The following is a 57,671-nucleotide window of genomic DNA, read 5'->3' on the forward strand; positions in this document are numbered from 1 at the left end:
GACTTCCCGGAGCCGGACGGTCCCATCACGGCGGTGAACTCCCCCGCGCCGATGTCGACGCTGACGTCGTCGAGCGCGGTGACGCGACGCGCTGCGTCGCCGTGGTGCTTGGACACGTGGTCGAGCCGGATGATCGGCGTCTGCTTCGTGGTCATGCACCCACGATGACGGCCGGGAGGCACGTCCCGCGTCGGTCGCGCGGCTCCTGTGGATGGTCCGCTCGGCTCGGTTCCCCGTGGACGGCTCATCCTGGCGGATGACGCCGGGTCAGTCGGCCTTCGTCACCAGGCCGTGCTCGTGCGCGAAGACGACCAGACGCACCCGGTCGCGCAGGTCGAGCTTCGTGAGCACCCGCGAGATGTGGGTCTTCACGGTCGCCTCGCTGACGTACTCGTGCTGGGCGATCTCGCTGTTGCTGAACCCGCGCGCCGCCAGGTCGAAGATCTCGCGCTCCCGGGGCGTCAACTCCGCGAAGGCCGCCGGCACCGGGACGGCCCGCCCCGCGGTGTCGTCGTACCGGCGGAGGAGCTCCCGCGTGGCCGACGCGGCGAAGACGGCGGTCCCGGCGTGCACCGTGCGGACGGCGGCGAGGAGGAACTCGGGGTCGGCGTCCTTCAGCACGAACCCGCTCGCACCCGCGCGGATCGCCTTCGCCGCGGCCTCGTCGAAGTCGAACGTGGTCAGCACGAGGACCTTGGCGGCGACGTCGCCGCCCTGTTCCACGATCCGCTCGGTCGCCGTGATGCCGTCCATCACCGGCATCCGGACGTCCATGAGCACGACGTCCACGCCGACGCGCCGGACGAGGTCGACGCCTTCGGCACCGTTGCCGGCCTCACCGACGAAGCGCAGGTCCGGCTGGGAGTCGATGAGCATCCTGATGCCGGTGCGGAAGAGGGCCTGGTCGTCGACGAGCGCGACCCGGATCGGGGCGGAGGTGGTCGGCGTGGTGGTCATCGGGCGGTGCGCTCCTGCTCGGTGTGGGTGGTGCGGCCGCGGGGCATCTGCCCGCTCGCCGGCACGGCGGGCATGCGGACCGCCACGCTGAAGTCGTCGCCGCGCGGTCCCGCGGTCATGGTGCCGCCGGTCATCGCCACGCGTTCGCGCATGCCGATGAGCCCGTGCCCCGTGCCGGGCCCCGGCGAGCCGTCGTCCGCGCAGCGGTTCACGACGGCGATCTCGACCGTGTCCGGCCGGTACACGAGCGAGGCGTGCACCGGGGTGCCGGGCTCGCCGTGCTTCCACGCGTTCGTCAGGCTCTCCTGGACGATCCGGTAGACCGCGAGCTGCGTCGTGGTCGGCAGCCCGCTCGGATCGCCCTCGCGCTCGACGCGCACGTCCAGCCCGACGTCGCGCATGTCGTCGACGAGCGTCTCGATGTCGTCGACCTCGGGCGTGGGGGTCGTTCCCTGCTCGTGCCGGAGCGCACCGAGCAGCTCCCGGACGTCGCCCAGTGCTGCGCGTGCGGTCGAGGAGATCGTGCCGAGCGCCTGGTCCGCGATCGCGGGGTCGGCCTTCAGTGCGTACCGCGCGCCGTCCGCCTGCGCGATGACGACCGCGAGCGAGTGGGCGACGATGTCGTGCATGTCCCGGGCGATCCGGACCCGCTCCTGCTCCACGGCGACCGCGCGGTCGGCCCGGGCCGCGTCGCGTTCGGCGACGAGTTGGGCCTCGCGGCTCAGGCTCGCGGAGCGGCGGGTCCGGACGACCAGACCGGCGAGCCAGGGCAGCAGCAGGACCAGGAGCACGATCGCGAAGAACGACGCCGTCACCTGGGCGGACTCCTGCAGCGGCGTGCTGGCGGTGGCGATGCCGACGCGTTGCCGGTAGTCCGACACCCCCATGTAGAGCGCGGCGACGACCGATCCGCCGATCGCGGAGACCAGGCCGGCCGCGCGGACCCGACCGGACCCGTACGCGCTGGTCGTGTACATGATCGGCGCGATGAAGGCGTCGGCCACGGTCGGCACCTGTCCGGTGGCCATCTGGAAGACGGCCACGACCCAGGCGATGCCGAGTGCGAGGCCCGGCGACAGCCGTCGGAACGCCAGGGCCGTCGCGAAGCCGAGGACGGCGAGCCACCAGAGGGGCCCGTCGAGCCCGCGCGCGGCTACCACGACCACCAGCAGGCCCAGCGCCGACGCCGTCACGACGTCGGTGACGACCTGCGATCGCAGCATGGGGCGGAACACCACTCCACGGTACGACCCCGGGACCCGTCGCGCGTCCGTCCCGGGGATGACGCGGGTCAGAAGCCGAGCCGCCCGAGCTGCTTCGGGTCGCGCTGCCACTCCTTGGCGACCTTGACCCGGATGTTCAGGTACACGTGACGGCCGCCGAGCAGCGACTCGATCTCGGCACGGGCCCGCGATCCGACGTCCCGGAGCCGCTCGCCACCCCGCCCGATGACGATCGCCTTCTGGCTGTCCCGCTCGACGAACAGGTTGGCGAAGATGCGCAGCGGCCCGTCGGGGTCGTCCTCCTCGTCGGGCTCCACGACGTCCTCGACCACCACGGCGAGGGAGTGCGGCAGCTCGTCGCGGACGCCCTCGAGCGCTGCCTCGCGGATGAGCTCGGCGATGCGGTCCGCGTCGGTCTCCTCGGTGACGGTGGAAGCGTCGTACAGCTGCGGCGACTCGGGCAGCAGCTTCGTGATCTCGGCGAGCAGCACCTCGAGCTGCAGGCCCTTCGTCCCCGACGTCGGGATGATCGTGTCCCACTCCCGCAGCTGCGACACCGCGAGGAGCTGCTCGCCGACCCGGTCCTTGGGGGTGCGGTCGATCTTCGTGACGATCGCGACCTTCCTGGCGCGCGGGTACTGGTCGAGCGAGTCGTTGATGAACCGGTCGCCGGGACCGATCGGCTCGTCGGCCGGCACGCAGAAGCCGATGACGTCGACGTCGCCGAGGGTCGACTGCACGAGGTCGTTCAGTCGCTCTCCGAGCAGGGTCCGCGGACGGTGCACGCCCGGGGTGTCCACGATGATGACCTGCCCGTCGGGCCGGTGCACGACACCGCGGATCGCCCGACGCGTGGTCTGCGGCTTCGACGAGGTGATCGCCACCTTCTCGCCGACCAGGGCGTTCGTCAGCGTCGACTTCCCGACGTTCGGGCGGCCGACGAACGAGACGAAGCCCGCGCGGTAGGGGTGCTCCGGAGCGGTCGGCTCGGTGTCGTGCTCGGTCATGCGCTGGCGCTCCCGGTCGTGGTGGGTGTCGTCTCGCCGAGGGCGTCCTCGGCGTCCTGCAGGGCGGCGGTCCGCTCGGCGAGGACGGTGATCAGGTGGCGGCGCTTGCCCTCGACCCGGTCCGCGGTCAGGACGACCCCGGAGACCGTGACCTGCTCGCCGTGCACCGGCAGCCGGCCGAGCTCCTTCGTGAGCAGCCCGCCGGCGGTGTCGACGTCGTCGTCCTCGAGCTCGATGCCGAACAGGTCGCCCAGCTCGTCGATCGGCAGGCGCGCCGAGATCCGCCACACGCCCGGGGACACCTCGGTCCGGTCGACGACGGTGCGGTCGTACTCGTCGGAGATGTCGCCGACGAGCTCCTCGATGAGGTCCTCCATCGTCACGAGCCCGGCGACCCCGCCGTACTCGTCGACCACGAGCACCAGGTGGTTCTTCGCGACCTGCATGTGCCGCAGGGTGTCGTCGGCGGGCTTGGACTCGGGCACGAACTCGGCCGGACGCAGCAGCGTCGTGACGGGCTCCTGCTCGCTGCCGGGCCGTTCGTAGAGCGCACGGGAGACGTCACGCAGGTACAGCACCCCGAGCACGTCGTCGCTGTCCTTCCCGGTCACCGGCATGCGGGACACCCCGGCGACCAGGAAGCGCTCCATGCCGGCCGCGAGCGTGGCGTCGCCGTCGACGGCGAGCATGTCGGTGCGGGGCACCATGACCTCGCGCACGAGGGTGTCGCTGAACTCGAACACCGAGTGGATGAGCTCGCGGTCGTCCTGCTCGAGGACGTTGCTCTCGGTCGCCTCGTCGACGAGCGAGAGCAGCTGTTCCTCGCTCGAGACGGTCGACGCGCTGCGGCCACGACCCGGGGTCACGCGGTCACCGATGGCGACGAGCAGTCCGGCCAGGGGTCCGAGCACGATGCGCACCGCACGGACGAGTCCGCCGGTGGCACCGATCAGCCGTTCGGCGTGCGCACGTCCGACGCTCCGCGGGCTCGAGCCGACGAGCACGAACGAGACCGCCGTCATGATCGCCGCGGAGACGATCAACGCGACCCACCACGTGTCGAACACGGTGACGAGGGCGATGGTGACGAGCACGGCCGCAGCCGTCTCGGCGAGCACCCGGACGAAGTTGAGCGCGTTCACGTGCGCACCGACGTCGTCGGCCACGGCCTCGATCGCCCGACGGCGTCCGCTGGTGCGGGCGATCTCGTCGAGGTCGGCGCGGGACAGCACGGTCAGCGCGGCGTCCGACGCCGCGAGCAGCCCGCCGACGACGACGAGCACGAACGCCGCCAGGAGCAGGACGACGACGAGCACCATCAGCTCACCGCCCGCGACGCTGGGCGGCGAAGGCGGAGAGGATCTCGCCCTGCAGCCCGAACATCTCGGCCTTCTCCTCCGGCTCGGCGTGGTCGAACCCGAGCAGGTGCAGGATGCCGTGGCACGTGAGCAGCAGCATCTCGTCGGTGCTCGTGTGGCCGGCGGTCCTGGCCTGCTCGGCGGCGACCTGGGGGCAGACGACGATGTCGCCGAGGAGCCCGGCGGGGGTCGGCTCGTCCTCGGTGCCCGGACGGAGCTCGTCCATCGGGAAGCTCAGGACGTCGGTCGGGCCCGGCTCGTCCATCCACCGCACGTGGAGCTGCTCCATCGCGCCCTCGTCGACCAGGACGATCGCGAGCTCCGCGTCCGCGTGGACGTGCAGCGCGTCGAGCGCGAAGGCGGCGAGGCGCTGGATGGCCTGCTCGTCGACCTCGACACCGGACTCGTTGTTGAGCTCGATGCTCACCGGGTGCCTCCTCGGGCGTCGTCCTGCGGGTACGGGGACTGCTGGCGGTCCTGCGGCGGCCGACCGCGGCGCTCGGCGCGGTTCGCACCGGCCGGGTCACCGATCGGTGCCGTGCCACGACCGCCGGGGCGGTGCCCGGCCTGCTCCGCGAGGCGCTCCTCGTCGTAGACGGTGTAGGCGTCGACGATCCGGCCGACCAGGGTGTGCCGCACGACGTCCTCGCTGCCGAGCCGGGCGAAGTGGATGTCCTCGACGTCGCCGAGGATGCGCGTGACGAGCCGCAGACCGGACAGGTTGCCCGGCAGGTCCACCTGGGTGATGTCACCGGTGACGACCATCTTCGAGCCGAAGCCCAGGCGCGTCAGGAACATCTTCATCTGCTCGGGCGTGGTGTTCTGCGCCTCGTCGAGGATGACGAACGAGTCGTTGAGCGTCCGCCCGCGCATGTACGCCAGCGGCGCGACCTCGACGGTGCCGGCCGCGAGCAGCTTCGGCACGAGCTCGGGGTCCATCATCTCGTTCAGCGCGTCGTAGAGCGGCCGCAGGTACGGGTCGATCTTGTCGGTGAGCGTGCCGGGCAGGAAGCCGAGCCGCTCGCCCGCCTCGACCGCCGGCCGCGTGAGGATGATGCGGGTGACCTCGCGTCGCTGCAGGGCCTGCACGGCCTTCGCCATCGCGAGGTAGGTCTTGCCGGTACCCGCCGGGCCGATGCCGAACGTGATCGTGTGGTGGTCGATGGCGTCGACGTAGGCGCGCTGCCCGTCGGTCTTCGGCCGCACCGACTTGCCGCGGCTCGCCACGATCGGGGTGCCGAACGTGTCCGAGGGCTTGCGGTCCTCGTCGAGGATCCGCGCCGAGGTCGGGATGTCGGCCGGACCGATGTCCTGCCCGCGCTTCACCATGCCGACGAGCTCGTCGACGAGCGCGTGGGCACGGGCGACGTCGCGCTCGGGCCCGGTGAGCGAGACCTCGTTGCCGCGGACGAGCACCCGGACGCCCGGGTACTGCCGCTCGACCGTCTTGAGCAGACGGTCCTGCGGGCCGAGGAGCTGGACCATCGCGATGCCGTCGACCCGGATGTCGACGACGACGTCGGACGGGTCGGACACGGGTCGGGTCGTGGGTCGGTCCGTCGCGGGTGCGTCGGACGCGGGGTGGACGGAGTCGTCAACCGGCAAGGAGATTCCCTTCGTGCAGATCACCTGCGAGGACGTGCGCGTGCACGTGGAACACGGTCTGACCGGCGGCTTCGCCGGTGTTGAAGACGAGTCGGAACTGGCCGTCCGCCCGCTCGTCGGCGATGCGACGTGCGGTGGCGACCACGTGGGCGAGCAGGTCCGGATCACCGGCGGCGAGCTCCGTCACGTCGCGGTACTGCTCGGTCTTCGGGATCACGAGCACGTGCACCGGGGCCTTCGGCGCGATGTCCTCGATCGCGATCACCCGGTCGTCCTCCGCGACGATCGTCGCGGGGATCGCACGGGCGATGATCTTCGAGAAGACGCTCGGCTCGCTGCTGCTCATGACTCCATCGTAGAACCCACGACCGACGTGGACCCTTCCCGGTGCGGCTACCAGCGGCCCAGCCGCGTCTGCAGGACGGCCAGCGCCGCCGGTCCGGCGGTCGAGGTGCGCAGCACGGTGTCGCCGAGACGGACCCGCACGGCGCCCGCGGCCTCGAGCCGGTCGAACTCCGAGCCGTCGATCCCGCCCTCCGGCCCGACCACCAGGACGATCTCCTCGACGTCGGCCGGCGGTTCCCACGCCGAGAGCCGCACCGCACCCACCGGGTCCAGCACGACCAGCGCACGCCGCGCCTCCCGGCCGACCACCGCGAGCTGCGCCGTCGTCACCGGCGCCGCCACGGTGGGCACACGCGACCGGACCGCCTGCTTGGCGGCCTCCTGCGCGATGGCCGCCCAGCGGGCACGCCCCTTCTCGACCTTCGCGCCGTCCCACCGCGACACGCTGCGGGCAGCGGACCACGGGACGATCCGGTCGACGCCGATCTCGGTCCCCGCCTGCACCGCCATCTCGTCGCGGCCGCCCTTCGCGAGCGCCTGGACGAGCACGAGCGCCGGGCGCGGTTGCGGCTCGACCGTCACCTCGTCGACGGTGAGCGTCAGCTCGTCGCGACCCGTCGCCGTGACCGCGCCGGAGACGACCGTGCCCTGCCCGTCGGCGATCCGCAGGACCTCGCCGACCCGGACGCGCGCGACCGAGACCGCGTGCCGCCCCTCGGCACCGTCGAGCAGGACCGGGTCGCCGACCCCGACGCCGTCGAGCGCGCCGGGACCGACCAGGTGGAGCGAGGCCATCAGAAGTTGAAGAACCGGTCGCGGAGCTTGCCGAACATGCCCTGCTGGAACCGGGCGAGCTGCGGCTTCGCGGCCTTGTGCGACTTCGCGAGCTGCTCGACGAGCTGACGCTCCTTGTGCGAGAGCTTGGTCGGCGTCACGACCTGCACGCCGACCCGCAGGTCGCCGCGCCCGGCACCGCGCAGCTTCGTCACGCCGCGGTCCTTGATCACGAGGACGTCGGCGCTCTGCACGCCGGGCCGGACCTCGAGCTCGACGGGGCCGTCGAGGCCGTCGATCGTGGTGTTGGTGCCGAGGATCGCGTCGGTCATCTGGACCTCGAGCGTCGCGAGCAGGTCGTCGCCCTCGCGGCTGTAGACGTCGTGGTGCCGCACCTTCACCTCGAGGTACAGGTCACCCGACGGGCCGCCGGCGGGACCGACCTCGCCCTGGCCCGGCATCTGCAGGCGCAGACCGGTCTCGACGCCCGCGGGCACGTCGACCGGGACCGTCCGGCGCGCACGGACGCGGCCCTGCCCCTGGCACGTCGGGCACGGGCTGGGGATGACGGTGCCGTAGCCGCGGCAGGTGCCGCAGGGGGCGCTCGTCACGACGTTGCCGAGCAGCGAGCGGACCTGGCGTTGGATGTGGCCGGAGCCGCCGCAGATGTCGCACGTGCGCGGGCTCGTGCCGGGCGCGCAGCACGAGCCGTGGCAGGTCTCGCACAACACGGCCGTGTCGACCTCGACGTCCTTGTGGGTGCCGAAGACGACCTCGTCGAGGTCGACCTCGATCCGGAGCAGGGCGTCCTGTCCGCGCTCGGCGCGGCTCCGCGGGCCGTTCCCCCGGCCGCCGCCACCGCCGCCGCCGAAGAAGGCGTCGAAGATGTCGCTGAACCCGCCGGCCGCGCCGCCGCCGAAGGGGCTGTCGGCCTGCGGGCCGGCGTCGTAGCGCCGCCGCTGCTCGGGGTCGCTCAGCACGTCGTACGCGTGCGTCACGTCCTTGAAGCGCTCGGCGGCGTCCGGGCTCGGGTTGACGTCCGGGTGCAGCTCGCGCGCCAGCCGTCGGTAGGCCTTCTTGATGTCGGCATCGGAGGCGTCCGGCTGGACGCCGAGGACGTCGTAGTGGTCTGCCACGGTTCCCTCAGTCGGTTTCGGTTCGGTCGGTGGGACGCGGCTCGCGCCGCGGTTCGGTCTGGAGGCGCGGAGCGGGTCCGCAGGGCACCGTGCGTCGGGCTCGGTGACCGGTCAATGTTCGCCCAGCAGCTTGGACAGGTACCGTGCGACCGCGCGGACCGCGGCCATGTTGGTGCCGTAGTCCATGCGGGTCGGGCCGAGGACGCCCAGACGGGCGACCGCTCCCCCGCCGGCGAGGTACCCGCCGGCGACGATGCTGGTGGCGTCGAGGCCGTACTCGGCGTTCTCGGCGCCGATGCTGGCGGCCACCGCGACGTCGTCGACCTGCATCTCGCCGAACAACCGGAGCAGGGTCACCTGTTCCTCGATCGCCTCGAGCACGGGGAACAGGCCGCCGGTGAAGTCCCGCTCGCTCTTGGCGAGGTTCGCGGCGCCCGCCATCACCAGGCGGTCCTGCCGGTTCGCGGCGACCTGCTCGATGAGCGTCGCGACGACCACTCCACCGAGGGTCTGCGCGTCGGCACGCAGCTGCCGCGGGACCTCGCGGAGGGCCCGGGGGACGTCCTGCAGGAGCAGGCCGACCGAGGCGCCGTTCACGACGGCGCGGAGTTCGGTGAGGGCGGTCTCGTCGAGCGCGACGTCGGTCTCCACGACCCGTTGCTCGACCCGGGCGGTGTCCGTGATGAGGACGACCATGAGCCGGGTGTCGCCCAGGCGCACGAGCTCGACGTGCTGCACGCGGGCCCGCACCATCGACGGGTACTGCACGAGGGCGACCTGGTTCGTGAGCTGGCTGAGGAGCCGGACCGTGCGGCCGAGGACCTCGTCGAGGTCGTTGGGGGTGCCGAGGAACGTCTCGATCGCGTGCCGCTGCGCGCTCGAGAGCGGGCGGGCGGCGGCCAGGTGGTCGACGAAGACCCGGTAGCCCTTGTCGGTCGGGACCCGCCCGGACGAGGTGTGCGGGGCGACGATGAGCTGCTCGTCCTCGAGCTGGGCCATGTCGTTGCGGATCGTGGCGGCGCTGACGCCGAAGGCGTGGCGGTCGACGATCGTCTTCGAACCGACCGGTTCGCGCGACGCGACGTAGTCCCGCACGATGGCCTTGAGGACCTCGAGGGAGCGTTCGCTGACCATCCGGACCCCTTCCGTTCGATGCTGGCACTCGGACGTGTCGACTGCTGATCCTACGCCCGACCGCCGACGCACCGGGACCGGGGCGGCCCCTCCCGGTACGCTCGCCGCATGAGCTACGGACAGCAGCCCGGCGGGCCCTACGGACAGCAGCAGCCGGGCGGACCCGGCAACCCGCAGGGGCCGCAGTACCCGGCGGGGTACACGCCGCCCCAGCCGATGTCGCCCGAGGACCAGCGCCTCTGGGCGACCCTGACGCACGTCGGCGGCATCTTCTCGAGCCTCGTCGTGCCGGTCATCGCCTACCTGGTGCTGCGCGACCGCGGCCAGTTCATCCGCGAGCACACCCGCCAGGCGCTGAACTTCCACATCACGATGGCTATCGCCGGAGCCGTCTGCAGCGTGCTGACGATCGTGCTCATCGGCTTCGTGCTGCTCCCGATCCTCGGCGTGCTCGTGATCGTCTTCGCCGTCATCGCGGCGATCGCGGCCAACCGCGGGGACTTCTACCACTACCCGCTCACGATCGAGTTCATCAAGCAGTAGCAGCGGTCGCCACCGCTCAGTCGAGCAGCTCGCGGACCACGGCGTCCGCGAGCAGGCGACCCTGCAGGGTCAGCTCGATGCGTCCCCGCACCGCGGCCGACCCGTCCACGAGTCCTCGCGCGACGAGCCCGGCGACCCGGCCACGCGCCTCCCGGGCCAGTTCCGCGGTCGTGAGCTCGCCCCGCACGCGCGCCGCGAGGAGCACCCGCTCGACGTACCGCGTCTCGTCGTCGAGGGTCTCGCGCCCCGCTGCGGGCGACGTCCCGCCGAGCACCCGGTTCGCGTACGCGGCCGGGTGCTTGACGTTCCACCAGCGCGTGCCGGCCACCGCCGAGTGCGCGCCGGGACCGACACCCCACCAGTCGTGGCCCTTCCAGTAGGACAGGTTGTGGCGGCTCGCGTGCTGCGCGGTGCCGCCCTGCGCGTCGAGGCGCGCCCAGTTCGAGACCTCGTACCAGCCGTAGCCCGCGTCGGTCAGGGTCCGGTCGGCGAGCTCGTACATGTCGGCGGCGAGGTCGTCGTCCGGTGCCGGCAGCTCGCCACGGGCGACCATGCGGCCCATCGCCGTGCCCTCCTCGACGATCAGCGAGTAGGCCGACACGTGGTCCGGCGCGCACGCCAGGGCCGCGTCGAGCGAGCGACGCCAGTCGTCGAGCGACTCCCCGGGGGTCGAGTAGATGAGGTCGAGGCTGACGTCGAGGCCCTCCCGCTCCGCCAGGTCGACCACGAGCGGGACGCGCTCGGGGTCGTGCGTGCGGTCGAGGGTCGCGAGCACGTGCGGGACCGCCGACTGCATGCCGTAGCTCATCCGCGTGAACCCACCGCGCCGCAGGGTGGCGACGGACTCGGCGTCCACGGAGTCGGGGTTCGCCTCGGTCGTGACCTCGGCGCCGGGCAGGATGCCCCACGTGTCGTCGATCGCGCGGAGGATCATCACGAGGTCGTCCGCGGGCAGCATGGTGGGCGTCCCACCGCCGAAGAAGACCGTGGAGACCGGTCGCCGCGGGACCCCGGAGCGGTCGAGGACCTCGGCCGCCCAGCGGATCTCCTGCACGGCGTGGCCGGCGTAGTCGTCACGGCGCACGCCGCGCAGCTCGGACGCCGTGTAGGTGTTGAAGTCGCAGTAGCCGCAGCGCACCCGGCAGAACGGGACGTGCACGTAGACGCCGAAGGGGACGTCGCCGGCGCCGGGACCGGGGGTGACCAGGCCGTCCGCGGGAGCGGGATCGGCGATCGGGAGAGCACTCGGCATGGACTCCATTGTCGGCCATGATGGAGCCATGGAGCACCACACCGTCCCCACCACGGTGCTGTGGGACATCGACGGCACCCTCGTGCTGAACGCCGCCTCGCCGGGGAACCTGTACCACCTGGCACTCGAACGCGCCGTCGGTCGCGACCTGGTGCTGCGCGTCGGACACCAGCACGGCCGCACCGACGCCGGGCTCATCGCCGAGCACGTGCGCGCGCACGACCTCGACGACGCCCTCATCCCCACCGTCAGCCGGCACCTGCGCGACCTGACCGACGAGCGGTTCCACCGGGGCGAACGACGCGCGCCGGCTCCGGGAGCCGTTGCGCTGGTCCACCGCTTCGCCCGGCTCGGGTGGCGGAACGGCCTGCTCACCGGCAACTCGGCGCACCGGGCCCGGGTGAAGCTCGCCGGTGCCGGGTTCGACGTCGGCGCCTTCGACTGGGAGCACTCGTACTTCGGGGACGAGGAGGTCGAGCGGACCGGGGTGACCACCCGCGCCGCAGCGGCCCTCGCCGGCACGCGGGCCGTGATCGTCGGCGACACCCCGCGGGACGGGGAGGCGGCCGACGCCGTCGGGATCCCGTTCGTGGCGGTGGCGACCGGGGTCTACGACGTCGAGGCGCTCCGGGCGACGAGCGCGGTGGCCGTCGCACGGGACTGCGTGCAGGACGCGCAGCTGCTCGAGGACGCGATCGGGGCGGTCCCGCCGCTGCGCTGAGGGCTGGTCGGTGGCTGCGGGCTGGTCGGCGCCGCGGGCCGTCCGGCGCTGCGGCGCTAGTCGCCGCGCAGGGCCGCCAGGTACTTCGCCGCCATCGTGCGCTGCTGCCGACGGAGGAACGGCGCGACGAGGGCCCACTTCCGACTGGCCGGCTGCGAGAACTGCCGCACCTGCAACCACACCGAGCCGTCGCTCGTGCGCTCGACGACGAAGGACTCCTCGCCGGAGAGCGGGTGCCCCTCGAGCGTGCCGTAGGCGAACCCCTTGCGGTCCGTCTCGTCGATGATCGACACCACGCGCACGGGTGCGTGCACGGTCTGCCCGAAGGCGTGCATCTCGAGGGTCGCGGTCGTGCCGGCGGTGACGAGCGGGGTGCCGTCCGCGGCGAACCGCTCGACCCTGGGCGTGCCGATCGAGGCGGGTGCGACCGGCACGCCGTGCTCGTCGAAGGTCACCGGGTTGTACCGGACCTCGTCGTCGTCGGGCTGGTCGCCGACGACGACGCGGATGCCGCTGCGCTCCTGGATCTGCCAGGTCAGTGCCTGCGTCACCGCGGTCTCGAAGCGCTGGTCACCGTGCCCGATGCGCGCACGGGACTCCGACGGGGTGAAGCCCTCCGGCGGGTAGGTCATGAGGTCCGCCGCCTGGGTGGCACCGACGGCGCCGTAGGTCAGGGCGGTCCGGTACGTGCCGCGGGAACTCATGGAGCCATCGTACCGGCGCAGCCGTGGAGGCCGTCGCGACGGTGCGGGACACGCACGACGTCAGCGGGGCGTGACCGCGATGTTCCGCCACTGCGCCTCGAGCCCCTGCTCGCGGATGCCGACCGCGCCGCTGGTCAGCGAGCAGCTCCCGAAGTCCGCCTTCCCCTGCACCGGTGTCCCGCCGGCCGAGGGCGAGGCGGTCGCCGTGATCGTGCAGCCCACGGCCTCGACGGTGAGGTGCCACCACTCCTCGGCCTGCACGGTGCGCCCGAACGACACGAAGGTCCCGGTGAACCCCGGGTTCGTGTGCTGCCCGATGACCATGCCCGAGGCGCTGATGCCGACGTAGTAGGCGCGGAGGGAGTCCGGGCCGGTGGACGGGTCGTTCACGCGGACGTTGAACCCCGCGTCGGTCCCACCGGTGGGCTTCCGCATCAGCCGCACGTCGCCGGTCAGGGTCATGTCGCCCCACACCCGGTTGAGGACCTGCTTGTCGCCGTCCTGACCGGAGTACGTGACGCTGCGGATCCGCTCCTCGGGTTGGTCGACCGCCCAGGTGCCGCCGTAGACCCGCGCGGGTGCCCCGTCCTCGAAGCGGCCGGTCGTCAGGGTGGAGTTGTACGGGTCAGACGCCTGCGAGGCCGACAGGGCGCCGGCGGTCACGGTGACGAAGCGGAAGCCGGCCGCGCTCGCGTTGCCGCGCAGGCCGACCGCGCCCTTCGTCAGGCAGTCGGTCGACGACTCCGACGCGTTGACCTTCGTCCAGTCGTTCGCGCCGACGGTCGACGACCACGCGGTGATGCCGCACCCGGCCGCCTGGACGACGACGTGGTAGTACTGCCCGGCGCGGAGGGTCCCCGCGATGGTCGACCGCGCCAGCGGGGTGGTCGTGCCGTTGTTCGTCCGGCTGATCGCCAGCGTGTTGTCCGTCAGCGACAGGCCGACCGAGTAGCCGGTGAAGGCGTTCGTGCCCGTCGCGGGCTGCGTGACGCGGACCAGGAGCCCGGCGTCCGTGCCGGAGTTCACCTGCACGTCGGCCTGCATGGTGTAGTCGGTCCATCCGGGGTCGCCGGTCACGGCCTTCGGCCCGTCGGACGAGCCGGACGTCTCGGTGAAGGTGCCGTACCCGTTCACGGTCTGCGTCGTCCACGTGCCGTTGTACGTCCGCCACGCCCCCTGACCGCCGGCGAACGAGTCGCGGAACGGCAGGTTCGTCCGGGAGTAGTCCGACGCCGTGCTCGCGGCGCTCCGGTTCGACAGCGCCGCGGTGTACGCAGCCTGCGTCGAGCCGGACGTCGTGGTGACGCCGGTCACCAGGGCCAGCACGGCGACGGCGAGCACGCCGAGCAGGCCCGCGGGCCGGAGGGTCACGGGCCGGAGGCTCACGAGGCCCCCGCCGGCTCGACGTCCTCGTCCCGGGTTCCCGCCGGTCGCCCGCCACGGTGCCGCGGCCGCGCGAGCAGGACGCCGACGACGAGCGGCACGGCGCAGAGCACCACGAGGGCCACCCACCCGGCGGGCGTCAGGTCGAGCCGCGCCGCGATCGCAACCGCTCCGTCGGTCCCGGGCGGCAGGGGCACCTGCCCGACCGCCCCGCTGACGAGCCGCTCGGACGCGCCGGCCGGGCCGACGGCGCGGATCGGCAGCAGCCCGGTGGACACGACGTCCGCGACCGGTCGGGCACCCGCCTCGACCCCGGTCACCACGAGCGCGACGAAGGGGCGGAAGACCGCGACCACGACGGCGAGGACGACGCTCACGCCGACGAGCCGCGCGGCGGTGCGGCCGGCGCAACCGGGGAGGAACCCGGTGAGGAGCCAGACGACGCCGACGCCTCCGACCGCCCAGGGCAGCATCCGGAGCACCCATCCCGCACCCGGCAGCACCGCGACGACCCGGCCGACGACGTCGACTCGGGTGATGGTCCAGGCGTCCGCCGCGCCGTTCGCGTCGCCCTTGGTCGTGATCGCGCCGTCCGCGACCGCGGTGATGCGGTGCGTGTAGGGCAGCCGCGCCGCCGTGCCCCCGCCCGCCGCGACCGGCGGCACGAAGGTGACGACGTCGCCGACGGCCAGACGGTGCTGTCCCGGCGGCACCGTCACGACGAGCGACCCCACGGGCGCCGTGCGGCCCATCGACGGCGTCCGGACGTCGAAGGTGCGGACGCCGGCGGCCATCGCGGCACCGACGACGAGCAGCACGAGCAGGACCGTGGCGACGGTGACGACGACCCGCACCGGCACCGCCCGACCCGGGGCACGCCGGCGACGGGGCACCGCCGTGCCGCCGACACCGGCCACGAGTCCGCCGGTCATGCGGTGAACGTCCACACGAGGGACTGGTTCATGGTCTGCGCCTGCGAGTCGTTCGGCGCCGCCGGGTCGAGGGTGACCGTCACGGTCGCCGTCCCGCCCTGGCCGGCAGCCGGAGCGGGGCTGATGGCGAAGGTCTTGCCGCCGATCGCGCCCGCGTTCTGCTTGGAGATGACGGTCGTCGTCCCCGACGGCGTCGTCCACGTCACGGTGACGAGCAGCCAGTAGCAGATGCTGTTCGAGGTCGAGACGGTGCCGTTGCAGACCCCGGGAGCGAGGGAGAACGCCGACGCCGCGACCCCGCCGGTGTTCTTGATCACCGTCGAGGTGCCGCGCGTGGTGTCCCCCGGCCGGAGGTTCGTACCGGCGTACAGGTCGGTCGAGCACGTCGTGGTGCCTGTGGGAGTGCTCCGGCACGCCACGGTCGACGCGTCCGGACCCTGCGTCATCTCGATCGAGACGGTGTTCGCCGTGTTCGTGGTGTTCGAGATCGATGCCGTGTACGCCGACATCGTGCCGGTCGTCGTCAGCGCGAGCGCGACCGAGGCGACGAGTCCCGCCGCCGCGATGAGCCAGCCCGTGCGCACCGGGGTGCGGCGGACGACCGTCGAGTGCCTGCCCACGACGACACCGTCAGGCGGAGAAGGTGAAGGTGAGGGCCTGGGAGAGGGTCACGCCGGACGTCGGCGCGGTGGCGTTCTGCGGCAGCGAGACCTGCACGGTGAGCGGGATGCGCTCGTTCGCCGCGGGCGGGTTCGGCAGCGTGATCGCGTTCGCCGCCAGGTACGCGGGCGTCGTGGAAGCGGGCAGCACGTCCGCACCGCGCCACGTCATCTTCACGACGAGCTGGTTGCAGAGGTCCGAGCCGCTCGTGGGCGAGGTGGCGCAGGGGCCGCCCGTGAGCCGGAACCCGGTGGGCGTCGCCGTCCCGGTGTTCGCGAAGTAGATCGTCTGGGTGGTCGAGGAGTCGCCGGGGCGCAGCGACTGCCCGCCGTAGAGGTTCGGGTCGGTGCAGCTCGCCGTGCCGTCGGAAGCGGTCGTGCAGGCTCCGGGCGACCCGTCGGCGGTGGTCTCCGCGATCCGGATCGTCGAGGTGGACACCGTGTTGGTGCCGTGCAGGAAGGCCTGCGTGAAGACGGACAGCGTGCCGCTGAAGGTCAGCGCGAGCACCACCGCGGCGGCGAGGCCGGCGGCGATGACGACGAGGTTGAGACGCTGCCGCTGTGCGCGGCTGACAGGTGTTGCATGACGGGACATCGGGTTCGCACCTCCGTGTGCACCCGGGTCGGGAACGATCACGGCGCAGGGTCGCGCGTGATCGCAGCGGCCGGGTCCGCTGAACTGAGTTGTGTTCACCACTACTCGGTCACATGCGACTGTATAGACCTGCAGCCGTTCTGGGTCCCCCAAAGTACGGGCAGACAGAACGGTCTGCCCGTTCTGGAGCGCGTCAGCGCGGCCGACGGCGCCTCGAACGGTGCGCCGTCCTGCGGGAAGCGGATGACCGGGGCGGACCCGGGGAGGCTCCCGCCGCTACTTCTTCTTCTCTTCCACGTCCCCGGAGAGCGCCGCGATGAACGCTTCCTGCGGCACCTCGACGCGACCCACCATCTTCATGCGCTTCTTGCCCTCCTTCTGCTTCTCGAGGAGCTTGCGCTTGCGGGTGATGTCACCGCCGTAGCACTTCGCGAGGACGTCCTTGCGCATCGCCCGGATGCTCTCGCGGGCGATGATCCGGGCACCGATCGCGGCCTGGATCGGGACCTCGAACTGCTGGCGCGGGATGAGCTTGCGCAGACGCTCGGTCATGAGCGTGCCGTAGGCGTAGGCCTTGTCGCGGTGCACGATCGCGCTGAAGGCGTCGACCTGTTCGCCCTGCAGCAGGATGTCGACCTTGACGAGGTCGGCTGCCTGGTCGCCGGTCGGCTCGTAGTCGAGCGAGGCATAGCCCTGCGTCTTGCTCTTCAGCTGGTCGAAGAAGTCGAAGACGATCTCGCCGAGGGGCATCTCGTACCGGATCTCGACGCGGTCCTCGCCGAGGTACTCCATGCCGAGCAGGGAGCCACGGCGCGACTGGCACAGCTCCATGATCGCGCCGACGTAGTCCTTCGGCGCGAGGATCGCGGCGCGGACCATGGGCTCGCGGACCTCGACGATGCGACCGCCCGGGAACTCGGACGGGTTCGTGACCTCGGTCACGGTCGTGTCCTCGTTCGTGACCTCGTAGATCACGCTCGGGGCCGTCGTGATGAGGTCGAGGCCGAACTCGCGCGAGAGGCGCTCGGTGATGATCTCGAGGTGCAGCAGGCCGAGGAAGCCGCAGCGGAAGCCGAAGCCGAGCGCCACGGAGGTCTCCGGCTCGTACACGAGCGCCGCGTCCGAGAGCTTGAGCTTGTCGAGGGCCTCGCGCAGGTCGGGGTAGTCGGAGCCGTCGATCGGGTACAGCCCTGAGAACACCATCGGCTTCGGGTCCGTGTAGCCCGGCAGGGCCTCGGTCGCCGGCTTCTGCGCCGTCGTGACCGTGTCGCCGACCTTCGACTGCCGGACGTCCTTCACGCCGGTGATGAGGTAGCCGACCTCGCCGACCGAGAGCCCCTTCGTGGGCTTCGGCTCGGGCGACGACACACCGATCTCGAGGATCTCGTGCGTCGACCTGGTCGACATCATCTGGACCTTCTCGCGCGGGTGGATGGTGCCGTCGATCATCCGGACGTAGGTCACCACACCGCGGTAGCTGTCGTAGACCGAGTCGAAGATCATCGCGCGGGGTGCCGCCTCGACGTCGCCGACGGGGGCCGGCACGGTGCGGACCACGCGGTCGAGGAGCTCGGCGACACCGACACCGGTCTTGCCCGAGACGCGGAGGACGTCCTCCGGCTTGCCGCCGATGAGCTGCGCGAGCTCGGCGGCGTACTTGTCGGGGTCGGCGGCGGGCAGGTCGATCTTGTTGAGCACCGGGATGATCTCGAGGTCGTTCTCGAGCGCCAGGTAGAGGTTGGCCAGCGTCTGTGCCTCGATGCCCTGCGCGGCGTCGACGAGCAGGATCGCACCCTCGCACGCGGCGAGCGAGCGGGAGACCTCGTACGAGAAGTCGACGTGCCCCGGCGTGTCGATCATGTTCAGCGCGAAGGTCTCGCCGTCGAGCTCCCACGGCATGCGCACGGCCTGCGACTTGATCGTGATGCCGCGTTCGCGCTCGATGTCCATCCGGTCGAGGTACTGCGCACGCATCGCGCGGTCCTCGACGATGCCGGTGATCTGCAGCATGCGGTCGGCCAGCGTGGACTTGCCGTGGTCGATGTGCGCGATGATGCAGAAGTTGCGGATCGCCTCGGCCGGGGTCGCGGCGGGCTCGAGCGGCGCGGATGCTTGTGGGCTCACGGTTCCTCAGGGGTCGGTGCGGTCGGACGATTGTCCCACGGTTGTGCGCGCGCAGCGCGCATCCGATGGCGCCCTGTGGGAACCGGGCGCGACGCCACGGCTGTGCAGGACGGACGGGAGGCGCGCGGCGGGGCCGGCACGGGCCTCCCGTCCGTCAGGCGGTCACCCTGGCGGGCGTCGGCAGTGCACCCAGGCCGCGGCGCAGGTCCTCCGGGGTGGCCGCGAGGCACACGCGGACCCAGCCCTCGCCGGACCGGCCGAAGGCACTGCCGGGCGCGACCGCGACGTGCTCGCGGTGCAGGAGTGCCAGCGCCCACTCGGCGACGTCGCCCCCGGAGGCGTGTGACACGTCGATCCAGAGGTAGAAGGCCCCACGGGGGTCGAGGTAGCGGATGCCGCCGGCGTCGAGGACCTCCTTCGCCACCGCCAGGTTGGCGCGGTAGTGCTCGCGGGCGTCCTGCACGGCCTGGTGGTCGCCGACGATCGCCGCGAGCGCGGCCCACTGGTCGGGCTCGGCGACGCAGCTGATCATCGCCTCCTGCGTCGTGCGCATGGTCGGCCCGAGTCCCTTCGGCGTCACGAGGTACCCGACGCGGACGCCGGTCATGGCGTACGTCTTGCTCAGCGAGAACGCCGTGAAGACCCGGTCGTCCTCGTCGAGCGCGGCGATGCTCACGTGGCGCGTGCCGTGGGTGAAGTACTCGTAGACCTCGTCGCTGATCACCCACAGGTCGTGCCGCTTCGCCAGGGCGAGCAGCGCGCGGAGGGTCTCCTCGCCGAACACCGAGCCGAGGGGGTTCGACGGGGAGTTCACCACGATCGCCCGGGTGTGATCGGTGATGCTCGCCTCGAGCGCCTCGAGGTCGGGCTCGAAGTCGTGCTGCGGTTCGAGCCGGTACGGCACCGGGGTCGCGCCGATGATGTGCGCGTTCATCGTGAAGGTCGTGTAGCCCGGGTCCGGCACGAGGACCTCGTCACCCGGGCTCAGCACGAGCGTCATCGCCTGGAACAGCGCCTGCGTCGCGCCGATCGTCAACCAGACCTGCTCCGGGTCGACGTCGATGCGGTTCTCGCGGCGGAGCTTGTCGCGGATCGCCGCCCGGAGGGGTGCGATGCCGCCGTTCGGCGTGTAGTCGGTGCGGTCCTCGGACCACGCGCGACGGGCGGCCTCGCCGATGTGCGGTGCGACGGCGACGTCCGGCTCGCCGATGACGAGCATCGCGACGTCGGTGCCGTCGGCCTGCAGCAGGGCGGCCTGCTCGTAGACGCGGCGGATGCCGGATGCGGGCACGGTCTCGATCCTGGGGGCGAGGGAGGGCACGTCGACACGGTAGCCGCTCGCGTGTTGCGGCCGCGTTTCGTCGGCGACGCGCGCGGGTCCGGTCCTTTGGTGCCAGCCCGTCCTGCTGGTAGTGTTGGTGGCTGGCTTCCGCGTTCCCCGCCCACGGGTGGAACGCGATGCGACCAAGGGCCCCTCTACCCAGCGGTCGCGACCACCCGTAGAGACGATCAAGGAGCAACACGCATGGCGAACATCAAGTCGCAGATGAAGCGCATCAAGACCAACCTGAAGGCCCAGGAGCGCAACAAGGCCTACCGCTCGGAGCTCAAGACGGTCATCCGTCACACGAACGAGGCCGTCGCCTCGGGCGACAAGGACAAGGCCGCTGCGGCGCTGGTCCTCGCCTCGAAGAAGCTCGACAAGGCCGTGAGCAAGGGCGTCATCCACAAGAACCAGGCGGCGAACCGCAAGTCGGCCATCGCCAAGAAGGTCTCCGCGCTCTGAGTCGCTGATCCTCGGGACGGTCCATGACCGTCCGGCCGAGAGCCCCGCACCGGTGGTGCGGGGCTCTCGTCGTTCGCGGGCCGCGCGGCAGTGGCGGCGCGGCGCGGCGGCGGGACGGTGTCGAACCACGGTTCCGACGTCGAACCAGCGCGCGCGGCTGGTTCGACGTCGCTTCCGTGGTTCGGAGCGGCGGCCGGCACAACCGGGAGCGCGTCGCACCACGGGGTCCCGTGGCGCGACGCGCTCGACGTCGTGCGGGAGCACGTCGCGCCGCCATCCGCCGCGAGCAGCCGGACACCGCACACGCGACGTGCGCAGCCGGCCGGGAGGCCCGGATCGCCTCAGCGGTCCTCGCCGCGTCGGGCGATGGTGCGGACCATCACCTCGAGCGCGTAGTGCGCGTCGCGCGACCCACCCTTCACCGCGGTGTCCGCCGCAGCGATGCTCGTGATCGCGTTCGCCAGCCCGGCCTCACTCCACCCCGCCACGTCACGCTGTGCGCGCTGGACCTGCCACGGCGCCATGCCGAGCGCGGACGCCGCTTGGCCGCTCGGGCCGCGGAAGGCGCTGACCTTCGCCATCGTGCGGATCTTGCTCGCGAACGCCGCGACGATCGGCACCGGGGCCTCCCCCGTCGCCAGCGCGTGCCGGAGCTCGACGATCGCCGGAGCCGACCGGCCCGCGAGCGCGATGTCGGCGACCTTGAACGCGTTCGTCTCGACGCGGCCGCCGTAGTACTTGTCGACGACGCGGTCGGTGATCTCCTCGGCCTCGTCGGCGAGCAGCTGCCGGCACGCGGCGGCAAGCTCGGCCAGGTCGTCGGCGAAGGCCGCGACGAGCGTCCGCACCGCCGAGGGCGCGATCCGGCGTCGGGCCGCCCGGAACTCCGCGTTCACGAAGTCCGCCTTGTCGGTGTCGCGCTTCAGCTCGTCGCACTGCACCTCGACGCCGCCGCCGACACCGCTGCGGATGGTGTCGAGGAGCTTCTTCCCGCGCACACCGCCGCCGTGCCGGAGCACCAGGGTGACGTCGTCGGCCGGTGCCTGCAGGTAGCTGATCGTCTCGGTGATGAAGGCATCGGTGCACTTCTCGACGTTGGTGACCCGCACGAGCCGGGGTTCGCCGAAGAGCGACGGGCTCGCCAGCGTCGCGAGGAGGCCGGGGGCGTACTGGTCCGCTTCGAGGTCGTGCACCTCGAGCGCCGGGTCCTCGCCCACGAGCAGGTCACGGAGGACGCTGCTCGCACGCTCCGCCAGGAACTGCTCGGGTCCGGTGACGAGCACGACCGGTGCGGGGCGGACGCCCGACCACGGCACCTGGTCGATCTTCGCCGCGGCGCGCGCGGGCTTCTTGGCGGGCATGCGTTCCTTCCGTCGGCGCCGGGTCGAGCGGGTCCGGGCCTGCGTCGATCCTACGGGCCACCGGGGACGCTCCGCCGCCGGCCCCACGGCGTGCGGCGCTGCCGGGGAGTCCGCCGGTGGGCCGTCGTCCGCGGCACGCTCCGTCCAGACACGGAGCGCGTCCCCGCGGTCCCGTGACACGACGATCGTGCCCTGGCGGTCGGTCCGGAACGCGGCGGTCCCGGCCGCCCGGAGCGCGTCGAGCGCCGTCCGGGTCGGGTGTCCGTACGTGTTGTCCGCCCCGACGCCGATGAGCCCGACGGGTGCCGCGAGCTGCCGGTAGAGCGCGGGGTCCTGGTCGGACGACCCGTGGTGCGCGACCTTCACGACGTCCGGGCGCGTCTCGACGAGGGGCCGGAGCCGCCGCTGGGAGCGCTCCCCGAGGTCCCCGAGGAACACCCCGGAGACGCAGTGCTCGCACCCCGGTCCCGCGGCGGTCTCGAGGACCAGGCTCGCGTCGTTGCCCGACGCCGCCGCCCCCGCCGGTGGCCACACCAGCCGCCACCGGAGCCGTCCGAGGGTGCCCGCCGTGCCGTCGTCGCCGGTGCGGAGGTCGACCCCGGCGTCCTCGAGCTCGCGGAGCACCCGGTCGTCCTCGGGCCTGCCCACCGGACCGACCAGCGCACGGTCGGTCCGGTCCGCGACGGCCCCGACCGCGCCGACGTGGTCGCGGTCGAAGTGCGTGAGCACGAGCAGGTCGACCCGCTCGACCCCGAGCAGGTCGAGGCACCGGCGGAGCGCCGGCTCGTCGTCGCCGGTGTCGACGAGCGCCACCGGCCCCTTCCCGTCGCGCACCAGCACGGCGTCGCCCTGGCCGACGTCGCAGGCGACGACCGACCAGTCCCCCGGCACGGTGCCCTGGACGACGAGCCGCGGCACGGCGACGACCCCGACACCGAGGACGACGACCGATGCGGCGGCGACGAGCAGCCGTGCTCGCGCCCGCCCCCGTGCGAGCACGGCCGCGGCGACCGCCAGGCTGACCAGGCCCGCGGTGGCGGTCCCCGTGACGCCGACGGGCCAGTCGAGCTCGGCCGCGGGCAGCCCGGCGGTCGTCGTGGCGATCACCCCGATGCAGGCCGCGGGCACCCATGCGACGTGTACCGTCACCGCCGCTCCCCACGGCCAGACCGGCGCGACCAGGCACGCGAGGAGCCCCGTCACCGTGACCACGGGCGCGAGCGGTTCGGTCAGCAGGTTCGCCGGGACCGCGAAGGTCGGCAGCGTCGGGGACAGGACGACGGTGACCGGCCAGCACGCGACCTGCGCGGCGACGGGCACCGACAGGGCCGCCGCGACCGGTGTCCAGAGCCGTCGGGCCAGCAGCGCGGTGAGCGGCGGCGCGAGGACGACGATCCCCGCGGTCGCCAGGACGGAGAGGGCGAAGGCGACCGAGCGGGCGTACCACGGGTCCACGACGAGCATGCCGAGCACCGCGAGGGCGAGGAGCGGGACACCGCGCACCGGTCGCCCGGACAGTCGGACACCGAGGACCACCACCGCCATCACCGCGGCTCGGACGATCGAGGGGTCCGGGCGGACGAGCACGACGAACGCGACGAGGAACCCGCCCGCGAGGACGGCGCGGAACGGCCGCGGGAGTCCGACGCCGCGCCCCACGGCCACGACGAGCGCGACGACGACCGCGCAGTTCGACCCGGAGACGGCGGTGAGGTGGGTGAGCGCCGCGGTCTCCATGGCGGACTCGGTGCCGGGGTCGAGCCCGCTCCGGTCGCCGATCGCCAGACCGCGGAGCAGCGCGCCGCCCGGTTCCGGCAGGCCGTCGGTGACCCGCACGAACGCCTGCCGCACCCGGTCGGTCGCGGCGAGCACACCCGTCGGCGGGTCGACCGCCGGCGCCCCGCGGAGGAACACCACCGCCGCCTCGGGCCCGCCGCCGTCGTCCGACTCCACCGAGGCGCGCCCCGTGAGCACCGCTCCGGCGGGCGCTCGGGTCGGGACGGCCGGCACGATCCGGACCGGCACGTCCAGGCCCCCGGTCCCGCCGAGGCGCCGGAGCGTGCCGGTCGTCGAACGATCGGCGTCGCCGAGGTCGCGCGTGAGCCCGACCTCGACCTCCGTCGTCCGTCCTGCCGCCTCGGCGAGCACCGCGGGCGACCGTTCCGGGTACCCGACGCCCACCGCGACGCCCACGAGCGTGCAGCACGCCGCCGTGGTCGCGAGGAGGGCGAGCACCGGCGGCAGTGCCCGGACGCCGCTCCCGGTCCGCAGCACGAGCAGCGTGAGGACGACCACGCCGACCGTCCCCGTCGAGCCCAGCGTCCACCATGCCGCTCCGGGCCGGCCGACGAGCAGTGCCGCGGTCACCCACGCCAGGGCGACCGGACCGCCGAGTCGCAGGTCGGCGGGGTGCGGTGCCGGGTCCACGTGCCGGACGCCTCAGACCCGGACCCGGTCGCGCAGGTCGTCGAGGCGCGCCTGCCCGATGCCGCTGACGTCGAGCAGGTCGTCGACCGACGAGAACCCGCCGTGCTCCTCGCGCCACGCGATGATCCGCCCGGCGAGTGCCGGTCCGATGCCCGGCAGGGTCTCGAGCGTCGCCTGGTCCGCCGCGTTCAGGTCGACGACCGCGTCCGGCCCGCCGGCGGTGCCGCCCGCACCGCTGCCCGCCCCGCTGCTGCCGCCCGTGACGTCCGGACCGAGCGCCTCGGGGACCGCCGTCTCGCCCACCCGCGGCACGTAGAGCCGTTCGCCGTCCACGACCGCGCGGGCGAGGTTCAGCCGCGCGAGGTCCGCGTCCTCCGCCGCTCCACCGGCACGCTCCAGCACGGCGTCCACGCGGGTCCCGACGGGGACCTCGACGACCCCCGCGTGCCGGACGGCACCGAGCACGTACACCGCGGCGACGGCCGCGGACGGCGCGACGCTCCCGACCGCGGCGGGACCGCTGGGGGCCGCCCCCCCCGCCGGACGGCGACGGGACCGTCGGAGCCGGCTGCGAGCCTCCCGTCACGGTCACCTCGCCCGACGACCGCCCGCGCAGGGTCCCGACCGCCACGACCACGAGGGCGACGACGACGACCACCGCGGCGAGCACCAGCGCCGCCCGCGGGCTCAGCGTGCACCGCTCCCACCACCGCGCCCCGGTCGACACGGAGCCGGACGAGGGCGACGGGACGGGCGGGTCGTGGGACATGACCGGCACGCTAGGGCTCACCCGCACACGAGGACGGCCCGGCGACTCCGCACTGTGGAGGAGGCCGCCGGGCCGGTCGACTGGGGAGGAGTGGTGTCAGCCCTTGATGGCGATGTTCACGAGCTTCGGCGCCCGGACGATCACCTTCACGATCTCCCGGTCGCCGATGTACCGCTGGACGTTCGCCGACGACCGTGCGAGCTGCTCGAGCTCGTCGGCCTCGATCGACTTCGACACCTCGAACGAGTCGCGCACCTTGCCGTTGACCTGCACGACCGCGGTCAGCGTGTCCTGCACGAGCAGCGTCGGGTCGGCCTTCCGCCAGCCGTGGGTGGCGACGGTGGCCTCGTGTCCCAGCTTCTCCCACATCTCCTCGCCGGTGTACGGCGCGAAGACGCTCAGGGCGAGCGCGACGGTCTCGACGGCCTCACGGACGGCGGGGTCGCCCGCGCCGGGGCCACTGTCGATCGCCTTGCGGGTGACGTTGACCAGGTCCATGAGCCGCGCGATGACGACGTTGAACTTGAAGGCCTCCATGAGCCCGGGGGCGTCGGCGAGGAACCGGTGCGTGACCTGCCGGAGCGCCCGGTCGCCGTCCGCCCAGACCGCGTCACGGGACGATGTGACGTCGAGCGCCAGGCGGTACGCGCGGGCCAGGAAGCGCGCGGACGCCGACGGCGACACGTCCTCCCAGTTGATGTCGTCCTCCGGCGGTCCGGCGAAGCCCATCACGAGACGGATCGCGTCGACGCCGTTCGCGTCGAGCTCGTCGCCGAGCGAGACGCCGCCCTTCGACTTCGACATCTTCGAGCCGCCCGACAGCACCATGCCCTGGTTGAGCAGCGCCGCGAACGGCTCGGTGAAGTCGAGGTACCCGAGGTCGAACAGGACCTTCGTCACGAAGCGCGCGTAGAGCAGGTGCAGGATCGCGTGCTCGATGCCGCCGATGTACTGGTCGACCGGCGCCCACTTCCGCGCGGCCGACGGGTCGAACGCCTGCGTGTCGTCCTGCGCGGACAGGAAGCGCAGGAAGTACCACGACGAGTCGACGAAGGTGTCCATCGTGTCGGTGTCCCGCAGGGCAGGCGTCCCGTCGACGGGGTTCGGCACGTTCACCCAGTCGGTCGCCCCACCGAGCGGCGAGGTGCCCTTCGGCTTGAGGTCGAGGCCCTCGGTCGACGGCAGGCGCACGGGCAGCTGGTCCATCGGGACCGGGTGCTCGGTGCCGTCGGCGCCGTGGATGATCGGGATCGGGGTCCCCCAGAAGCGCTGGCGCGAGATGAGCCAGTCGCGCAGGCGGTACGTCTTGGCGGCACGGCCGGTGCCGCGCTCCTCGAGCAGCGAGATCGCGGCGGTGATCGCATGCTGCTTCGACATCCCGTCGAGCGGGCCGGAGTTGATCATGCGCCCCTGGCCGGTGAGGGCCTCGCCGGTCGACGCCGGGTCGAGCGCGGGCAGGTCCTCGAGCGTCGCGCCCTCGGGGATGACCGGGATCGCACCGGTGACGGGCTGGTTCGTGTCGACGACGACCTTGACGGGCAGGTCGAAGGCCCGCGCGAAGTCGAGGTCGCGCTGGTCGTGCGCGGGCACGGCCATGACCGCGCCGTGGCCGTAGTCGGCGAGCACGTAGTCGGCGGCCCAGATCGGCAGGCGCTCCCCCGTGAGCGGGTGGATCGCCGAGCGGCCGAGCGGCACACCGGTCTTCGGGCGGTCGGCGTTCTGCCGGTCGATCTCCGAGGTCTTCTGGGTCGCCGTCAGGTACGCGTCGAAGCCGGCACGCACGTCGTCAGGAGCAGCGGAGACCAGCTCCGCCGCCAGGTCGGAGTCCGGCGCGACGACCAGGAACGTCACCCCGTGGATGGTGTCCGGCCGCGTGGTGAACACGGTGACGGGCTCGTCGCGCCCCTCGATGACGAAGTCGACGTCCGCACCGACCGAGCGACCGATCCAGTTGCGCTGCTGCGCGATGACCTTCGCCGGCCACCGTCCCTCGAGCTGGTTGAGGTCGTCGAGCAGCCGGTCGGCGTACTTCGTGATCGCGAAGTACCACTGCGTCAGCTTCTTCTTGACGACGACGGCACCCGAGCGGTCGGAGGTGCCGTCCGGCAGGACCTGCTCGTTCGCGAGCACGGTCTGGTCCACCGGGTCCCAGTTGACCCAGCTGTCCTTCCGGTACGCCAGGCCCTTCTCGTACATCTTCAGGAACAGCCACTGGTTCCACTTGTAGTACTCGGGGTCCGAGGTGTGGATCTCCGTCGTCCAGTCGAACGAGGGCGCGTACCGCTTGAACGAGGCCTTCTGCTGCTCGATGTTCGCGTAGGTCCACTCCTTCGGGTCGACCCCCCGCTTGATCGCCGCGTTCTCGGCCGGCAGACCGAAGGAGTCCCAGCCGATGGGGTGCAGCACGTTGAACCCCTGCTGCCGCCAGTACCGCGCCACGAAGTCACCGAGCGCCCAGTTCTCGGCGTGCCCCATGTGCAGGTCGCCGGACGGGTACGGGAACATCTCGAGGATGTACTTCCGGGGGCGGGTGTCGTCGAGGTCCGTCGTGAAGAGCCCGAGTTCCTCCCAGCGGGGCTGCCACTTCTCCTGGATGCGGCGGAAGTCGTACGCGTCGGGGTCGACGGCTGCGTGCTCAGTGGAGTGTGCAGTGGGGTGCTCGGTGGTCACGATCACCTAGGGTACAAGGCCTGGAGGCCCGGCCGTCGCCCGCCCCGGACGGCCCGTCCCACGGGTGGTCACCCCGCGACGAGCCGCCCGTCCCGCATCCGCAGGGTGCGGTCGACCAGGTCCGTCGGCACGGGCACGTGCGACACCACGACGACCGTGCGACCGGCCTGCCGCGCGGCACCGACCAGGTCGCGGAGCACGGCGTCGCCGAGGTCGGGGTCGACGTCCGCGGTCGGCTCGTCGAGCACGAGCACGGGGAACGCGTGCAGCAGCGCCCGGGCGAGCGCGAGCCGGTGCGCCTGCCCGCCTGAGACGAGCACCCCGCGCTCCCCCACGCGGGCGTCCAGACCGCCGCGTCGCGCCACCCAGTCGCCGAGTCCGACCCGGTCGAGCACGTCGGTCAGGTCGGCGTCGGTGGCGGTGTCCCGGGCGAACAGCAGGTTCTGCCGCACGGTCTGGTCGAACACGAACGGGTCCTGTTCGACGAGCCCGACGCGCGCCCGGACGGCGTCCGGGTGCACGGTCCGCGCCTCGACGCCGTCGAGCGTGTACGACCCCTCGTGGTCGACGAACCGCACCAGGGCGTCGACCAGGGTGGACTTGCCCGCGCCGCTCGGGCCCTCGAGCACGACGACCTCGCCCGGCCGCAGGTCGAGCGACACCCGGTCGACGGCCGGGCCCGCCGCTCCGGGCCACCGCACGGTCAGGTCGCGGAGCGCCACCGTCACCGGACCGTCGACGACGAGGTCCCGCGGGTCGGCGGGGTCGTCCGGCTCGGGCACGATGCCGGCCGGCACGACGGCCGGGACGACCCGCTCCACCCGCTCCGCGGCGGCCCGGACCCGGCGCAGGGTGAGCACGGCCAGCGGCACACCGCCGACGACCTCGAAGAGTGCGAGCGGCACGAAGACGGCGAGCGCCCAGAGCGGCCCGTCGAGCGCACCCGAGACCACCGCCGGCGCCCCGACCGCGAGGGTCCCGACCACGGCCCCGCCGCCGACCAGCGCGACGAGCGCACCGACGACGGACTCGACCCGCGCGCGGCGGCGCACGGCCCGGGTCACCCGGGCGTCGAGCGCGGCGATCCGGGCGAGACGGTCGGGCAGGGTGCCGTAGGCCGCGAAGACGTCGAGCGTCCGGACCGTGTCGAGCACGAGGTCGGCGACGCGGCCCCGGTCGGCCGCGGTCTCCCGGTCCGAGCGCCGTGCGACGGACAGCGTCGTGACGGTGCCGAGCAGCGCGGCGACGGCGAGCGCGGCGACCAGCACGAGGGCGGCCGGCCACCACACCAGGGCGACCGCGACGACGGACAGCACGGCCACGACGCCCGCCGAGACCAGCGGTCCGACGACACGGATCGGCAGGTCCTGCAGCCGGTCGGTGTCGGTGACGAGCCGGGTGAGCAGGTCGCCACGACCCGTGGAGCCCAGCCCGGCCGGCGCCACCGACGCCAGTCGCCGGTACATCTCGGTCCGCACGACCGCGAGCTGCCGGAAGGACGCGTCGTGCCCGGCGAGGCGGTCGACGTACCGCAGCGCCGCGCGGCCGAGCGCGAACGCGCGGACCCCGACCATCACGAGCGTCAGGTAGAGGATCGGCGGCTGCTCGGCGGCGCGCGTGATGAGGTAGCCGCTCGCCGCGAGCAGCGCCACGGCGCACACCGCACTCAGCGTGCCGGCGGCGACCGCCTTCGCCCAGCCGGCCCCGTGCGGCAGGGCGAGCCGGAGGACGCTCGTGCCGCGCGCCTCCCGGCTCATGCCCGGACCCCCTGCCGGGTGGTGACCGTCACCGCGCCGCCCGGGAGCACGTCCACGCGGACGTCGGCCGCGGCGAGCACCGCGGGCCGGTGGCTCGCCACCACGACGACGGACCCGTCGTCGGCGAGGGCCCGCACGGCGCGGACGACGGTCCGCTCGGCCTCGGCGTCGAGCGCCGACGTCGGCTCGTCGAGCAGCACGAGCGGCGTCCGGACGCGACGCGCCCGGTACAGCGCACGGGCGACCGCGACCCGCTGGGCCTGACCGCCCGACAGACCGGCTCCGCCCGACCCGACCGGGAGGCCCGGCTCGACTCCCAGCCCCGCCTCGCGCAGCGCGCGGCGCACGGCTGCATCGTCGGGTTCCGCGTGCATCGCGATGTTCTCGGCGACCGTGCCGCGGACGAGCCGCGGTCGCTGGTCGGCCCACGTGGTGCGCTCGGCGCGGGACGCGCCAGCCGGACCGGGCACCACGACGGTGCCGTCGTGGTCGAGGACACCGCGGATCGCGGCGATCAGGCTCGACTTGCCCGACCCGCTCGGGCCGGCGAGCGCGACGACCGTGCCCGGCGTCGCCCGGAGGTCGACCGGCCCGATGACGAGGTCGGGGCGACGGACGGTCAGCCCGTCGAGCACCAGCTCCGCGGCGGCGGGAGCCGGTACCGCGTCGGGGCGGGCCGTCGCGACGGCGGTGCGCTCGTCGAGGACGTCGAGGACCGCGCCCGAGGCCTCGACCCCGTCCTGCGCGGCGTGGAAGTCGGCGCCGACCTGCCGGATCGGTGCGAAGGCCTCCGGTGCGAGGACGAGGACGAACATCGCCGCGCCGAGTCCCATGGAGCCGTCGACGAGCCGCACGCCGATCGAGACGGCGACGAGGGCGACGGACAGGCTCGCCGCGAGCTCGAGGGCGAATCCGCTGACGAACGACAGACGGAGGACCCCGATCGTCCCCCGGCGGTACTCGTCGGTGACGCTGCCGATGCGGCCGACCTGTCGACGCGCGCGACCGAAGACCTTCAGCGTCGCCAGGCCCTCGACGGCCTCGGTGAAGGCGCTGCCGAGCCGGGCGAGGGCGTCCGCCTGCTTCCGCTGGAGTGCCTGCGTGGCGAGTCCGATCAGCACCATGAACACCGGGATGACGGGCATGGCGAGCACGATGACCAGCGCGCTCGTCATGTCGGCGACACCGATCGCGACGAGGAGGACCGGCGTCGCCACGGCCGTGAGGGCCAGCTGCGGGACGTACCGGCCGAAGTAGGCATCGAGCGCGTCCAGCCCGGGACCGAGCGTCGTGGCGAAGCCGGCGCTGGACCGGGCGGCGAGCCAGGACGGTCCGCGTTCCGCCGCGCGCGCCAGCACCGTCGCCCGGAGCTCGCTCTTCACCGTCGCCCCGGCGCGGGCCGCCAGGTCGTCCGTCGCCCAGGCGGCGACCGCGCGGACGACGAACGCGGCGGCGAGGAGCGCGAGCGTCGGGGACGTCGCCGCGGGGACGCGGCCGTCGCGCACCGCGTCGACCCCGAGGGTGACGGCGGTGGCGATCCCCCACGCGATGCCGATCGTCGCGAGCGTCCGCACCAGGCCGGTCGCCGCCGAGGCGACGACCGACCCGCGGGCGGTGCGCGAGAGCCGGAGCAGGCGCGGATCGAGGGGCTTCATCACCGGGCCCTAGTGCGCGGCCCGGGCGATGTGCGCCCGCGACACACGCTTGCGGAACACCCAGTAGGTCCACGCCTGGTAGGCGAACACGAGCGGGAGGAACACCAGGGCCACCCAGCTCATCACCGTCAGCGTGTAGTCGCTGCTCGAGGCGTTGGCGACGGTCAGGCTGTTCGCCGGGTCGTTCGACGCGGGCATGACGTTCGGGAAGATCGCCGTGAACATCGCCACGACCACCGCGGCGATCGTGACGGCCATCAGGGTGAAGGCGCGGCCTTCCCTTCCCCAGGCGTTGCAGAGCACGGCGAGGACGAGCGCGAGCGCGGCGACGACCGAGAGCACGAGGCTGGCCGGGGTCGCGCGGACGAACGCCATCGACACGAGGAAGGCGGCAGCGACGACGATCGTCAGCACGCCCGCCCGGGTCGCGAGCCGCTTGGCACGCTCGCGGATCTCGCCCTCGGTCTTGAGCGCCACGAAGACCACGCCGTGCGTGAAGAACACGAGCAGGGTCGTCAGCCCGGTCAGCAGGGCGAAGGGGTTGAGCAGGTCGAACACCGTCCCGGTGAAGTCGTGCCCGGCGTCCATCGGGATGCCCCGGACGACGTTGCCGAACGCGACGCCCCAGAGAAAGGACGGCACCGCGCTGCCGACGACGATCATCAGGTCGAAGCGGCGCTTCCACTCCGGGTGCTTCCGCTGGTGGCGGTACTCGAACGACACCCCGCGGGCGATGAGCGCCGCGAGGATGAGCAGCAGGGCCAGGTAGAAGCCGGAGAACATCGTGGCGTACCACTCCGGGAACGCCGCGAAGAGGAGCGCGCCGGCGACGATGACCCAGGTCTCGTTGAGGTCCCAGACCGGGCCGATGGTGTTGATGAGGACCCGGCGGTCGGTGTCGTCCTTGCCGAGGAACGGCAGGGACATGCCGACGCCGAAGTCGAACCCGTCGAGGACGAAGTACCCGACGAAGAAGAGTCCGACGATCGCGAACCAGACAACGGGGAGATCCACTAGTACACCGTCACTTCGTGCTCGACCTCGCCGGTGACCTCGTCGACCTCCGCAGGAGCGGCGGGGCCCTCCTGCGCGACCTTCTTGATGAGCCCGAACTCCACGACCGCCAGCGCGCCGTAGATGAGCGTGAACACGACCAGCGAGATGAGGACCTCGACCCCGGTGACGTTCGGCGAGACGCCGTCCGCGGTGCGGAGCAGGCCGAAGACCAGCCACGGCTGGCGACCCATCTCGGTGAAGACCCAGCCCATGATCATCGCGGCCATCGGCAGCGGGACGGACCAGGTGGCCACACGCCACACCCAGCGCTGCGTCGGGAAGCGGCCCTTCCGGGTGAGCCAGAGCCCGGCCAGCGAGACGAGGACGGCACCGACGCCGAGGGCGATCATCCAGCGGAACGACCAGTAGGTCACCCAGATGATCGGCTTGTAGTCGCCCGGGCCGTACACCTGGCTGTACTGCGCCTGCAGGTCGTTGATGCCCTCGACCGTGCCGGTGAAGGTGTGGGTCGACAGGAACGAGAGCAGGTACGGGATGCGGATCGAGAACAGCTCGTGCACGCCGTCCGGGGTCCCGAGCGTGAAGACCGAGAACGAGGCGTCCTTGCCCGTCGACGTGTTGTAGAGCGCCTCGGCCGCAGCCATCTTCATCGGCTGGGTGTCGACCATCGTCAGGCCGAGCTGGTCGCCGGAGAGCACGGTCAGTGCCCCGGAGGCGAGCATCGTCCACATGCCGAACTTCAGCGCCGGCATCATCGTCTCGAGGTTCTGGTTGCGGGCCAGGTGCCACGCGGCGACCGCGACGATGACCGAGGCGGCCACCATGAACGCGCCGAACAGGGTGTGCGGGAACGCGGCGAGGGCGACCTTGTTCGTCAGGACGGCCCAGATGTCGGTGAGCTCGGCGCGGCCCTTGGCCTCGTTGATCGCGAAGCCGACGGGGTGCTGCATGAAGGCGTTGGCCGCCAGGATGAAGTACGCCGACATCATGGTGCCGACGCTCACGCACCAGATGCTCGCGAGGTGCAGGGCCCGCGGCAGCCGGTCCCACCCGAAGATCCAGATGCCGATGAACGCGGCCTCGAAGAAGAACGCGAGGATGCCCTCGAGCGCGAGCGGAGCGCCGAAGACGTCACCGACGAAGCGCGAGTAGTTCGACCAGTTCATGCCGAACTGGAACTCCTGCACGATCCCGGTGACGACGCCCATCGCGAAGTTGATGAGGAAGATCCGGCCGAAGAAGCGCGTCAGTTGCAGGTAGTGCGCCCGACCGGTCCGCACCCACGCCGACTGGAAGACCGCCACGACGAGGGCCATGCCGATCGTCAGCGGGACGAAGAGGAAGTGGTAGATCGTCGTGAGCCCGAACTGCCACCGCGACAGGACGAGCGGATCGAGGAGGTCGTTCATGCGGCGTGTCCGAGCCGGGTCGCCGCGCGCTGTTCGTGCACGTTGGTTGCTTCCTACGGGAGGTGGGACTTCAGGTTCGTCACGCCGTCGGGACACCTCCACGCTACCGGCCGGACACCTGGCTCGACAAGTTGTAGAGGCCGTCTCTGCACAAACGTGCAATGGCTGTGATCGGCACAACCGTGCGGAACATCGGTGCTGCGGACCCACCCCGCAGAACGACGACAGGTGCCGGGCCGAAGCCCGACACCTGTCGTCGATCGTTCAGCGCCCGGGGCGCCGTTGGGTCAGAGCAGACCCTCCTCGGTGAGGAAGTCCTTCGCGATCTCCGACGCCTTCTCCTTGTCGGTGACGCTCTTCTGGTTGAGCTCGATGAGCTTCTCGGTGGTCAGCTTCTCGTTCACCCCGTCGATGGCGTCCGCGGCCTTCTCGTCGACCTTGTCGGACACGACCGGGATGACGTTCTGCGGGAGGATGAGGTTCTCCGGGTCCTTCAGCGAGACGAAGTCGTTCGCCTTGATGCTCGGGTCCGCGCTGTAGATGTCGGCGAGCTGGACGGTGCCGTCCTTGAGCGCCTTGACGGTCAGCGCGCCGCCGGAGTCCTCGACCGCCTTGAAGTCGACGTCGACGCCGTAGACCGACTTCAGACCGTCCGGGCCGTACGGGCGGGTCTGGAACTCGGAGTTCGCACCGACGGTCAGCTTCTCCTTGACGTTCTTCAGGTCGGCCAGGCTCGTGACGTCGTTCTCCTCGGAGAACTGCTTCGTCACGGTGTAGCTGTCCTGGTCCGTGGCGTCGGCCTCGTCGAGGACGCGCAGGCCCTTCGGCAGCGCCTTCTCGAGGCCCTCGTCGATCTGGTCGGCGGTCTTGGCCGTCGACGACTTGTCGAAGTACTGCAGCAGGTTGCCGCTGTACTCCGGCATGACGTCGATCGCGCCCTTCTCGAGCTGCGGGATGTAGACCTCGCGCTGCCCGATGTTGAAGTTGCGCTGGACGGTGAAGCCGTCCTTCTCGAGGACCTGCGCGTAGAGCTCGGCGATGATCTCGTTCGAGTAGTACTGCTGCGAGCCGATGACGATGGTCTTCGAGTCCGAGGAGGCGCTCGAGCCGCTGCTGAGCGGGTCGCTCGAGGCGCAGCCGGTGAGGGCTGCTGCGACGCCGAGTGCCGTTGCGGCGGCGAGGGCGACGCGGATCCGTGCTGTGATCACGATGGGTTTCCTTCCGGGATGGGATTGCGGGCTCGCTCGCGCGATCCCTGGCGCTGCCGCGCGGACGGGTCGGCGGTGCCCTTCGGCACCGCCGCCCGCTGCAGCGCGGCGAACACGATCTCGAACGCGATCGCGAGTGCGATCACGAGGATGGAGGCGCCGAGCATCTCGGCGTAGTCCTGGGTCTTGAGGCCGAGGAAGAAGTAGCCGCCGAGGCCACCGGCGCCGACGTACGCGGCGAGCGTGGCGGTCGCGACGACCTGCAGGACGGCGGCGCGCACGCCACCGATGAGCAGCGGGAGCCCGAGCGGGATCTCCACCTTCCAGAGCACCTGCCAGCCGGTCATCCCCTGCGCCTTCGCGGCGTCGACCGTGACGGGGTCGACCGACTCGATGCCCGCGTAGGCACCGGCGAGCACGGACGGGACGGCGAGGATCACGAGGGCGAGCAACGGCGCCTGGAGGCCGATGCCGAGCATGAGCCCGAAGAGCGACAGCACGCCGAGGGTCGGCAGGGCCCGGATGCCGCCGGACAGTGCGATCGCGAGGCCGCGGGCCCGACCGGTGTGCCCGATCGCGTACCCGATCGGGATCGCGATGACCGAGGCGATGACCACCGCGAGGAGCGTGATCCACACGTGCTCCCAGAGCCGGGCCGGGATCGCGTTGAAGCCGGTGTAGTTCGCCGGGTCGAACACCCAGCCGAAAGCCTGACCGATGATCACGAGACCACCTCCGCACGCTGGAGCACGCGACGTGCGGCCCGTCGGCTCCGTGGCGCGCGTCGCGTCCACGGCATGACGACCCGACCGAGCAGGACGAGCAGACCGTCGAGGGCGAAGGCGAGCACGAGCACCATGACGATGCCGGAGATGATCTCCTCGAAGATGCCGCGGGCGAGACCGTCCGTGAAGAGCGACCCGAGGCTCTGGATCCCGAGCACCGCGCCGACGGTCGTCAGCGAGATGGTGGAGACCGCGACCACGCGGAGCCCCGCGAGGAGGACCGGGCCGGCCAGTGGGAGCTCGACGCGGAAGAACCGCTGCACGCCGGAGTAGCCCATCGCCGTCGACGCGGCCTTGGTGCCGGCGTCCACCGAGGTCAGCCCGTCCACCGTCGACCGGACCATGAGCGCCAGGCCGTAGATCGTCAGGCTGATGATGACGTTGACCGGGCTCTGCAGGCTCGTGCCGATGATGCTCGGCAGCGCGACGAACAGGGCGAGCGACGGGATCGCGTAGAGCAGTCCCGCGAACGTCACGATGCCGCTGCCGAGGCCGGCCGCGAAGCGGGAGCCGCCGGGCCGCTGCAGCCGGACGACGAGCCACCCGATCGGGATCGACAGCAGGAAGGCGATGATGATCGGCGGGATCGCGATCGCGAGGTGCGAGGCCGTGTCCTCCCCGATCGTGTCGAGGTTGGACAGCACCCACTTCACCGCGGACTCCCACCCTGCGCCGCAGCACCCGGGGCGCCGGTGGGCGCCTCGGCCTCGGAGCGGACAGCGGCAGCGGCGTCGACGACACCGACGGGGCCGGTGAGCACACCGGCGGCTCGGCCGTCCCCGTCGACGACGATCGGCCCGGTCGGGGTCTGCTCGACCCGCAGGGCACGACGGCCGCGACCGGCGCCGATGAAGTTCGCGACGAAGTCGTCCGCCGGCGCGGCCAGGATCTCGGCGGGCGTACCGAGCTGGGCGATCTCGCCGCCCTTCTTGAGGATGACGACCTGGTCGCCGAGCTTGAACGCCTCGTCGATGTCGTGCGTGACGAACACCACGGTCTTGCCGAGTTCGCGCTGCAGCCGGATGAGTTCGTCCTGCAGGTCGGTGCGCACGAGCGGGTCGACCGCACCGAAGGGCTCGTCCATGAGGAGCACGTTCGGGTCGACCGCGAGGCCGCGGGCCACGCCGACACGCTGCTGCTGGCCGCCGGAGAGCTGCGACGGGTACCGGTCCGCGAAGGCGCGGTCCAACCCGACGGTGTCCATGAGCTCGAGGGCCCGCGCGCGGGCCTCGCCCTTCGACACCCCCGTGAGCAGCGGCACCGTGGCGATGTTGTCCACGACCCGGCGGTGCGGGAGCAGACCGGCGTTCTGCATCACGTAGCCGATCCGGCGACGGAGCTGGACGGGGTCGACGCCGGCGACGTCCTCCCCGTCGATCGACACCGTGCCGGCCGACGGGTCGACCATGCGGTTGATCATGCGGAGCAGGGTCGTCTTGCCGCAGCCGCTCGACCCGACGAAGACCGTGGTGGTCCGCGAGGGGATGACGAGGCTGAAGTCGTCGACCGCGTTGGTGCCGTCCGGGTACGTCTTGCGCACCGAGCGGAACTCGATCATGTGGGTGCCCTTCTGTTCGGAGGTAGCCCGACTCCGGATGAGCGTACCCGTGTGGTCCGCCGACGGTTCCGTTGCGACCCACCATGACGGAACGCGGACAACGGACAAGCCGTGAACGCGCCCAGCAAGCACTCTGAGGACGACGCAAGACGCCCGCGCTCCGGGAGCGGAGCGCGGGCGTCTTGGTCTCCGGCGACGGTTCGGTCCGTCACCGCGGGCGTCAGGAGGCGGCGACCACCGCTTCGAGGTGTGCGCGGCTCATCGTGCGGTACTCCTCGATGAGCGCGGTGTCGGGTGCGGACCGATCGCGCATCGCACGGGCGATGACGGCGTGCGCGGACTCGGCGAGCACGACCCAGGTGCGCGCCACCCGCTCCCCGGCCGGGAACCCGAACCGGTCGTGCAGGACCTGCGACACGGCCGCCCCCAGCGCGGCCATGCGGTCCTCGGCGTCACGGGAACCGGTGTCGGCAGCGTCCCCGAAGCGGATGGCCCGGAAGCCGGGCTCGGTCCGGTACATCTCGACGGTCGCGTCGACGAGCGCGTCGCAGGCCTCCTGCCAGGAGCCCGCCCCGCTCTCGTCGAGTGCCGACAGGAAGCGCTCGGCGAGCCGCTGGGTGCTCCTGATGGCGAGCGCCTCGACGACGGCGATGCGGTCCGGGAAGTACCGGTAGACCGTGCCGATCGACGCCCCCGCGCGCTCGGCCACCATGGCCGTGGTCAGTCGCTCGAACCCGATCTCGTCGATCACCGCGGCGGCGGCGTCCAGGAGTCCCGCGAGGCGCGCCGAACTGCGGGCTTGGACCGGCTCGTTCCTGAGCAGTGATGATCCCCCCGGCAGTGCGTTCGATACCTCGGTGACGAGCACGTGTTCTCCTCTTGCACTCCGTCCGGAGCGCGGTCATGTGGGAAGTGACGGAGGCAACTCTCGCAGAGACCGGCTGGGTCGTGGCTGCGACTCACAGGCCGGGCGCACCGGGATCCGCCCTCCCGAGCCGCCTCGTGGAAGGATGGGGGCATGCCCGCCCCGACGCCCCACGAGCCGTCGCTGGCCGCACCGATCCTCCACCGAGCCGCCCGCATCGAGGACGCCGTGCAGGAGTTCCGGGAGCACCGCGCACGTCGGCACGGGCTCGTCCCGACGGTCGTGCCGTACACGGGGTACGGCGCTCCGGGCTGGATCCGCGTGCTCTGCCGCGTCCTGCTCACCCGCCGCGGCCTGGCGTCGGACGTCTCCTTCGCCGGCGTCCGCGGCTGGCGGAGCTTCACGAGCGTCGCGGTCGACGACGCCGAGGTGACCGTGACCGCCGGCGGCACGACCCACGTGGTGCAGTCCGACCGCGGCGGCGTGGTCGACGTGAAGATCCCGATCGACCTCGAACCGGGGTGGCAGACCGTGCGCCTTTCGGCCGGTGGGATGCGGGACGTGGAGGCCGACGTGTTCATCGTGGACCCGTCGACACGCTTCGGACTGCTGTCCGACATCGACGACACCGTCATGGTGACCTCGCTCCCCCGTCCGATGCTGGCCGCCTGGAACTCCTTCGTGCTCACCGAGCACGCACGGCGTCCGGTGCCGGGGATGTCGGTGCTCTACGAGCGCGTCCTCGCGCAGCACCCCGGTGCGCCGACCGTGTACCTGTCGACCGGCGCCTGGAACGTGGCGCCGACCCTGCAGCGGTTCCTGACCCGCAACATGTACCCGTCCGGCACCCTGCTGCTCACCGACTGGGGTCCCACCCACGACCGATTCTTCCGGAGCGGGCAGCTCCACAAGCAGGGGAACCTGCGGCGCCTCGCCGAGGACTTCCCGGACGTCCAGTGGCTGCTCGTCGGCGACGACGGACAGCACGACGAGGCCCTCTACGGTGCGTTCGCGCAGGAGCACCCCGAGAACGTCGCCGGCGTCGCGATCCGCCAGCTGTCCACGAGCGAGGCGGTCCTGGCCGGTGGTCGCTCGCGCGCACAGGAACGGACCCGCGACACGTCGGCCCCCTGGGTCTACGCCCCGGACGGTGCGGGCCTGTGGTCGGAGCTCGCCCGGGTCGGTCTCGCCGACGCCGACCCCGCGACCCCGCTCTGACCGGGGCCGACTCCTCCTCCGCCGCGCCGGGCGACCGCTCGGAGGCGAGCCCCGACGACCGCTGAGCAGACCTTCAGCGCCGACCGTCGCCCGGCGACCCGGTGGTTGGATCGGCGCATGAGCACCGGAACCCCGCTGAACCGCATCGAGGACCACGCCCTCATCGGCGACACCGACACCGCCGCCCTGGTCGGACGGGACGGCACGATCGACTGGGCGTGCCTGCCCCGGTTCGACAGCCCGTCCACGTTCGCCTCGCTGCTCGGCACCGAGGACCACGGACACTGGTCGCTCCGTCCCACCGACCCGGCGGCCACGAGCACCCGACACCACCACCCGGACACCCTCGTGCTCGCCACCGTGTGGACGACGCCGACCGGCACCGTCGAGGTCACCGACCTCATGCCCGCCGGTGCGCACCGTGCCGCGATCATCCGGCGCGTCCGGGGTCTGCAGGGCACGGTCGAGATCGAGCAGACGCTGCGCATCCGCTTCGACTACGCCCGCGCGCTCCCCTGGGTTCGCCAGATCGGCGGCGACGACGACCCGGCCCTGCTGGCGACCGCAGGACCGGGCTCCGTGATCGTGCGCGGGGTCCGCTTCCACGCCGACGACCACCGCCACACGAGCACCGTGACCGTGCACGACGGCGACGTCGTCGACACGGTGCTCACCTGGTACCCGTCGCACCGGGAGCCGCCGGAGCCGCTCGACGTCGACGCGGCGCTCGAGCACACCGAGCGGTGGTGGCGCGACTGGATGGCGACCGCGCACACCGAGGGCCCGTACGCCGAGGCGAGCCGACGCTCCCTGCTGATCCTGCGTGCGATGACCCACGGCGAGACCGGCGGCGTCGTGGCGGCCGCGACCACGAGCCTCCCGGAGGACCCCGGCGGGGAGCGCAACTGGGACTACCGCTACGTCTGGCTCCGCGACGCCTCCCTCGCCCTGGCCTCGCTGATCGCGCACGGCTACCGCGACGAGGCGACCCACTGGCGCGGCTGGCTGCTCCGCGCGATCGCCGGCGATCCCGCCGACGTGCAGATCATGTACGGCATCGCCGGCGAACGGGAGCTCCCGGAACGCTCGATCGACGAGCTGCCCGGGTACCTCGGGTCGCGGCCCGTGCGCGTCGGCAACGGTGCGTCGACCCAGTACCAGGGGGACGTGTTCGGCGAGGTGCTCGCCGCGCTGCACGACGCCCGCGAGCTCGGCGTCGAGGAGAACGCGGACTCGTGGGCGCTGCAACGTGCGCTGCTCGGCTACGTCGAGGAGCACTGGCAGCAGCCCGACAACGGGATCTGGGAGATGCGCGGCCCGCGACGGCACTTCACGCACTCGCGCGCCATGATCTGGGCGGCGCTCGACCGCGGCGTCGCAGCCGTCGAGGAGTTCGGCCTCGAGGGGCCGGTCGACCGATGGCGGACCCTGCGCGACCAGGTGCGTGCCGAGATCGAGGAGCACGGCTGGAACGCCGAACGGGGCAGCTACCGCCAGCACTACGACACCGACGAGGTGGACGCGAGCCTGCTCGTGCTGCCGCAGATCGGCTACGTGCGCGCCGACGACCCGCGCATGACCGGGACCGTCGCCGCCATCGAGCAGGACCTGCGCGTCGGGGAGCACGGCCTCGTGCTGCGCTACCGGACGACGTCGGGCTTCGACGGGCTGTCCGGCAGCGAGCACCCCTTCCTGGCGTGCTCGTTCTGGTTGGTCGAGCAGTACGCGGCGTCCGGACGCGTCGACGACGCCGAGCGGCTGATGGACGTGCTCGTCGGCTACGCCAACGACGTCGGCATGCTGTCCGAGGAGATCGACGTCGCCACCGGGCACCACATCGGCAACACGCCGCAGGTGCTGTCGCACCTGACCCTCGTGTCCGCGGCGGACGCCATCGCCCGGGCTCGTGGTGCGGCGTCCGGGCACCGGACGCGACTGGCCGTGCACGACGGCGGGACCCGGTCCTCGACCGGCCGGGGGACGCGCGCCGGCTCCGCGTCCTGACGGGGCCCGCAGACGGACGGGAGGCGCGGTGCCGGCCGGCACCGCGCCTCCCGTCCGCCACGTGGGGGCGTCCGTCAGCTGGGGACGTCCGTCAGGACGACGACTCCCAGTCCGCCGGGCCGCGCGAGCCCGCGCGGTACTCCTCGAGCGGGACCTCGCCCGACTTCCAGGCGTTCACGACCGGCTCGACGATCTCCCAGCAGCGCTCCGCGACGTCGCCGCGGATCGACAGCAGCGGGTCGTCGTGGAAGATGCCGTTGAGGACCTCACCGTACGGGGTGAGCTCACCGTCGTCGAACGTCGACGACAGGGTGACCTGACCCATCTCGAAGGGGTTGCCGCCACCGTTCGCGGAGACCGACAGCTCGATCTCGTCCGGGTTGAGGACGATCCGGAGGGTGTCCGCCTTCGGGCGACCGGACAGGCCGGAGGGCAGGCGCGTCACCGGCTTGAAGGTGATGAGCACCTCCTTGCGGCTGGCGCCGAGCGCCTTGCCGGAGCGGAGCGTGAAGGGGACGCCCTTCCAGCGAGCGGTGTCGACCTCGACGGAGATCTCGGCGAGCGTCTCGGTCTCGCGCGACTTGTCGACGCCGTCCTCGTCCTGGTACGACGGCAGCTCCTTGCCGTCGATGGTGCCGGCCGTGTAGACCGCACGGCGCGAGGCGACCTTCGGGTCGCCGCCCTTGAGCTCGGTCGACCGGAGCACCCGGGCGAGCGAGGAGCGGAACTCCACGGCGTCGATGTCCGCCGGGGCGTCCATCGTGACAATGCCGAGGATCTGGAGCAGGTGCGACTGGATCATGTCGACCATCGCGCCGGCCTCGTCGTAGTACTGCGCGCGGTTCTCGAGACCGAGGGTCTCGTCGTAGAAGATGTCGACCTTCTCGATGTTGTCGGCGTTCCAGATCGGCTCGAACAGTCGGTTGGCGAAGCGCAGGCCGATGATGTTGAGGACCGTGGTACGACCGAGGAAGTGGTCGGTGCGGTGGACGCGCTCCTCGGGGACGAGCTCGAGGACGGTCTTGTTGAGGGCCTGGGCACTCGCGACGTCGGTGCCGAACGGCTTCTCGAACGCCAGGGTCGTGCCCTCGGGCAGCTCGACGTCCTGCAGTGCCTCGCAGATGTCGGAGGCGATCTGCGGCGGGAGCGCGAAGTAGAGGATCGGCTCGGCCTCGGCGGCGCCGAGCAGCGCCTTCAGGTGCGCGGGGTCGGTCGGGTCGCCCTGGATGAACTGCGTCGACTCGATGGTCGCATCGACCTCCGGGCCCTTGACGTCCTGCGACGCGAAGGACTTCGTCACGACGTCCTTCCACTGCTCCTCGCTGCGGGCGCTGCGGCCCGTACCGATCAGCTGGACGGGGACCGCTCGACCGCTCTGCAGGAACGTGCCGAGGCCCGGGAGCAGCAGGCGGGAGGCGAGGTCGCCCGTCGCGCCGAAGATGATGAGGGTGCGCTTGTCGGTCACCGGAGGTGAGTCCTTTCGCTGTCGTTACGAGGTCCGCACGGGTCAAGCCGCGGGCGGGCCGATTGATTCCCTGCGAGGTCCGGCGTACCCGCTCGGCGCCGAGAGCTCGGTCCGTGGTGGGGTACGGGTCGCGGACACACGTCGGGCGGCACCGGATGTGGTGCCGCCCGAGGTGTCAGGTGGGGATCGGGGTCAGTGCCCGAAGTTGCCGCGGTAGTACTCGTAGACCCAGCCCACGAGCGTCACGGTCACGAGCGCCAGCCCGATCGGGACGATCCAGAGACCGGCCGCGAGACCGAGGAAGCACACGGCCGTCGAGCCCGCGAGCAGGATCGGCCACCACGACCACGGGCTGAAGTGCCCGAGCTCGGCGTCGCCGTCCTCGATGTTCGCGTCCGGACGGTCCTCGGGCAGCACGCCGCCCTGCGAGGACATGACCTTGCCGAGGTAGAAGGCGATGAACGCCGACATGATCCCGGTGAGGCCGATCGCCACGGTGCCGACCCACTCGGGCCGCCCGTAGTAGATGAGCGCCCAGATGGTGTACGCCGCGTCCGCGAGGATGAAGAAGACGAACAGGATCCAGAACAGGTTGGTGTTGGCGCGCATGGCGTTACTTCACCTCGCCCTTCGCGGCGTCGTAGGTCGGGGCGTCCGGGGCGTCCTTCGCCGGGCCCACACCGATCGGCACACCGGCCTCGGGGTGGTTCAGGTCGAACGCCGGGGACTCGGATCGGATCCGCGGGATCGACGTGAAGTTGTGGCGCGGCGGCGGGCAGCTGGTCGCCCACTCGAGCGAGCGGCCGTAGCCCCACGGGTCGTTCACGGCGACCTTCGGCGCGTTCCGCGCGGTCACGTAGACGTTGAAGATGAACGGCAGGAACGAGATCGCGAGGATCATCGAGCCGATCGTCGACAGCTGGTTCATCCACGTGAAGCCGTCGTTCGGCAGGTACGTCGCGTAGCGACGCGGCATGCCGATGACGCCCAGCCAGTGCTGGATGAGGAACGTCGTGTGGAAGCCGATGAACAGGAGCCAGAAGTGGATCTTGCCGAGGCGCTCGTTGAGCATGCGACCCGTCCACTTCGGCCACCAGAAGTAGAAGCCGGAGAACATCGCGAACACGACGGTGCCGAAGACCACGTAGTGGAAGTGCGCGACGACGAAGTACGAGTCGGACACGTGGAAGTCGAGCGGCGGCGACGCCAGGATCACGCCGGTGAGACCACCGAAGGTGAACGTGATGAGGAAGCCGACGGCCCAGAGCAGCGGGGTCTCGAACGTGACCGAGCCACGCCACATCGTGCCGACCCAGTTGAAGATCTTCACGCCGGTCGGGACCGCGATGAGCATCGTCATGAGCGAGAACCACGGGAGCAGGACGCCACCGGTGACGTACATGTGGTGCGCCCACACCGTGACCGACAGGGCCGCGATGGAGATGGTCGCGTAGACGAGCGTCTTGTAGCCGAAGATCGGCTTGCGGCTGAACACCGGGAAGACCTCGGACACGATGCCGAAGAACGGCAGCGCGATGATGTACACCTCGGGGTGACCGAAGAACCAGAACAGGTGCTGCCAGAGCAGGGCACCGCCGTTGGCCGGGTTGTAGATCTGGGCGTCGAACACGCGGTCGAGGCCGAGGCCGAACAGCGCGGCGGCGAGGACCGGGAAGGCCATCAGGACGAGCAGCGACGTCACGAGGGTGTTCCACGTGAAGATCGACATGCGGAACATGGTCATGCCCGGGGCACGCATCGTGATGATCGTCGTGATGAAGTTCACCGCGCCGAGGATCGTCGAGAAGCCGGTCATGCCGAGGCCGAACACCCAGAGCGTCCCACCGAGACCCGGCGTGAACGTCGTGTCACTCAGGGGCGCGTAGGCGAACCAGCCGAACGACGCCGCACCCTGCGGGGTGAGGAAGCCGCCGACGGCGATGAGCGAGCCGAAGAGGTAGAGCCAGAAGGCGAACCCGTTCAGACGCGGGAAGGCGACGTCCGGCGCACCGATCTGGAGCGGCATGATCGCGTTCGCGAAGCCCGAGAAGAGCGGCGTCGCGAACATCAGCAGCATGATCGTGCCGTGCATCGTGAAGAGCTGGTTGTACTGCTCCTTCGTCGCGACCACCTGCAGGCCGGGCTCGAAGAGCTGGGCACGGATGACCAGCGCCATGATGCCGGCGAGCAGGAAGAAGACGAACGAGGCGATCAGGTACATGTACCCGATGGTCTTGTGGTCGGTGGAGGTGATCCACCGGACGATGATGTTGCCCTTCCGCCCGACCTTCGACGCCTGGAAGTCCGGCGTCGAGGGCCTGGTCGGCTGGCCGACGAGTGACGTTGTCATCTGACGAGCCCCTACTTGTTCTCGCTCGACGCCTCGACCGGCGCCTGGTTGTTCGGTTCGTTCGTGTTGGTGTCGTACTCGTTGCCGAGCAGACCGACCTTGCCCTGCTCGCGCAGGGTGTCGAGGTACTGCTGGTACTCGGAGTCGGACACGACCTTGACCTGGAAGAGCATCAGGGAGTGGTACTCACCGCAGAGCTCGGCACACTTGCCCTGGTACGTGCCCTCCTTCTGCGGGATGAAGTACTCGTAGTTGGTCTTGCCCGGGAGCATGTCCTTCTTGTAGAGGAAGTCGATGACCCAGAAGGAGTGGTCGACGTCGCGCGAGGAGAGCTCGATCTCGACCTTCTTGCCGACCGGCAGGTAGAGCGTCGGCAGCTGCGACTCGTCGATCGCGCCGGACCCGTTCTCCTCTTCCTGGGCCTGGATGCCCTGGTAGTAGACGCTGTCCTGCGGGTTGTCCTTGTCGATGTAGTTGAAGTCCCACGCCCAGCGCTTGCCGTACACGTGGATCGTCGCGTCGGGGTCGTCGAACGGCTTCTCGATCGCCGACTGGTCCTTCGCGGTGAAGGCGAAGAAGCCGAGCACCAGGATGAGCGGCACGATCGTGTAGAAGATCTCGAGCGGCATGTTGTAGCGCATCTGCACCGGCAGGCCGGTCTGGCCCTTGCGACGGCGGTAGACGATCGCGGCCCAGATGATCAGGCCCCACACGATGAGACCGACGGCGAGGAGCACGATCCAGCTCGTCGTCCACAGGCCGACGATGCGGCTCGTGTGGTTCGTGACGTCCTTGGTCTCCTCGGTGCCCGGGAGCCACCCGTTCATCTGCTGCTGCGTGCAGCCGGCCAGTGCGATGACCAGACCGACGGCCACCGGGACGGCCGCCCAACGTATACGGCGATTCGAACGCACTGTTACCTCTCGGAGTACATGGCACGGGAGCCGGTGGTGGAGGTGCTGTCAGCACGGAGGCCACGCATTGCTCGCTCCCAGCTTGGTTGGAACACTCCTAGCTTACTCGCAGCCGACGACAGCTCGCGCACGACCGACACGCTCCGAGCCCCGGAACGGCAGCTCCCGGGGCGGTTTTCCCCCGGTCCTGCCGCACGTGGACGCCGTCACGGACGACGAGCGGGGAGCGACCAGATCGGTCGCTCCCCGCTCGCGTGTCGGTTCGGTCGGCGGACAGTGGTCCGCCGGAGCCTCAGTGGAAGCTGTCGCCGCAGGCGCAGCTGCCCTGCGCGTTGGGGTTGTCGATGGTGAAGCCCTGCTTCTGGATCGTGTCCTCGAAGTCGACCGTCGCACCGTCGAGGTACGGGACGCTCATCTTGTCGACGACGACCTCGACCCCGCTGCCGAACTCGACCGTGGCGTCGCCGTCGAGCAGGCGCTCGTCGAAGTAGAGCTGGTAGATCAGGCCCGAGCAGCCACCGGGCTGGACGGCCAGGCGCAGACGGAGGTCGTCACGGCCCTCCTGCTCGAGCAGGCTCGCCACCTTCGCCGCCGCCGCGTCGCTGAGCCCGACGCCGTGTGCGCGTGCGTCCGTCGCCGGTGCGTTGTCGATGATGGTGTCGCTCATCCGCGCGTCTCCCTCCGGGCGGTGTCGGTCACCGCGCCTGGGGTCGATTGTAAGCACGGGAGCCGACAGGGCGGCGCATCCGTCCACGGGCCGTCCCGGGAGACGGACGGGAGGCCCGTGGCGGTGTCGCCACGGGCCTCCCGTCCGTCTGGGCGTACCTCAGGCGCGCGTCGCGAGACGCGCCAGCAGGATCGTCTCGGACGTGATCGCACGGTGCAGCACGCCGAGGTGCTGCGACTCGTTCGGGCTGTGCGCGCGGGTGTCGGGGTCCTCGACCCCGGTCACCAGGATCTGCGCCTCCGGGAACTCCGCCGCCAGGTCGGACACGAACGGGATCGACCCGCCGATGCCCTGCTCGACCGCGGCGTTGCCCCAGCCCTCGTGCATGGCGGTGCGGGCCTCCTGCACGGCCCAGCCCGCGGTGTCGACGAGGAAGCCGTCGCCGGTGTCGACCTCGGTGACCTCGAGCCGGGCGCCGAAGGGGACGTGGGCGCGGAGGTGCCGCTCGACCGCGGCGTACGCGTCCGTCGCCGCCTGGCCGGGCGCGATCCGGACGGACACCCGGGCGGAGACCGTCGGCAGCAGCGTGTTCGAGGCGTTCGCCACGCTCGGAACGTCCATGCCGGTGACGGTGATCGACGGCTGGAACCACATGCGCGAGAGGACCGGGCCGGTCCCGACGGGGCGGACCCCCTCGACGAGGGCGGCGTCGGTGGCGAGCTCGGCGTCGCTGCGCTCCGGGACGTCCGCCTCGTACGACGTGAGACCCTCGACCGCGACCGCGCCGTCGTCGTCGTGGAGCGAGGCGAGCAGGCGCGCCATCGGGATCATCGCGTCGGGGGCCGCGCCGCCGAACATGCCGCTGTGGCTCGCGTGCTCGAGCGTGGTGAGGGTCAGCCGGAAGGTGACGTTGCCGCGGAGCGACACCGTGATCGAGGGCACGTCCACCGACCAGTTGTCGCTGTCCGCCACGACGATGACGTCCGCGGACAGGTGCTCCTTCTGCTCGCGGAGGAAGGTGCGGAACGAGCGCGACCCGAACTCCTCCTCGCCCTCCACGAAGAGCACCACACCGAGGTCGAGGTCGTCGCCGAACTGCGCGTGCAGTGCGCGGAGCGACGCGACGTGCGTCATGACGCCGGCCTTGTCGTCCGAGGCACCCCGGCCGTACAGGCGGTCGCCGCGCAGCGTCGGTTCGAACGGCGGCGTCTCCCAGAGGGCGTCGTCGCCCTGCGGCTGCACGTCGTGGTGCGCGTAGAGCATCACCGTGGGCCGACCGTTGCGGGCCGGCCGGACCGCGAGGACGGCGGGCTGGCCGAGCTCGACCCCGGCGTGCTCGTCGACCGTCCCGTCGGCACCGGTCGGGGTCTCCCCCTCGACCGCGGAACGGACGATCCGGACCGCGTCGTCGGCGAAGACCCCGGTGGAGCGGGCGAGGTCCGCGACGGCCTCGGCGCTCGCCCGGACGTTCGCCGGGTCGAACGCCGACCACGACACCGACGGCAGCCGGACCAGCGCGGAGAGGTCCGCGACGGTGGTCGGCAGGGCCCCGTGCACGTGTTCGCGCAGGGCGTCGAGGAGTGCGGGGTCGGTCGCGGAGCTGTGCTGGTCGGTGTCGGTCATGTCCCGTAATCTAGAGGAGATCCAGCACGCAACCGCAGTCAGGAACGCACCGTGGCGAAGGCAGCCCCCAAGACCAACACGACCGTCAACCCGCCGGAGGAAGAACTCCTCGGGTCCGGCAAGGGTCGCCCGACGCCGTCCCGTCGCGAGCGCGAGGCCGCCAACCGTCGTCCCCTCGTCGGGAACAGCCCGGAGGACAAGAAGGCGGCGCGGGCGCGTCTCAACTCCGAGCGCGAGAAGGCCCGCGTCGGCATGGCGAACGGCGAGGAGCGCTACCTCCCCGCGAAGGACCGCGGCGAGCAGCGGAGGTTCGTGCGCGACTGGATCGACGCCCGCTGGAACGTCGGCGAGGTCATGATGCCCGTCCTCGTGCTGTTCCTCGTCGTCGGGTTCGCCGCCGCGCGGACCGCGCTGGCGTCGTACTCGCTCCTGCTCGTGTGGGCGTTCGTGGCGCTGTTCGTGCTCGACTGCATCGTCCTCTGGCTGTCGCTCCGCAAGAAGCTCACCGCACGCTTCGGTGAGATGCAGCGCGGGACGTTCCTCTACATCCTGACGCGGGCGTGGCAGCTGCGCTTCCTGCGCCTGCCTAAGCCGCAGGTGCGTCGCGGGCAGTACCCGACGCTCTAGCGCGGTCCCGTCGAGCGCCGTCCGGCTGAGCTGGGCGGCGCTCCGTCGTTCCCGGGCTCCCGGGCTCTCGGGCGAGATGCCGATCGCACCCGGGGTCCCGGCAGCTGGCTCCGAGCGTGCAGGATCCGTCAGGGTCGGGCTCCGGCGGCGACGGGATCCAGCCACTCGTCGAACGCGAGCGGCACGTCCTGCCCGCTCGATCACGCGGCCCCGCGGGCGGTCAGCGCCCCGCGCGCTCCTCGCGCCGCAGGCGTCGGCGCCGCAGCCGGTTGATGCGCGTCGCCCACGTCGGCCCCTCGTAGAGGAACGCCGTGTAGCCCTGCACGAGGGTCGCCCCCGCGTCGATGCGGTCCTGTACGTCCTGCTCGCTCGTCACACCACCGACCGCGATCACGCAGAAGTCGGACGGCACCGCGGCGCGCACCCGGCGCAGGACCTCGAGCGACCGGGCGGCGACCGGTGCCCCGGAGAGGCCACCCGCCCCCATCGCCTCCACCTCGGCGGCCGGCGTGACGAGGCCCGTCCGGGCGATCGTCGTGTTGTTCGCGATGACGCCAGCGAGACCGAGGTCGACCGCGAGTCCGGCGATGGCGTCGATCTGCTCGTCGGTCAGGTCCGGCGCGATCTTGACGAGCACCGGGGTGTTCCCGGCGGCGTCGCGGACGGCGGAGAGCAGCGGTCGGAGCTGGTCGAGCTCCTGCAGACCGCGCAGCCCCGGGGTGTTCGGCGAGCTGACGTTGACGGCGAGGTAGTCGGCGAACGGGGCGAGCAGCCGCGTCGACTCGAGGTAGTCGTCGACGGCGTCCTCGACCGCCACCACGCGGCTCTTGCCGATGTTGACCCCGATGACCGGACGTCCGGGGTTGCGGCGCGCCCGCTCGAGCCGTCGAGCCGCGCGCGCGGCACCGTGGTTGTTGAAGCCCATCCGGTTGACGAGTGCCCGGTCGGCGATGAGCCGGAAGAGCCGCGGCTTCTCGTTGCCCGGCTGCGGCTTCGCGGTGATCGTGCCGACCTCGACGTGCCCGAACCCGAGCAGCCCGAGCCCGGCGATCCCCCGCGCGTCCTTGTCGAACCCGGCCGCCAGCCCGAAGCGCGAGGGGAAGTGGATCCCCATCGTCGTGACGCCGTCGGCGGCGGAGGGCCGCGAGTACCGCTCGACGACGCCGCTCAGGAACGGCACGGCCGGCAGCGCCCGGATCACCGCGAACGCGATGTGGTGCGCCCGCTCCGGGTCCATGTTCGCGAACACCGACCGGAAGACCACGGCGTAGCCGTTGCGCACGGCCTGCTCGGCGAGACCGCTCATGCGCTGCTGCCCGCTCCGCCGCCGGTCTGCGTCGCCGCGTGGTGGTCGAGCCGGAGCTGCCCGATCGCCTCCTCGAAGTCCTCGAGCGTGTCGAACGCCTGGTACACGCTCGCGAAGCGGAGGAACGCGACCTCGTCGAGTTCGCGGAGCGGTGCGAGGATCGCGAGACCGATGTCGTTCGCGTCGATCTGGCTCGACCCCGACGCCCGGACGGTCTCCTCGACGCGCTGCGCGAGGACGGCCAGGTCCCCGTCGGTCACGGGGCGGCCCTGGCACGCCTTGCGGACTCCGGAGACGATCTTGTCGCGGCTGAACGGCTCGGTCACGCCGTTGCGCTTCACGACGTTGAGCGAGGCGGTCTCGGTCGTCGAGAACCGGCGTCCGCAGTTCGGGCACTGGCGGCGTCGACGGATCGAGGTGCCGTCGTCGCTCGTGCGGGAGTCGACGACGCGGGAGTCCGGGTGGCGGCAGAAGGGGCAGAACATGTCGCTGCCCAGGCTATCGGCTCGGCCGCACCAGGGCCGCGGCGCCGAGCCCGTGGACGATCAGGCCCGATCGATCCACTCGGTCGCAGCCCGTTCAGTCCGCTCGACCGGTCCGCTCCGTGACGGCCGCGCCGTGGCCGGGCAGCTGCTCCTCGGTCGACAGCGCGACGATGTGCGGAGCGACCTCGGCCAGCGCCGCTGCGGTGTAGCGGATGACCTGCTGCGGCCGCAGGAACGTCGACGCGGACAGGCCGGAGCCGAACCGCGCCTGGCCGCCGGTCGGCAGCACGTGGTTCGACCCGGCGAGGTAGTCCCCCAGGCTCACGGGCGTGCTCGGCCCGACGAACACGGCACCCGCCGCGTCGATGTCGGCCAGCACGGCGTCGTCGTCCGCGGTCTGGATCTCCAGGTGTTCCGGTCCGTAGGCGTTGCTCACGGTCGCGGCGTCTGCGAGCGAGTCCACCAGCACGACGGCCGACTGCGGACCGTCGAGTGCGGTCTGGAGGCGCGCAGCCGTCCCCAGCGCCGCCACCCGTTCCGGGATGGCCGCCTCCACCGCGTCGGCGAACGTCGCCGACGTCGTCACCAGCACGCTGCCGGCCTGCTCGTCGTGCTCCGCCTGGCTGACCAGGTCGGCGGCCACGTAGCCCGGGTCCGCGGAGCCGTCGGCGATCACGAGGATCTCCGTCGCCCCGGCCTCGGAGTCGATGCCGACCACGCCGCGCACCAGGCGCTTCGCGGCGGCGACGAAGTTGTTGCCCGGCCCGGTCACGAGGTCGACCGGTTCGAGGCCGATCTCGGCGACGCCGTACGCCAGGGCTCCGACCGCGCCGGCACCGCCCATCGCGTACACCTCGTCGATGCCGAGGAGCCCCGCTGCGGCGAGGATCGTCGGGTGCACCCGCCCGCCGTGCGCACGCTGCGGCGGCGACACGAGGGCGATCGAGCCGACCCCGGCGACCTGCGCGGGCACGACGTTCATGACGACGCTCGACGGGTAGACGGCCTTGCCGCCGGGCACGTACAGGCCGACGCGGCGCATGGGCTGCCAACGCTGGTGCACCTCGGCGCCGTCCGCGAGCGTGGTGACGGAGCCGGCGGGCACCTGTGCGGCACTCGCCGCACGGACGCGGCGGATGGCCTCGTCGAGAGCCTCGCGGAGCGCCGGGGCGAGCCCGGCCACGGCGGCGGCGATCTCGGCGGCGGGCACGCGGACGTGCTCGGGCGCTCCCCCGTCGAACCGCTCGGCCTGCTCGCGCAGTGCCGACGCCCCGTGGCGTCGGACCGCGTCCACGAACTCGCGCGCCGCGTCGACGGCGTGCGAGACGTCGCCGACGGCGCGCGGCATGAGGCGGAGGAGGTCGGCACGGGCGGGCAGTCCGCCGCGGAGGTCGATTCGCTGCATCATCAGACCGCCAAGCCTACCGACGCCTTCCTGCTCGCCGAGCCTGCTCGACCGTGCCCGTTCGACCGTGCCCGTTCGACCGCGTCACACCAGGCAGCGCGGGCCGAGCAGGCTCTTCAGCTCGCCGAACAGGTCCGGCGTCAGGTTCACCGGGAACGGCAGCTCGAAGGTGCGCGCGACGGAGTCCTTGAGCAGCCGGAGCCGCACCTCGGTCTCCCCCGTGTGCCGGCCGAGCACCGCTGCGAGCTCGGTGACGATCTCGGTCGTCGCCTGCCGCTCGGGCACGGACAGCGTGAGCGGGCCGGAGCCCATCGCGTCGCCGACGTTCGGCTGGAACATGCTCACGGCGTGCAGGGCCTTGCCGTCGTCGCGCACGTTGACGCGACCGCGGAGCACCACGATCGAGTCGGCGACGAGCGACGGACCGAACTCCTGGTACGTCTTGCCGAGGAACATGACGCCGATCTCGCCGCCGAAGTCCTCGATCTGGACGATCCCGTACGGGTTGCCGCTCGACTTCGCGACGCGGTGCTGCACGCTCGTCAGCAGCCCGGCGACCGTGACGGTCTCGCCCTCGATGCCGTCGTCGGCCGCGATGACGTCCGCGATGGTGATCGACTGGTGCTTCGCGAGCTCGATCTCGAGCCCCGCCAGCGGGTGGTCGGACACGTAGAGCCCGAGCATGTCGCGCTCGAACGCGAGCTTGTCGCGCTTGGCCCACTCGGGACGCTCGGGCACCTGCGACACCGGGGCCGCCGCGGGCTGCTCCTCGGCGACCTCGGCGAACAGCGAGTCGAAGTCGAAGCCGACGTTGCCGTGGGCTTCGTCACGCTTCACCTTGACCGCGCTCTCGACCGCCCCCTCGTGGATCTCCACGAGTGCGCGACGCGAGTCGCCGAACTCGTCGAAGGCGCCCGCCTTGATGAGCGACTCGACGGTCCGCTTGTTCGCGGACGAGATCGGGATCTTCCGGAGGAAGTCGTGGAAGGACTCGAACGCGCCCTTCTCCGTCCGCGCCTGCACGATGTCGTCGACGACGTTGAAGCCGACGTTGCGGATCGCACCCATGCCGAAGCGGATGTCGTCGCCGACGGCGGCGAAGAAGCCGATCGACTCGTTGACGTCCGGCGGCATGACCCGGATCCCCATGCGGCGGCACTCGTTGAGGTACAGCGCGAGCTTGTCGCGCGCGTCGCCGACGCTCGTGAGCAGTGCCGCCATGTACTCGGCCGGGTAGTGCGCCTTGAGGTACGCCGTCCAGAACGACACCACGCCGTACGCCGCCGAGTGCGCCTTGTTGAACGCGTAGTCGGAGAACGGCAGCAGGATGTCCCACAGCGTCTTGATGGCAGCGGCCGAGTAGCCGTTGTCCTGCATGCCCTTCTCGAAGCCGGCGTACTGCTTGTCCAGCTCGGACTTCTTCTTCTTGCCCATCGCGCGACGGAGGATGTCCGCCTGGCCGAGGGAGAACCCGGCGACCTTCTGCGCGATGGCCATGACCTGCTCCTGGTAGATGATCAGGCCGTAGGTCGTGCCGATGATGTCCTGGAGCGGTTCCTCGAGCTCCGGGTGGATCGGGGTGATCGGCTGCTCGCCGTTCTTGCGGAGCGCGTAGTTCGTGTGCGAGTTCGCACCCATCGGCCCCGGACGGTACAGGGCGATGAGCGCGGAGATGTCCTCGAAGTTGTCCGGCTTCATGAGCCGGAGCAGCCCGCGCATCGGACCGCCGTCGAGCTGGAACACCCCGAGGGTGTCACCGCGCTGCAGCAGCTGGTAGGCCGCCTCGTCCTCGAGCCCCATGGTCTCGAGGTCGAGGTCGATCCCCCGGTTCGTCTTGATGTTGTCGAGGGCGTCACTGATGATCGTGAGGTTCCGGAGCCCCAGGAAGTCCATCTTGATCAGGCCGAGCGACTCCGCAGCCGGGTAGTCGAACTGCGTGACGATCTGACCGTCCTGCTCACGCTTCATCACCGGGATGATGTCGATGAGCGGCTCGCTCGACATGATGACGCCGGCGGCGTGGACGCCCCACTGACGCTTCAGGCCCTCGAGTCCGAGGGCGGTGTCGAAGACGGTCTTCGCCTCCGGGTCGGTCTCGACGACCGTCCGGACGTCGACCGCCTCCTTGTACCGGGGGTGGTCCTTGTCGAAGATCCCGGTCAGCGGGATGTCCTTGCCCATCACGGGCGGCGGCATCGCCTTCGTGAGCTTCTCGCCCATGCCGAACGGGAAGCCGAGCACGCGAGACGAGTCCTTCAGCGCCTGCTTGGCCTTGATGGTGCCGTACGTGACGATCTGCGCGACGCGCTCCGACCCGTACTTCTCGGTGACGTACCTGATCGCCTCACCGCGGCGCCGGTCGTCGAAGTCGACGTCGAAGTCGGGCATCGAGACGCGGTCCGGGTTGAGGAACCGCTCGAAGATGAGGCCGTGCCGGATCGGGTCGAGGTCGGTGATGCGCATCGCGTACGCCACCATCGAGCCGGCGCCGGAACCACGGCCCGGACCGACCCGGATGCCGTTGTTCTTCGACCAGTTGATGAAGTCCGCGACCACCAGGAAGTAGCCCGGGAAGCCCATCTGGTTGATGATCCCGACCTCGTAGTCGGCGCGGTCCTGGACCTCCTTCGAGATGCCGCCCGGGTACCGGTACTCGAGCCCCTTCGCCACCTCCTTCTCGAACCAGGAATGCTCGGTCTCGCCCGCGGGGACGGGGAACTTCGGCATGTAGTTGGCGGCGGTGTCGAACTCGACGTCGCACCGCTCCGCGATGAGCAGCGTGTTGTCGCACGCCTCGGGGTGGTCGCGGAAGACGTGCCGCATCTGCTGCGGGGTCTTGAGGTAGAACTCGTCGGCGTCGAACTTGAACCGGTTCGGGTCGTTCAGCGTCGAGCCGGACTGCACGCAGAGCAGCGCCGCGTGCGACTTCGCGTCGTGCGAGTGCGTGTAGTGCAGGTCGTTCGTGCCGACGAGCGGGATGCCGAGGTCCTTCGAGATGCGCACGACGTCCTCGATGACACGGCGTTCGATCTCGAGGCCGTGGTCCATGATCTCGGCGAAGTAGTTGTCCTTGCCGAAGATGTCGCGGTAGTCGGCGGCGGCCTTGAGCGCCTCGTCGTACTGTCCGAGGCGCAGGCGCGTCTGGATCTCGCCGGACGGGCAGCCCGTCGTCGCGATGATGCCCTCGTGGTACTGGTCGAGGAGCTCGATGTCCATGCGGGGCTTGAAGTAGTACCCCTCGATCGACGCGCGGCTCGACAGCCGGAACAGGTTGTGCATGCCCGTCGTGTTCTCGGCGAACATCGTCATGTGGGTGTACGCGCCGGACCCCGAGACGTCGTCGCCGCCGCCGTCGCCCCAGCGCACGCGCGTCTTGTCCGAGCGGTGCGTGCGGGGCGTGATGTACGCCTCGGTGCCGATGATCGGCTTCACGCCGCCGGCCTTCGCGGCCTTCCAGAACTCGAACGCCCCGAACATGTTGCCGTGGTCGGTGACCGCGACGGCGGGCATGCCCTGCGCGGCGGTCTCGGCGACGAGGTCGCTCAACCGCGCCGCACCGTCGAGCATCGAGTACTCACTGTGCACGTGCAGGTGGACGAAGGAGTCGGATTCCGACACGGGACCTCCGGTTTCGACGGGGACTGCTGCGGGGCGGGACAACTCTAACCGCCGGCACCGACCTCCCCGGCGTGTCCGCCGGGTCGGCCGGCCGCCCGCGCCCGCGAGCGGGCAGGACACGCCGCAGCCGTCCCGTCGGGCGGGCGGAACGCGTCGGCTGGTGCCGCCGAGCGTGACAGATGCTGCCCGCTCGGGGGACGGCGACAGACGCGACCCGGTGACGGACGGGAGGCGCGTGGCGGCGCCGCGACGCGCCTCCCGTCCGGACGTGCGCTGGGCTGGGCTGACTCGGCGCCGGACGAGCGTGCAGGACACGCCGCGCGGTGATCGCCGAGCGGGCGCGGATCGTCGGGCGGAGGTACCGAGCGTTGCAGATCGGGCCCGCTCGGCGAGCCGCGAAACGACCAGCCGCCCCGCCTGCGACCCCTACGCCGACGCGGCGCGGATGCGCTCGAGCGCCTGCTGCAGGTCGTCCGGGTAGTCCGCCTGGAACTCCACCCACTCGCCCGATCGCGGGTGCTCGAACCCGAGCCGCACCGCGTCGAGCCACTGCCGCGTGAGCCCGAGCTCGGCCGCGAGCACCGGGTCCGCCCCGTAGGTGGTGTCCCCGACGAGGGGGTGGCGCGTCGCCGCCATGTGCACGCGGATCTGGTGCGTGCGCCCCGTCTCCAGGTGCACCTCGAGCAGGGTGGCCGCCCGGAAGGCCTCGAGCGTCGCGTAGTGCGTCACGCTCGGCTTGCCGTCGGCCGTCACCGCGAACTTCCAGTCGCTCGACGGGTGCCGGCCGATGGGCGCGTCGATCGTCCCCGAGGTCGGGTCGGGGTGTCCCTGCGCGAGCGCGTGGTACACCTTCTCGACGGTGCGCTCCTTGAACGCCCGCTTCAGGTGTGTGTAGGCGAGCTCGGTCTTGGCGACGACCATCAGACCGGAGGTCCCGACGTCGAGCCGGTGCACGATGCCCGCGCGTTCGGCGGCGCCGGAGGTGGCGATGGTGAAGCCCGCGGCGGCCAGGCCTCCCGGAACCGTCGGCCCGTCCCACCCGGGTGACGGGTGCGCGGCGACGCCGACGGGCTTGTCGACCACGACGATGTCGTCGTCGTCGTGCACGATCGTCATGCCCGGCACCGCGGCCGGCACGATGCGGGGCGGTTCCTTCGGAGCCCACTCGACCTCGAGCCACGAGTCGGCGTGCAGGCGGTCGGACTTGCCGACCTCGACGCCGTCGACCCGGACCCCGCCGGCCGCGACGACGTCGGCCGCGAACGACCGCGAGAACCCGAGGAGCTTCGCGATGGCGGCGTCGACGCGCTCGCCCGCGAGCCCGTCCGGCACCGGGAGGGAACGGTGCTCGCTCACGTCGCGTCGTGCCCGAGGACGTCGCGACCGTCGCGCGGCGCACGCGGGTCCGGTTCCGGACGGGAGGCACGGCCCGCGCCGGCGACGTCGGTGCGCGTCGACGGGGTGGTCGCGTCCTCGTCGGTCCGTGCCGCCGCGGCGTCGGCCGCGCGCTGCTGCTTCGCGGAGAGCGCCCGGGTGCCGTCGAGGTTGACCCCGAGGACCACGAGGAGCACGAAGACCACCATGCTGACGCAGATGAACGAGTCCGCGATGTTGTAGATCGCCGGCATCATCCACGGTGTCGAGATGAAGTCGACCACGTGGCCCCGGCCGAACCCCGGCTCGCGGAAGAGCCGGTCGAGCAGGTTGCCGAGCGCGCCGCCGAGCAGCATGCCGAGCACGATCGCCCACCACATCGAGCGGATACGCCGGGCGTAGACCACGATGGCGACGACGACCGCCGTCGAGACGATCGAGAACACCCAGGTCATGTTCACCGCGAACGAGAACGCGGCCCCCGGGTTCCGGACGTACAGGAGCTGGAGTGCGTCACCGAGGACGGGCACCACCTGGCCGTAGGGCAGGTTCGCGACCACGAGCGCCTTGACGCCCTGGTCGAGTGCCACCACGACGACAGCGGCGAAGGCCAGTGCCGCGATCGCGCGGACACTGACCTTCGCTCGTGGTGCTGGTCGGGACAACGTCAGTTGCCGAAGCCCTGCGCCGACGCCGGCGCGGGGGTGAGACCGGACTGCTCGGAGCCCGAACCACCCAGCTCGTCGAGCTGCCCCTGGATGTAGCTCTTGAGCTGCGCACGGTAGTCACGCTCGAACGTGCGGAGCTCGTCGATCTTGCCCTCGAGCTGGCGCTGCTCCTGCTCGAGCACCGCGACACGCTGACGGTTCGTGTTCTCGGTGTCGGCGATGATCTGG

General features: G+C 71.7%; 50 protein-coding genes and 1 pseudogene (2 of these 51 only partly in view). 6 read left to right on the top strand and 45 right to left on the bottom strand.

What is annotated here, in order from left to right:
• From Cus16_RS03165 to hrcA, 11 genes are all read right to left on the bottom strand, one after another.
• Positions 1-155, bottom strand: partial view of an ABC transporter ATP-binding protein gene (locus tag Cus16_RS03165; RefSeq protein WP_069711115.1) — the 5' portion only. It extends 598 nt beyond the left edge of the window; only the first 155 of its 753 coding nucleotides appear in the window; its start codon is at positions 153-155; its stop codon lies beyond the left edge, outside the window.
• 112 nt (positions 156-267) lie between these two features.
• Positions 268-957, bottom strand: coding sequence for a response regulator (locus Cus16_RS03170; protein ID WP_069711116.1), 690 nt, complete (start codon positions 955-957; stop codon positions 268-270).
• Positions 954-2,192, bottom strand: a complete 1,239-nt coding sequence (locus tag Cus16_RS03175) for a sensor histidine kinase (protein ID WP_223246498.1) — start codon at positions 2,190-2,192, stop codon at positions 954-956. The genes Cus16_RS03170 and Cus16_RS03175 overlap by 4 nt, the downstream gene beginning before the upstream one ends.
• A 56-nt stretch (positions 2,193-2,248) precedes the next feature.
• Complete coding sequence (era, locus tag Cus16_RS03180) at positions 2,249-3,187, bottom strand: GTPase Era (RefSeq protein ID WP_069711118.1); 939 nt, start codon at positions 3,185-3,187, stop codon at positions 2,249-2,251.
• Positions 3,184-4,506 carry a hemolysin family protein gene (locus tag Cus16_RS03185; RefSeq protein WP_069711119.1) on the bottom strand — a complete coding sequence of 441 codons (1,323 nt, stop codon included), beginning with the start codon at positions 4,504-4,506 and terminating at the stop codon, positions 3,184-3,186. Before Cus16_RS03185 ends, era begins: the two co-directional genes overlap by 4 nt.
• A 4-nt stretch (positions 4,507-4,510) precedes the next feature.
• Positions 4,511-4,972, bottom strand: coding sequence for an rRNA maturation RNase YbeY (gene ybeY, locus Cus16_RS03190; RefSeq protein ID WP_069711120.1), 462 nt, complete (start codon positions 4,970-4,972; stop codon positions 4,511-4,513).
• The gene (locus tag Cus16_RS03195) at positions 4,969-6,030 is read right to left on the bottom strand and encodes a PhoH family protein (RefSeq protein WP_223246521.1); all 1,062 of its coding nucleotides are present in this window, start codon (positions 6,028-6,030) and stop codon (positions 4,969-4,971) included. Before Cus16_RS03195 ends, ybeY begins: the two co-directional genes overlap by 4 nt.
• Positions 6,031-6,139: 109 nt before the next feature.
• Complete coding sequence (locus tag Cus16_RS03200) at positions 6,140-6,496, bottom strand: histidine triad nucleotide-binding protein (protein ID WP_069711121.1); 357 nt, start codon at positions 6,494-6,496, stop codon at positions 6,140-6,142.
• A 47-nt stretch (positions 6,497-6,543) separates the two neighbouring features.
• The gene (locus Cus16_RS03205; RefSeq protein ID WP_069711122.1) at positions 6,544-7,290 is read right to left on the bottom strand and encodes a 16S rRNA (uracil(1498)-N(3))-methyltransferase; all 747 of its coding nucleotides are present in this window, start codon (positions 7,288-7,290) and stop codon (positions 6,544-6,546) included.
• Positions 7,290-8,405 (bottom strand): molecular chaperone DnaJ, encoded by a 1,116-nt coding sequence (dnaJ, locus tag Cus16_RS03210; protein ID WP_069711123.1) that lies wholly within the window; start codon positions 8,403-8,405, stop codon positions 7,290-7,292. The genes Cus16_RS03205 and dnaJ overlap by 1 nt, the downstream gene beginning before the upstream one ends.
• 111 nt (positions 8,406-8,516) lie before the next feature.
• Positions 8,517-9,539, bottom strand: a complete 1,023-nt coding sequence (gene hrcA / locus Cus16_RS03215) for a heat-inducible transcriptional repressor HrcA (protein WP_069711124.1) — start codon at positions 9,537-9,539, stop codon at positions 8,517-8,519.
• Between the two features lie 108 nt (positions 9,540-9,647).
• Between hrcA and Cus16_RS03220 the strand changes: the two genes are divergently transcribed.
• Entirely contained in the window at positions 9,648-10,082 is a 435-nt protein-coding gene (locus Cus16_RS03220) for a DUF4870 domain-containing protein (RefSeq protein WP_223246499.1), read from the top strand.
• 16 nt (positions 10,083-10,098) lie between these two features.
• Here Cus16_RS03220 and hemW read toward each other — a convergent pair whose 3' ends face one another.
• Entirely contained in the window at positions 10,099-11,334 is a 1,236-nt protein-coding gene (hemW, locus tag Cus16_RS03225; RefSeq protein ID WP_069711422.1) for a radical SAM family heme chaperone HemW, read from the bottom strand.
• Positions 11,335-11,362: 28 nt separating this feature from the next.
• Between hemW and Cus16_RS03230 the strand changes: the two genes are divergently transcribed.
• Positions 11,363-12,055 (top strand): HAD family hydrolase, encoded by a 693-nt coding sequence (locus Cus16_RS03230; protein ID WP_069711125.1) that lies wholly within the window; start codon positions 11,363-11,365, stop codon positions 12,053-12,055.
• Between the two features lie 56 nt (positions 12,056-12,111).
• Here Cus16_RS03230 and Cus16_RS03235 read toward each other — a convergent pair whose 3' ends face one another.
• From Cus16_RS03235 to Cus16_RS03265, 7 genes are all read right to left on the bottom strand, one after another.
• Complete coding sequence (locus Cus16_RS03235) at positions 12,112-12,759, bottom strand: DUF1990 family protein (protein ID WP_069711126.1); 648 nt, start codon at positions 12,757-12,759, stop codon at positions 12,112-12,114.
• A gap of 60 nt (positions 12,760-12,819) precedes the next feature.
• A complete protein-coding gene (locus tag Cus16_RS03240; RefSeq protein ID WP_189319513.1) occupies positions 12,820-14,130 on the bottom strand; it encodes a family 16 glycoside hydrolase in 1,311 nt (436 codons plus the stop codon).
• A gap of 11 nt (positions 14,131-14,141) precedes the next feature.
• A complete protein-coding gene (locus Cus16_RS03245; RefSeq protein ID WP_069711128.1) occupies positions 14,142-15,074 on the bottom strand; it encodes a S26 family signal peptidase in 933 nt (310 codons plus the stop codon).
• Entirely contained in the window at positions 15,071-15,694 is a 624-nt protein-coding gene (locus Cus16_RS03250) for a hypothetical protein (RefSeq protein ID WP_069711129.1), read from the bottom strand. The genes Cus16_RS03245 and Cus16_RS03250 overlap by 4 nt, the downstream gene beginning before the upstream one ends.
• Before the next feature lie 10 nt (positions 15,695-15,704).
• Complete coding sequence (locus Cus16_RS03255; protein ID WP_069711130.1) at positions 15,705-16,328, bottom strand: hypothetical protein; 624 nt, start codon at positions 16,326-16,328, stop codon at positions 15,705-15,707.
• A gap of 276 nt (positions 16,329-16,604) precedes the next feature.
• Positions 16,605-18,452, bottom strand: a complete 1,848-nt coding sequence (lepA, locus tag Cus16_RS03260) for a translation elongation factor 4 (protein WP_069711131.1) — start codon at positions 18,450-18,452, stop codon at positions 16,605-16,607.
• A 154-nt stretch (positions 18,453-18,606) separates the two neighbouring features.
• On the bottom strand, positions 18,607-19,773 hold the full coding sequence (locus Cus16_RS03265) for a pyridoxal phosphate-dependent aminotransferase (protein WP_069711132.1): 1,167 nt from the start codon (positions 19,771-19,773) through the stop codon (positions 18,607-18,609).
• 204 nt (positions 19,774-19,977) lie between these two features.
• Between Cus16_RS03265 and rpsT the strand changes: the two genes are divergently transcribed.
• A complete protein-coding gene (gene rpsT / locus Cus16_RS03270; protein WP_069711133.1) occupies positions 19,978-20,238 on the top strand; it encodes a 30S ribosomal protein S20 in 261 nt (86 codons plus the stop codon).
• Between the two features lie 341 nt (positions 20,239-20,579).
• On the opposite strand, the gene holA is transcribed toward rpsT, so the two are convergent.
• The 13 genes and pseudogenes from holA to Cus16_RS03330 all read right to left on the bottom strand — a co-directional run bounded on the left by holA (position 20,580) and on the right by Cus16_RS03330 (position 37,605).
• Positions 20,580-21,599: a DNA polymerase III subunit delta gene (holA, locus tag Cus16_RS16800; RefSeq protein ID WP_069711423.1), complete on the bottom strand. Its 1,020-nt coding sequence runs from the start codon at positions 21,597-21,599 to the stop codon at positions 20,580-20,582.
• A gap of 438 nt (positions 21,600-22,037) precedes the next feature.
• Positions 22,038-24,026 (bottom strand): annotated as a pseudogene (locus Cus16_RS16805) (ComEC/Rec2 family competence protein); the annotation flags it as partial.
• Positions 24,027-24,038: 12 nt separating this feature from the next.
• Entirely contained in the window at positions 24,039-24,497 is a 459-nt protein-coding gene (locus Cus16_RS03280; protein WP_069711134.1) for a ComEA family DNA-binding protein, read from the bottom strand.
• Positions 24,498-24,891: 394 nt separating this feature from the next.
• Positions 24,892-27,465, bottom strand: coding sequence for a leucine--tRNA ligase (leuS, locus tag Cus16_RS03285; RefSeq protein WP_069711424.1), 2,574 nt, complete (start codon positions 27,463-27,465; stop codon positions 24,892-24,894).
• Between the two features lie 68 nt (positions 27,466-27,533).
• The gene (gene cydC / locus Cus16_RS03290; protein WP_069711135.1) at positions 27,534-29,222 is read right to left on the bottom strand and encodes a thiol reductant ABC exporter subunit CydC; all 1,689 of its coding nucleotides are present in this window, start codon (positions 29,220-29,222) and stop codon (positions 27,534-27,536) included.
• Entirely contained in the window at positions 29,219-30,877 is a 1,659-nt protein-coding gene (gene cydD, locus Cus16_RS03295) for a thiol reductant ABC exporter subunit CydD (protein ID WP_069711136.1), read from the bottom strand. The genes cydC and cydD overlap by 4 nt, the downstream gene beginning before the upstream one ends.
• Before the next feature lie 9 nt (positions 30,878-30,886).
• On the bottom strand, positions 30,887-31,891 hold the full coding sequence (cydB, locus tag Cus16_RS03300) for a cytochrome d ubiquinol oxidase subunit II (RefSeq protein WP_069711137.1): 1,005 nt from the start codon (positions 31,889-31,891) through the stop codon (positions 30,887-30,889).
• A complete protein-coding gene (locus Cus16_RS03305) occupies positions 31,891-33,303 on the bottom strand; it encodes a cytochrome ubiquinol oxidase subunit I (protein WP_069711138.1) in 1,413 nt (470 codons plus the stop codon). The genes cydB and Cus16_RS03305 overlap by 1 nt, the downstream gene beginning before the upstream one ends.
• A gap of 287 nt (positions 33,304-33,590) precedes the next feature.
• Positions 33,591-34,511 carry an ABC transporter substrate-binding protein gene (locus Cus16_RS03310; RefSeq protein WP_083263648.1) on the bottom strand — a complete coding sequence of 307 codons (921 nt, stop codon included), beginning with the start codon at positions 34,509-34,511 and terminating at the stop codon, positions 33,591-33,593.
• Positions 34,508-35,236 (bottom strand): ABC transporter permease, encoded by a 729-nt coding sequence (locus Cus16_RS03315; RefSeq protein ID WP_069711139.1) that lies wholly within the window; start codon positions 35,234-35,236, stop codon positions 34,508-34,510. The genes Cus16_RS03310 and Cus16_RS03315 overlap by 4 nt, the downstream gene beginning before the upstream one ends.
• Positions 35,233-35,949 carry an ABC transporter permease gene (locus tag Cus16_RS03320; protein ID WP_069711140.1) on the bottom strand — a complete coding sequence of 239 codons (717 nt, stop codon included), beginning with the start codon at positions 35,947-35,949 and terminating at the stop codon, positions 35,233-35,235. The genes Cus16_RS03315 and Cus16_RS03320 overlap by 4 nt, the downstream gene beginning before the upstream one ends.
• Positions 35,946-36,854, bottom strand: coding sequence for an ABC transporter ATP-binding protein (locus Cus16_RS03325; protein ID WP_069711141.1), 909 nt, complete (start codon positions 36,852-36,854; stop codon positions 35,946-35,948). The genes Cus16_RS03320 and Cus16_RS03325 overlap by 4 nt, the downstream gene beginning before the upstream one ends.
• 220 nt (positions 36,855-37,074) lie before the next feature.
• Positions 37,075-37,605, bottom strand: a complete 531-nt coding sequence (locus Cus16_RS03330) for a TetR family transcriptional regulator (RefSeq protein ID WP_189319514.1) — start codon at positions 37,603-37,605, stop codon at positions 37,075-37,077.
• 267 nt (positions 37,606-37,872) lie between these two features.
• Here Cus16_RS03330 and Cus16_RS03335 point away from each other — a divergent pair, with 267 nt between their 5' ends.
• Both Cus16_RS03335 and Cus16_RS03340 read left to right on the top strand, forming a co-directional pair.
• Positions 37,873-38,937 (top strand): App1 family protein, encoded by a 1,065-nt coding sequence (locus tag Cus16_RS03335; protein ID WP_069711143.1) that lies wholly within the window; start codon positions 37,873-37,875, stop codon positions 38,935-38,937.
• A 117-nt stretch (positions 38,938-39,054) separates the two neighbouring features.
• Positions 39,055-40,941: a glycoside hydrolase family 15 protein gene (locus tag Cus16_RS03340; protein WP_069711144.1), complete on the top strand. Its 1,887-nt coding sequence runs from the start codon at positions 39,055-39,057 to the stop codon at positions 40,939-40,941.
• Between the two features lie 91 nt (positions 40,942-41,032).
• Here Cus16_RS03340 and Cus16_RS03345 read toward each other — a convergent pair whose 3' ends face one another.
• The 6 genes from Cus16_RS03345 to Cus16_RS03370 all read right to left on the bottom strand — a co-directional run bounded on the left by Cus16_RS03345 (position 41,033) and on the right by Cus16_RS03370 (position 47,960).
• Positions 41,033-42,406, bottom strand: a complete 1,374-nt coding sequence (locus tag Cus16_RS03345) for a glucose-6-phosphate dehydrogenase (protein WP_069711145.1) — start codon at positions 42,404-42,406, stop codon at positions 41,033-41,035.
• Between the two features lie 192 nt (positions 42,407-42,598).
• The gene (locus tag Cus16_RS03350) at positions 42,599-43,015 is read right to left on the bottom strand and encodes a cytochrome c oxidase subunit 4 (RefSeq protein WP_069711146.1); all 417 of its coding nucleotides are present in this window, start codon (positions 43,013-43,015) and stop codon (positions 42,599-42,601) included.
• Positions 43,016-43,019: 4 nt separating this feature from the next.
• Positions 43,020-44,756, bottom strand: coding sequence for a cytochrome c oxidase subunit I (gene ctaD / locus Cus16_RS03355; RefSeq protein ID WP_069711147.1), 1,737 nt, complete (start codon positions 44,754-44,756; stop codon positions 43,020-43,022).
• A gap of 11 nt (positions 44,757-44,767) precedes the next feature.
• On the bottom strand, positions 44,768-45,670 hold the full coding sequence (gene coxB / locus Cus16_RS03360) for a cytochrome c oxidase subunit II (protein ID WP_069711148.1): 903 nt from the start codon (positions 45,668-45,670) through the stop codon (positions 44,768-44,770).
• A 292-nt stretch (positions 45,671-45,962) separates the two neighbouring features.
• Positions 45,963-46,337: a HesB/IscA family protein gene (locus Cus16_RS03365; protein WP_069711149.1), complete on the bottom strand. Its 375-nt coding sequence runs from the start codon at positions 46,335-46,337 to the stop codon at positions 45,963-45,965.
• 159 nt (positions 46,338-46,496) lie between these two features.
• Positions 46,497-47,960: a dipeptidase gene (locus Cus16_RS03370; protein WP_069711150.1), complete on the bottom strand. Its 1,464-nt coding sequence runs from the start codon at positions 47,958-47,960 to the stop codon at positions 46,497-46,499.
• A 51-nt stretch (positions 47,961-48,011) separates the two neighbouring features.
• Here Cus16_RS03370 and Cus16_RS03375 point away from each other — a divergent pair, with 51 nt between their 5' ends.
• Positions 48,012-48,587 (top strand): DUF3043 domain-containing protein, encoded by a 576-nt coding sequence (locus Cus16_RS03375; RefSeq protein ID WP_069711151.1) that lies wholly within the window; start codon positions 48,012-48,014, stop codon positions 48,585-48,587.
• Between the two features lie 220 nt (positions 48,588-48,807).
• Here the strand turns inward: Cus16_RS03375 and Cus16_RS03380 are convergent, their stop codons facing one another.
• The 7 genes from Cus16_RS03380 to Cus16_RS03410 form a co-directional block, all read right to left on the bottom strand.
• Positions 48,808-49,893 (bottom strand): quinone-dependent dihydroorotate dehydrogenase, encoded by a 1,086-nt coding sequence (locus Cus16_RS03380; RefSeq protein WP_069711152.1) that lies wholly within the window; start codon positions 49,891-49,893, stop codon positions 48,808-48,810.
• On the bottom strand, positions 49,890-50,378 hold the full coding sequence (gene nrdR, locus Cus16_RS03385) for a transcriptional regulator NrdR (protein WP_069711153.1): 489 nt from the start codon (positions 50,376-50,378) through the stop codon (positions 49,890-49,892). Before nrdR ends, Cus16_RS03380 begins: the two co-directional genes overlap by 4 nt.
• 94 nt (positions 50,379-50,472) lie before the next feature.
• Positions 50,473-51,786: a histidinol dehydrogenase gene (gene hisD, locus Cus16_RS03390; protein ID WP_069711154.1), complete on the bottom strand. Its 1,314-nt coding sequence runs from the start codon at positions 51,784-51,786 to the stop codon at positions 50,473-50,475.
• A gap of 81 nt (positions 51,787-51,867) precedes the next feature.
• A complete protein-coding gene (gene dnaE / locus Cus16_RS03395) occupies positions 51,868-55,401 on the bottom strand; it encodes a DNA polymerase III subunit alpha (RefSeq protein WP_083263649.1) in 3,534 nt (1,177 codons plus the stop codon).
• A 426-nt stretch (positions 55,402-55,827) separates the two neighbouring features.
• Positions 55,828-56,757, bottom strand: a complete 930-nt coding sequence (locus tag Cus16_RS03400; RefSeq protein WP_069711155.1) for an RluA family pseudouridine synthase — start codon at positions 56,755-56,757, stop codon at positions 55,828-55,830.
• Positions 56,754-57,440, bottom strand: a complete 687-nt coding sequence (gene lspA, locus Cus16_RS03405) for a signal peptidase II (RefSeq protein ID WP_223246500.1) — start codon at positions 57,438-57,440, stop codon at positions 56,754-56,756. Before lspA ends, Cus16_RS03400 begins: the two co-directional genes overlap by 4 nt.
• Positions 57,441-57,442: 2 nt before the next feature.
• Positions 57,443-57,671, bottom strand: the 3' portion of a protein-coding gene (locus Cus16_RS03410; protein WP_069711157.1) for a DivIVA domain-containing protein. 491 nt of this gene lie beyond the right edge of the window; the window shows 229 of its 720 coding nt (coding positions 492-720); its start codon lies off the right edge, out of view; its stop codon occupies positions 57,443-57,445.

The sequence above is a fragment of the Curtobacterium sp. ER1/6 genome (assembly GCF_001742745.1).
Taxonomy (GTDB): Bacteria; Actinomycetota; Actinomycetes; order Actinomycetales; family Microbacteriaceae; genus Curtobacterium; species Curtobacterium citri.

Excerpts from the sequence above, each read along its gene's own strand:
- Cus16_RS03370 (WP_069711150.1), bottom strand. The coding sequence starts at position 47,960 with ATGACCGACACCGACCAGCACAGCTCCGCGACCGACCCCGCACTCCTC.
- cydC (WP_069711135.1), bottom strand. The coding sequence starts at position 29,222 with ATGAGCCGGGAGGCGCGCGGCACGAGCGTCCTCCGGCTCGCCCTGCCG.
- cydD (WP_069711136.1), bottom strand. The coding sequence starts at position 30,877 with ATGAAGCCCCTCGATCCGCGCCTGCTCCGGCTCTCGCGCACCGCCCGC.
- Cus16_RS03230 (WP_069711125.1), top strand. The coding sequence starts at position 11,363 with ATGGAGCACCACACCGTCCCCACCACGGTGCTGTGGGACATCGACGGC.
- era (WP_069711118.1), bottom strand. The coding sequence starts at position 3,187 with ATGACCGAGCACGACACCGAGCCGACCGCTCCGGAGCACCCCTACCGC.
- Cus16_RS03340 (WP_069711144.1), top strand. The coding sequence starts at position 39,055 with ATGAGCACCGGAACCCCGCTGAACCGCATCGAGGACCACGCCCTCATC.
- Cus16_RS03335 (WP_069711143.1), top strand. The coding sequence starts at position 37,873 with ATGCCCGCCCCGACGCCCCACGAGCCGTCGCTGGCCGCACCGATCCTC.
- Cus16_RS03255 (WP_069711130.1), bottom strand. The coding sequence starts at position 16,328 with ATGTCCCGTCATGCAACACCTGTCAGCCGCGCACAGCGGCAGCGTCTC.
- hisD (WP_069711154.1), bottom strand. The coding sequence starts at position 51,786 with ATGATGCAGCGAATCGACCTCCGCGGCGGACTGCCCGCCCGTGCCGAC.
- holA (WP_069711423.1), bottom strand. The coding sequence starts at position 21,599 with ATGCCCGCCAAGAAGCCCGCGCGCGCCGCGGCGAAGATCGACCAGGTG.
- Cus16_RS03235 (WP_069711126.1), bottom strand. The coding sequence starts at position 12,759 with ATGAGTTCCCGCGGCACGTACCGGACCGCCCTGACCTACGGCGCCGTC.
- ctaD (WP_069711147.1), bottom strand. The coding sequence starts at position 44,756 with ATGACAACGTCACTCGTCGGCCAGCCGACCAGGCCCTCGACGCCGGAC.
- Cus16_RS03200 (WP_069711121.1), bottom strand. The coding sequence starts at position 6,496 with ATGAGCAGCAGCGAGCCGAGCGTCTTCTCGAAGATCATCGCCCGTGCG.
- Cus16_RS03365 (WP_069711149.1), bottom strand. The coding sequence starts at position 46,337 with ATGAGCGACACCATCATCGACAACGCACCGGCGACGGACGCACGCGCA.
- Cus16_RS03325 (WP_069711141.1), bottom strand. The coding sequence starts at position 36,854 with ATGATCGAGTTCCGCTCGGTGCGCAAGACGTACCCGGACGGCACCAAC.
- Cus16_RS03380 (WP_069711152.1), bottom strand. The coding sequence starts at position 49,893 with ATGAGCGGTCTCGCCGAGCAGGCCGTGCGCAACGGCTACGCCGTGGTC.
- Cus16_RS03350 (WP_069711146.1), bottom strand. The coding sequence starts at position 43,015 with ATGCGCGCCAACACCAACCTGTTCTGGATCCTGTTCGTCTTCTTCATC.
- hrcA (WP_069711124.1), bottom strand. The coding sequence starts at position 9,539 with ATGGTCAGCGAACGCTCCCTCGAGGTCCTCAAGGCCATCGTGCGGGAC.
- Cus16_RS03205 (WP_069711122.1), bottom strand. The coding sequence starts at position 7,290 with ATGGCCTCGCTCCACCTGGTCGGTCCCGGCGCGCTCGACGGCGTCGGG.
- Cus16_RS03185 (WP_069711119.1), bottom strand. The coding sequence starts at position 4,506 with ATGGTGCTCGTCGTCGTCCTGCTCCTGGCGGCGTTCGTGCTCGTCGTC.
- rpsT (WP_069711133.1), top strand. The coding sequence starts at position 19,978 with ATGGCGAACATCAAGTCGCAGATGAAGCGCATCAAGACCAACCTGAAG.
- hemW (WP_069711422.1), bottom strand. The coding sequence starts at position 11,334 with ATGCCGAGTGCTCTCCCGATCGCCGATCCCGCTCCCGCGGACGGCCTG.
- Cus16_RS03195 (WP_223246521.1), bottom strand. The coding sequence starts at position 6,030 with ATGGTCCAGCTCCTCGGCCCGCAGGACCGTCTGCTCAAGACGGTCGAG.
- Cus16_RS03220 (WP_223246499.1), top strand. The coding sequence starts at position 9,648 with ATGAGCTACGGACAGCAGCCCGGCGGGCCCTACGGACAGCAGCAGCCG.
- Cus16_RS03245 (WP_069711128.1), bottom strand. The coding sequence starts at position 15,074 with ATGACCGGCGGACTCGTGGCCGGTGTCGGCGGCACGGCGGTGCCCCGT.
- Cus16_RS03170 (WP_069711116.1), bottom strand. The coding sequence starts at position 957 with ATGACCACCACGCCGACCACCTCCGCCCCGATCCGGGTCGCGCTCGTC.
- Cus16_RS03305 (WP_069711138.1), bottom strand. The coding sequence starts at position 33,303 with ATGAACGACCTCCTCGATCCGCTCGTCCTGTCGCGGTGGCAGTTCGGG.
- nrdR (WP_069711153.1), bottom strand. The coding sequence starts at position 50,378 with ATGTTCTGCCCCTTCTGCCGCCACCCGGACTCCCGCGTCGTCGACTCC.